53 protein-coding genes, 1 other RNA gene and 1 pseudogene (2 of these 55 running past the window's edge) are annotated in these 55,796 nt (G+C 65.4%); 28 read left to right on the top strand and 27 right to left on the bottom strand.

The window, feature by feature from the left end; translation table 11 throughout:
* On the top strand, positions 1-1,626 hold part of the coding region annotated (locus tag AB3X98_RS12030; protein ID WP_368610250.1) for a YadA family autotransporter adhesin (this coding region is incomplete at its 5' end). 472 nt of the annotated region lie to the left of the window's left edge; 1,626 of 2,098 annotated nt are visible.
* Positions 1,627-1,721: 95 nt separating this feature from the next.
* On the opposite strand, the gene AB3X98_RS12025 is transcribed toward AB3X98_RS12030, so the two are convergent.
* A complete protein-coding gene (locus AB3X98_RS12025) occupies positions 1,722-2,579 on the bottom strand; it encodes a MurR/RpiR family transcriptional regulator (protein WP_368605678.1) in 858 nt (285 codons plus the stop codon).
* A gap of 290 nt (positions 2,580-2,869) precedes the next feature.
* On the opposite strand from AB3X98_RS12025, the gene edd reads away from it, so the two are divergent.
* The 4 genes from edd (at position 2,870) to AB3X98_RS12005 (ending at position 7,663) form a co-directional block, all read left to right on the top strand.
* Positions 2,870-4,783 carry a phosphogluconate dehydratase gene (gene edd, locus AB3X98_RS12020; protein WP_342947641.1) on the top strand — a complete coding sequence of 638 codons (1,914 nt, stop codon included), beginning with the start codon at positions 2,870-2,872 and terminating at the stop codon, positions 4,781-4,783.
* A gap of 2 nt (positions 4,784-4,785) precedes the next feature.
* A complete protein-coding gene (eda, locus tag AB3X98_RS12015) occupies positions 4,786-5,427 on the top strand; it encodes a bifunctional 4-hydroxy-2-oxoglutarate aldolase/2-dehydro-3-deoxy-phosphogluconate aldolase (protein WP_069268430.1) in 642 nt (213 codons plus the stop codon).
* 296 nt (positions 5,428-5,723) lie between these two features.
* Complete coding sequence (locus tag AB3X98_RS12010) at positions 5,724-7,085, top strand: GntP family permease (protein ID WP_069268431.1); 1,362 nt, start codon at positions 5,724-5,726, stop codon at positions 7,083-7,085.
* A 68-nt stretch (positions 7,086-7,153) separates the two neighbouring features.
* Positions 7,154-7,663 (top strand): gluconokinase, encoded by a 510-nt coding sequence (locus tag AB3X98_RS12005; RefSeq protein ID WP_069268432.1) that lies wholly within the window; start codon positions 7,154-7,156, stop codon positions 7,661-7,663.
* Positions 7,664-7,759: 96 nt separating this feature from the next.
* On the opposite strand, the gene purB is transcribed toward AB3X98_RS12005, so the two are convergent.
* On the bottom strand, positions 7,760-9,148 hold the full coding sequence (gene purB, locus AB3X98_RS12000; protein ID WP_342947643.1) for an adenylosuccinate lyase: 1,389 nt from the start codon (positions 9,146-9,148) through the stop codon (positions 7,760-7,762).
* A 254-nt stretch (positions 9,149-9,402) separates the two neighbouring features.
* Here purB and AB3X98_RS11995 point away from each other — a divergent pair, with 254 nt between their 5' ends.
* The 7 genes from AB3X98_RS11995 to AB3X98_RS11965 all read left to right on the top strand — a co-directional run bounded on the left by AB3X98_RS11995 (position 9,403) and on the right by AB3X98_RS11965 (position 17,116).
* Positions 9,403-11,205, top strand: coding sequence for a tetratricopeptide repeat protein (locus AB3X98_RS11995; protein WP_368605677.1), 1,803 nt, complete (start codon positions 9,403-9,405; stop codon positions 11,203-11,205).
* A gap of 99 nt (positions 11,206-11,304) precedes the next feature.
* On the top strand, positions 11,305-12,261 hold the full coding sequence (locus AB3X98_RS11990; protein WP_069268435.1) for a LysR family transcriptional regulator: 957 nt from the start codon (positions 11,305-11,307) through the stop codon (positions 12,259-12,261).
* A gap of 199 nt (positions 12,262-12,460) precedes the next feature.
* Positions 12,461-13,747, top strand: coding sequence for a Glu/Leu/Phe/Val dehydrogenase (locus AB3X98_RS11985; RefSeq protein WP_324140937.1), 1,287 nt, complete (start codon positions 12,461-12,463; stop codon positions 13,745-13,747).
* A 246-nt stretch (positions 13,748-13,993) separates the two neighbouring features.
* A complete protein-coding gene (locus AB3X98_RS11980) occupies positions 13,994-14,887 on the top strand; it encodes a glutamate/aspartate ABC transporter substrate-binding protein (RefSeq protein ID WP_069268436.1) in 894 nt (297 codons plus the stop codon).
* Positions 14,888-14,976: 89 nt separating this feature from the next.
* Positions 14,977-15,717, top strand: coding sequence for an amino acid ABC transporter permease (locus AB3X98_RS11975; protein ID WP_069268437.1), 741 nt, complete (start codon positions 14,977-14,979; stop codon positions 15,715-15,717).
* Entirely contained in the window at positions 15,717-16,394 is a 678-nt protein-coding gene (gene gltK, locus AB3X98_RS11970) for a glutamate/aspartate ABC transporter permease GltK (RefSeq protein WP_069268438.1), read from the top strand. The genes AB3X98_RS11975 and gltK overlap by 1 nt, the downstream gene beginning before the upstream one ends.
* Positions 16,391-17,116 (top strand): amino acid ABC transporter ATP-binding protein, encoded by a 726-nt coding sequence (locus tag AB3X98_RS11965; RefSeq protein ID WP_028209421.1) that lies wholly within the window; start codon positions 16,391-16,393, stop codon positions 17,114-17,116. The genes gltK and AB3X98_RS11965 overlap by 4 nt, the downstream gene beginning before the upstream one ends.
* Before the next feature lie 70 nt (positions 17,117-17,186).
* Here AB3X98_RS11965 and AB3X98_RS11960 read toward each other — a convergent pair whose 3' ends face one another.
* Together AB3X98_RS11960 and AB3X98_RS11955 are read right to left on the bottom strand one after the other, a co-directional pair.
* Positions 17,187-18,095, bottom strand: coding sequence for a class II glutamine amidotransferase (locus AB3X98_RS11960; protein ID WP_069268439.1), 909 nt, complete (start codon positions 18,093-18,095; stop codon positions 17,187-17,189).
* Positions 18,096-18,172: 77 nt separating this feature from the next.
* On the bottom strand, positions 18,173-18,400 hold the full coding sequence (locus AB3X98_RS11955; protein WP_342947646.1) for a hypothetical protein: 228 nt from the start codon (positions 18,398-18,400) through the stop codon (positions 18,173-18,175).
* Positions 18,401-18,460: 60 nt separating this feature from the next.
* On the opposite strand from AB3X98_RS11955, the gene pyrC reads away from it, so the two are divergent.
* The 3 genes from pyrC to rnpB all read left to right on the top strand — a co-directional run bounded on the left by pyrC (position 18,461) and on the right by rnpB (position 20,944).
* Entirely contained in the window at positions 18,461-19,516 is a 1,056-nt protein-coding gene (gene pyrC / locus AB3X98_RS11950; RefSeq protein ID WP_368605675.1) for a dihydroorotase, read from the top strand.
* A gap of 71 nt (positions 19,517-19,587) precedes the next feature.
* The gene (locus AB3X98_RS11945) at positions 19,588-20,463 is read left to right on the top strand and encodes a DUF3025 domain-containing protein (protein ID WP_368605701.1); all 876 of its coding nucleotides are present in this window, start codon (positions 19,588-19,590) and stop codon (positions 20,461-20,463) included.
* A 70-nt stretch (positions 20,464-20,533) separates the two neighbouring features.
* An RNA gene (gene rnpB, locus AB3X98_RS11940) (RNase P RNA component class A) lies at positions 20,534-20,944 on the top strand.
* Between the two features lie 69 nt (positions 20,945-21,013).
* Here rnpB and AB3X98_RS11935 read toward each other — a convergent pair.
* The gene (locus tag AB3X98_RS11935; RefSeq protein ID WP_027795839.1) at positions 21,014-21,436 is read right to left on the bottom strand and encodes an OsmC family protein; all 423 of its coding nucleotides are present in this window, start codon (positions 21,434-21,436) and stop codon (positions 21,014-21,016) included.
* A 635-nt stretch (positions 21,437-22,071) separates the two neighbouring features.
* Here AB3X98_RS11935 and rplM point away from each other — a divergent pair.
* The 3 genes from rplM (at position 22,072) to erpA (ending at position 23,504) form a co-directional block, all read left to right on the top strand.
* Positions 22,072-22,500: a 50S ribosomal protein L13 gene (rplM, locus tag AB3X98_RS11930; RefSeq protein WP_027795838.1), complete on the top strand. Its 429-nt coding sequence runs from the start codon at positions 22,072-22,074 to the stop codon at positions 22,498-22,500.
* A gap of 11 nt (positions 22,501-22,511) precedes the next feature.
* The gene (gene rpsI, locus AB3X98_RS11925) at positions 22,512-22,904 is read left to right on the top strand and encodes a 30S ribosomal protein S9 (RefSeq protein WP_028209425.1); all 393 of its coding nucleotides are present in this window, start codon (positions 22,512-22,514) and stop codon (positions 22,902-22,904) included.
* A gap of 234 nt (positions 22,905-23,138) precedes the next feature.
* A complete protein-coding gene (erpA, locus tag AB3X98_RS11920; RefSeq protein WP_042262553.1) occupies positions 23,139-23,504 on the top strand; it encodes an iron-sulfur cluster insertion protein ErpA in 366 nt (121 codons plus the stop codon).
* A 59-nt stretch (positions 23,505-23,563) separates the two neighbouring features.
* Here erpA and AB3X98_RS11915 read toward each other — a convergent pair whose 3' ends face one another.
* Positions 23,564-24,718 carry an anhydro-N-acetylmuramic acid kinase gene (locus AB3X98_RS11915; RefSeq protein ID WP_368605674.1) on the bottom strand — a complete coding sequence of 385 codons (1,155 nt, stop codon included), beginning with the start codon at positions 24,716-24,718 and terminating at the stop codon, positions 23,564-23,566.
* A 240-nt stretch (positions 24,719-24,958) separates the two neighbouring features.
* On the opposite strand from AB3X98_RS11915, the gene tyrS reads away from it, so the two are divergent.
* From tyrS to AB3X98_RS11895, 4 genes are all read left to right on the top strand, one after another.
* The gene (gene tyrS, locus AB3X98_RS11910; RefSeq protein ID WP_342947650.1) at positions 24,959-26,224 is read left to right on the top strand and encodes a tyrosine--tRNA ligase; all 1,266 of its coding nucleotides are present in this window, start codon (positions 24,959-24,961) and stop codon (positions 26,222-26,224) included.
* Positions 26,221-26,691: a D-aminoacyl-tRNA deacylase gene (gene dtd, locus AB3X98_RS11905; protein WP_342947651.1), complete on the top strand. Its 471-nt coding sequence runs from the start codon at positions 26,221-26,223 to the stop codon at positions 26,689-26,691. The genes tyrS and dtd overlap by 4 nt, the downstream gene beginning before the upstream one ends.
* Before the next feature lie 17 nt (positions 26,692-26,708).
* Positions 26,709-27,392 carry a histidine phosphatase family protein gene (locus tag AB3X98_RS11900; protein WP_368605673.1) on the top strand — a complete coding sequence of 228 codons (684 nt, stop codon included), beginning with the start codon at positions 26,709-26,711 and terminating at the stop codon, positions 27,390-27,392.
* A 307-nt stretch (positions 27,393-27,699) separates the two neighbouring features.
* Positions 27,700-28,851: a branched-chain amino acid ABC transporter substrate-binding protein gene (locus AB3X98_RS11895; RefSeq protein ID WP_368605672.1), complete on the top strand. Its 1,152-nt coding sequence runs from the start codon at positions 27,700-27,702 to the stop codon at positions 28,849-28,851.
* Between the two features lie 86 nt (positions 28,852-28,937).
* Here the strand turns inward: AB3X98_RS11895 and AB3X98_RS11890 are convergent, their stop codons facing one another.
* The 9 genes from AB3X98_RS11890 to AB3X98_RS11850 form a co-directional block, all read right to left on the bottom strand.
* Positions 28,938-29,882, bottom strand: coding sequence for an oxygenase MpaB family protein (locus AB3X98_RS11890; protein WP_368605671.1), 945 nt, complete (start codon positions 29,880-29,882; stop codon positions 28,938-28,940).
* Between the two features lie 37 nt (positions 29,883-29,919).
* On the bottom strand, positions 29,920-30,996 hold the full coding sequence (gene ruvB, locus AB3X98_RS11885; protein WP_069268446.1) for a Holliday junction branch migration DNA helicase RuvB: 1,077 nt from the start codon (positions 30,994-30,996) through the stop codon (positions 29,920-29,922).
* Between the two features lie 99 nt (positions 30,997-31,095).
* On the bottom strand, positions 31,096-31,677 hold the full coding sequence (gene ruvA, locus AB3X98_RS11880) for a Holliday junction branch migration protein RuvA (RefSeq protein ID WP_342952371.1): 582 nt from the start codon (positions 31,675-31,677) through the stop codon (positions 31,096-31,098).
* A 107-nt stretch (positions 31,678-31,784) separates the two neighbouring features.
* Positions 31,785-32,327: a crossover junction endodeoxyribonuclease RuvC gene (gene ruvC, locus AB3X98_RS11875; protein WP_028201962.1), complete on the bottom strand. Its 543-nt coding sequence runs from the start codon at positions 32,325-32,327 to the stop codon at positions 31,785-31,787.
* Positions 32,328-32,516: 189 nt separating this feature from the next.
* Positions 32,517-34,082 (bottom strand): bifunctional phosphoribosylaminoimidazolecarboxamide formyltransferase/IMP cyclohydrolase, encoded by a 1,566-nt coding sequence (purH, locus tag AB3X98_RS11870; RefSeq protein ID WP_368605670.1) that lies wholly within the window; start codon positions 34,080-34,082, stop codon positions 32,517-32,519.
* A 70-nt stretch (positions 34,083-34,152) separates the two neighbouring features.
* Positions 34,153-34,386, bottom strand: coding sequence for a Fis family transcriptional regulator (locus AB3X98_RS11865; protein WP_028216158.1), 234 nt, complete (start codon positions 34,384-34,386; stop codon positions 34,153-34,155).
* A complete protein-coding gene (gene dusB, locus AB3X98_RS11860; protein ID WP_342947656.1) occupies positions 34,383-35,450 on the bottom strand; it encodes a tRNA dihydrouridine synthase DusB in 1,068 nt (355 codons plus the stop codon). Before dusB ends, AB3X98_RS11865 begins: the two co-directional genes overlap by 4 nt.
* 192 nt (positions 35,451-35,642) lie before the next feature.
* Positions 35,643-36,932: a UbiH/UbiF/VisC/COQ6 family ubiquinone biosynthesis hydroxylase gene (locus AB3X98_RS11855; RefSeq protein ID WP_069268449.1), complete on the bottom strand. Its 1,290-nt coding sequence runs from the start codon at positions 36,930-36,932 to the stop codon at positions 35,643-35,645.
* 51 nt (positions 36,933-36,983) lie between these two features.
* A complete protein-coding gene (locus tag AB3X98_RS11850) occupies positions 36,984-38,381 on the bottom strand; it encodes an aminopeptidase P N-terminal domain-containing protein (protein ID WP_368605700.1) in 1,398 nt (465 codons plus the stop codon).
* Between the two features lie 271 nt (positions 38,382-38,652).
* Here AB3X98_RS11850 and AB3X98_RS11845 point away from each other — a divergent pair, with 271 nt between their 5' ends.
* Entirely contained in the window at positions 38,653-39,264 is a 612-nt protein-coding gene (locus tag AB3X98_RS11845; protein WP_069268450.1) for a glutathione S-transferase C-terminal domain-containing protein, read from the top strand.
* Between the two features lie 95 nt (positions 39,265-39,359).
* Here the strand turns inward: AB3X98_RS11845 and AB3X98_RS11840 are convergent, their stop codons facing one another.
* The 3 genes from AB3X98_RS11840 to AB3X98_RS11830 all read right to left on the bottom strand — a co-directional run bounded on the left by AB3X98_RS11840 (position 39,360) and on the right by AB3X98_RS11830 (position 42,917).
* Complete coding sequence (locus tag AB3X98_RS11840) at positions 39,360-40,967, bottom strand: FMN-binding glutamate synthase family protein (RefSeq protein WP_069268451.1); 1,608 nt, start codon at positions 40,965-40,967, stop codon at positions 39,360-39,362.
* Positions 40,968-41,213: 246 nt separating this feature from the next.
* Positions 41,214-42,410: a tRNA 2-thiouridine(34) synthase MnmA gene (gene mnmA / locus AB3X98_RS11835; protein ID WP_368605669.1), complete on the bottom strand. Its 1,197-nt coding sequence runs from the start codon at positions 42,408-42,410 to the stop codon at positions 41,214-41,216.
* 12 nt (positions 42,411-42,422) lie between these two features.
* A complete protein-coding gene (locus AB3X98_RS11830; RefSeq protein WP_368605668.1) occupies positions 42,423-42,917 on the bottom strand; it encodes an NUDIX hydrolase in 495 nt (164 codons plus the stop codon).
* Between the two features lie 294 nt (positions 42,918-43,211).
* Here AB3X98_RS11830 and AB3X98_RS11825 point away from each other — a divergent pair, with 294 nt between their 5' ends.
* The 3 genes from AB3X98_RS11825 to AB3X98_RS11815 are packed head-to-tail and all read left to right on the top strand — an operon-like array spanning position 43,212 to position 46,179.
* Positions 43,212-44,363 (top strand): Re/Si-specific NAD(P)(+) transhydrogenase subunit alpha, encoded by a 1,152-nt coding sequence (locus AB3X98_RS11825; RefSeq protein WP_368605667.1) that lies wholly within the window; start codon positions 43,212-43,214, stop codon positions 44,361-44,363.
* A 17-nt stretch (positions 44,364-44,380) separates the two neighbouring features.
* A complete protein-coding gene (locus AB3X98_RS11820) occupies positions 44,381-44,710 on the top strand; it encodes an NAD(P) transhydrogenase subunit alpha (protein WP_028201972.1) in 330 nt (109 codons plus the stop codon).
* Positions 44,711-44,724: 14 nt separating this feature from the next.
* Entirely contained in the window at positions 44,725-46,179 is a 1,455-nt protein-coding gene (locus AB3X98_RS11815) for an NAD(P)(+) transhydrogenase (Re/Si-specific) subunit beta (protein WP_368605699.1), read from the top strand.
* 75 nt (positions 46,180-46,254) lie between these two features.
* On the opposite strand, the pseudogene AB3X98_RS11810 reads toward AB3X98_RS11815, so the two are convergent.
* From AB3X98_RS11810 to AB3X98_RS11780, 7 genes and pseudogenes are all read right to left on the bottom strand, one after another.
* Positions 46,255-46,947: pseudogene (locus AB3X98_RS11810) on the bottom strand (helix-turn-helix transcriptional regulator); the annotation flags it as partial.
* A gap of 77 nt (positions 46,948-47,024) precedes the next feature.
* Positions 47,025-47,414 (bottom strand): VOC family protein, encoded by a 390-nt coding sequence (locus AB3X98_RS11805; RefSeq protein WP_028201975.1) that lies wholly within the window; start codon positions 47,412-47,414, stop codon positions 47,025-47,027.
* Between the two features lie 189 nt (positions 47,415-47,603).
* Positions 47,604-48,908 (bottom strand): class I SAM-dependent RNA methyltransferase, encoded by a 1,305-nt coding sequence (locus AB3X98_RS11800; protein ID WP_368605666.1) that lies wholly within the window; start codon positions 48,906-48,908, stop codon positions 47,604-47,606.
* A gap of 236 nt (positions 48,909-49,144) precedes the next feature.
* Positions 49,145-49,852 (bottom strand): membrane integrity-associated transporter subunit PqiC, encoded by a 708-nt coding sequence (locus AB3X98_RS11795; protein WP_069268457.1) that lies wholly within the window; start codon positions 49,850-49,852, stop codon positions 49,145-49,147.
* A complete protein-coding gene (locus tag AB3X98_RS11790; protein ID WP_368605665.1) occupies positions 49,849-51,462 on the bottom strand; it encodes an intermembrane transport protein PqiB in 1,614 nt (537 codons plus the stop codon). The genes AB3X98_RS11795 and AB3X98_RS11790 overlap by 4 nt, the downstream gene beginning before the upstream one ends.
* Entirely contained in the window at positions 51,455-52,117 is a 663-nt protein-coding gene (locus AB3X98_RS11785; protein ID WP_069268459.1) for a paraquat-inducible protein A, read from the bottom strand. Before AB3X98_RS11785 ends, AB3X98_RS11790 begins: the two co-directional genes overlap by 8 nt.
* The gene (locus AB3X98_RS11780) at positions 52,114-52,923 is read right to left on the bottom strand and encodes a paraquat-inducible protein A (RefSeq protein WP_368605664.1); all 810 of its coding nucleotides are present in this window, start codon (positions 52,921-52,923) and stop codon (positions 52,114-52,116) included. The genes AB3X98_RS11785 and AB3X98_RS11780 overlap by 4 nt, the downstream gene beginning before the upstream one ends.
* 358 nt (positions 52,924-53,281) lie before the next feature.
* Between AB3X98_RS11780 and AB3X98_RS11775 the strand changes: the two genes are divergently transcribed.
* Entirely contained in the window at positions 53,282-53,881 is a 600-nt protein-coding gene (locus AB3X98_RS11775) for a YceI family protein (RefSeq protein ID WP_342947666.1), read from the top strand.
* Between the two features lie 42 nt (positions 53,882-53,923).
* Positions 53,924-54,493 carry a YceI family protein gene (locus AB3X98_RS11770; RefSeq protein WP_342947975.1) on the top strand — a complete coding sequence of 190 codons (570 nt, stop codon included), beginning with the start codon at positions 53,924-53,926 and terminating at the stop codon, positions 54,491-54,493.
* Positions 54,494-54,591: 98 nt separating this feature from the next.
* On the opposite strand, the gene secF is transcribed toward AB3X98_RS11770, so the two are convergent.
* A complete protein-coding gene (gene secF, locus AB3X98_RS11765) occupies positions 54,592-55,542 on the bottom strand; it encodes a protein translocase subunit SecF (RefSeq protein ID WP_069268461.1) in 951 nt (316 codons plus the stop codon).
* Positions 55,543-55,557: 15 nt separating this feature from the next.
* A protein-coding gene (gene secD, locus AB3X98_RS11760; RefSeq protein ID WP_069268462.1) for a protein translocase subunit SecD crosses the window boundary here: on the bottom strand, positions 55,558-55,796 show its 3' portion. It continues 1,825 nt past the right edge of the window; only the last 239 of its 2,064 coding nucleotides appear in the window; its start codon lies off the right edge, out of view; its stop codon occupies positions 55,558-55,560.

Below are 55,796 nucleotides of genomic sequence, written 5' to 3'. Positions count from 1 at the left end.
CAAGGCGACGTCACGAACATCAATGGCCAGCTGGCCGATGCAGTGATGTACGACACGTCGAAGCACAGCGCGGTCACGCTGGGCGGCACGGATGCGACCACGCCGGTGGCGCTGCACAACGTGGCAGCGGGTCAAGTCTCGGCGACGAGCTTCGACGCGGTGAACGGTGCGCAGCTATACGAGACGGTGACGTACGACACGTCGACGCACGACTCGGTGACGCTGGGCGGCGCGGTCCATGCTCCCGTCGTGCTGACGAACGTGGCGAATGCTGCGCTGAACGCCACGAGCCTCGAGGCGGTGAACGGCTCGCAGCTCTACGCACTGGGCGCGAAGACCGATGCGGCGGGCAACATCACCAACGCGTTCGTCGCGTATGACGACACGTCGCTAAATACGGTCACGTTCGGCGGCTCGGGTCATGCGCCGGTCGTTTTGCACAACGTGGCGAACGGCGTGGATGCGAACGATGCGGTGAACGTTGCCCAGCTCGAAGCGATGGGAGCGAAGATCGATCCGTCGGGCAACATCTCGAACGCGTTTGTCGCCTACGACGACACATCGCTGAACTCGGTTACGCTTGGCGGGTCGCTGGATCACAAGCCGGTTGCGCTGCACAACGTAGCGAACGGTGTCGTTGCGGCAAGCAGTACGGACGCCGTGAACGGCGGCCAGCTCTACGGTGTTGCATCGAGCACGGCCAGCGCGCTGGGCGGTGGTTCGACGGTCAACCCCGATGGCTCGATCTCGGCACCGACGTACGTCGTGGGGGGCAACACTTACAACGACGTGGGTGGCGCGATCTCCAACATCGATGGCCGCGTAACGAACATCGAGCAGACGGTGACCAACATCTCTGGCCAGGTGGCGAACGCGGTCCAGTACGACTCGTCGGCACACGACAAGGTCACGCTGGGCGGCACGGATTCGACGACGCCGGTCAAGCTGACCAACCTGCAGGACGCTGAACTCTCGGCGTCGAGCACGGACGCCGTCACGGGCTCGCAGTTGTACGCCACGAACGTCGTGGTCTCGAACCTGAATCAGCAGATTCAGAACATCAGCGTCAACGGTACTGAGTATCTGTCGACCAATACGACGAGCGGCGCGGCTTCGGCCACGGGCGCCAGCTCGATCGCGGCAGGCGGCGGTGCGATTGCCTCGGGTCCGAACGCGACGGCGATTGGCGACTCGGCGAAGGCCACGGGCAACAACTCGGTAGCGCTCGGTGCAAATTCGATCGCGGACGAGGACAACACCGTGTCCGTGGGCTCCCAAGGCAACGAGCGTCGGATCGCCCATGTCGCGAATGGCGTCAACGCTACCGATGCGGTGAACATGGGGCAGCTGCAGAGCGGCTTGAATGGGCTCCAGAGCAACGTCAACTCGGTGGCGCGCAACGCCTACGGCGGTATCGCGGCGGCAACCGCGCTGACAATGATCCCGGAAGTCGATCAGGGCAAGACCGTCGCGGTCGGTATCGGCACAGCCAACTTCCAGGGCTATCAAGCAGTGGCGCTCGGCGCATCGGCGCGCATCACACAGAACCTCAAGGTGAAAGTGGGCGGCGGTTATGCATCGGCAGGCGGTGCCACGGTCGGCGGCGGTATGTCGTACCAGTGGTAAGCGTCTGAGGCTCAATCGGTTGCGGTCTGGGCCGAAATGCAGAGCGGACTCCCTCGGGAGTCCGCTTGTTTTGTTGGGCACCTTCTGGTCCGCCGTTAGCCAATCGGGTCCAGCCTTCTTCGCGCGATGATTTCCTTCGCATCTGCGAGTTTCTCAGCCAGCTCCGGACCGCGCTGCAGCGCCACCCCCACCGCGAGTATGTCGCCGATCGCGAGATGCGACGTCCGCGACGTCATCGGCGAGAAGACGTCGGTGTCTTCGTCGACGTTCGCGTGCAGGCCGACGCTCGCCAGACGCGCGAGCGGCGACGTGCCGTGAGTGATCGCAATCACCTTGGCGCCGCGATCGAGCGCCGTGCGCGCGGCATCCACGATGTCGCGCGTGCGCCCCGTGTTCGAGATCGCCACCACGACATCGCCGGGGCCGAGCAGCGCCGCCGACATCAGAAACGTTTGTGGGTCCGAATACGCGACGCTAGGCATGCCGAGGCGAAAGAACTTGTGCTGCATGTCCTGTGCAGCGATGCCCGAGCCACCCGCACCATAGAACTCGATACGCGCCGCGTGCGCGAGCAGGCCAATCGCCGCGGCGAGCGAGTCCGTCGAGAGATTGTTGCGCACCTGCAGAAGCGCGCCAATGGTGCGGTCGAGCACCTTGGCCGCGACGCCCGGTACCGGCTCGTCCGGGCTCACATCGCGGTAGACGGCCGGATGTTCAGAGGGCAGATCCGCGGCAACGGCCTGCGCGAGGCGAATCTTGAACTCCCGGAATCCGGAAAATCCCAACGCATGGCAAAACCGCGCGATGGTCGGCTGGCTCACGCCTGCGCGCTCGGCAACCTCGGTCATCGACAGATCGAGCACCTCGCGAGGCGCCTGAATCACGTAATCGGCGAGCTTGCGCTCCGAAGGGCGCAACTGCTCGCGCATGGCTTTCATCTGGGACAGCAGCATCAGGAAACTCGCACTATGCTGAAAGATCCGTGGACTATAACGGATCGGACGGTATGTACAAAAACTACAGGAACGACGTTTGCTCCTTTTCAGTTCCTGCGCGCATCAACGTGCAAGGCCTGTAAATAATGAGGCTAGGCGGTCGTTTACCGTCGCGCTCCCAGGGTCTTACCGGGATTGTCGTCGTGTAGTTTTTCTACTAAGATCGCGCCATCGCTGTCTGGTGCGCCCAAGGGCGCACCAGATCTGGCCCCGAGCGTCCCCGCCGTGACAAGAAGGAAGGAGATTCGATGGTTTCCCTGCATTCTCAATTGATGAAGGTCACGCAGCGCGTGATCGAGCGCAGCAAGCCCACGCGCGAGGCCTATCTGGCGCGCATCGCGGCGGCTCAGGACCGGTTCCCGGCGCGCGGCGCGCTCTCATGCGCGAATCTTGCCCACGGTTTCGCCGGCCTCGAGGGGCGCGACAAGATCTCGATCAAGTCGATTCGCGAGCCCAATATCGGCATCGTCTCGGCATACAACGAGATGCTCTCGGCTCACGCGCCTTACAAGGATTTCCCCGACATCATCAAGAAGGCGGCCCGCGAAGGCGGCGGCGTCGCGCAGTTCGCGGGCGGCGTGCCGGCGATGTGCGATGGCGTCACGCAAGGCAACGCCGGCATGGAGCTGTCGCTCTTTTCCCGTGAAGTGATCGCGATGAGCACGGCCGTCGCGCTCACGCACAACATGTTCGATGCGGCGCTGTGCCTCGGCGTGTGCGACAAGATCGTCCCGGGCCTCCTGATCGGCGCGCTGCAATTCGGCCACCTGCCGACCATTTTCGTGCCCGCCGGCCCGATGACGAGCGGCATCACGAACGACGACAAGGCCAAGGTGCGCCAGCAGTTCGCCACGGGCCAGTGCGACCGCGCGGCGCTGCTCGAATCGGAGGCCGCCGCGTATCACGGCCACGGCACCTGCACGTTCTACGGCACGGCCAACAGCAACCAGATGCTCATGGAGATCATGGGCCTGCATCTGCCGGGTTCGGCCTTCATCCATCCGCATACGCCGTTGCGCGACGAACTCACCGCTGCGGCGGCGCGCCGCGTGCTCGAGCTCACCGTCGAGCGCGGCCACTACACGCCGATCGGCCACGTGGTCGACGAGAAGGCCGTGATCAACGGTATCGTCGCGCTGATGGCGACGGGCGGCTCGACCAACCACACGCTGCACCTCGTGGCGATGGCACGGGCGGCGGGCATCATCATCGACTGGAACGACTTCGACGTGCTGTCGGACGCCGTGCCGCTGCTCGCGCGCGTCTATCCGAACGGCAAGGCCGACGTGAATCATTTCCATGCGGCGGGCGGCATCGCCTTCCTCGTGCGCGAACTGCTCGACGGCGGGTTGCTGCACGAAGACGTGAATACCGTCGCGGGTCGTGGGCTGCGTCACTACACCGAGGAGCCGAAGCTCATCGACGGCAAGCTCACCTGGGTGCCGGCGGTCGAGAAGAGCGCCGACGAGAGCGTGCTGCGTCCGCTGCCGACGCCGTTCCAGCCGGACGGCGGGCTGCGCCTGATGCAGGGGCGTCTGGGCCGCGGCGTCATCAAGGTTTCCGCGGTCGCGCCGGAGCGCCGCAAGGTGCGTGCGCCCGCCATCGTGTTCGATTCGCAGGAAGCCGTGCAGGAAGCGTTCGACCGCGGTGAACTCGAGCGCGATTTCGTGGCCGTCGTGCGCTTCCAGGGCGCGCGCGCGAATGGCATGCCGGAGCTGCACCGCCTCACGCCGTTGCTCGGCGTGCTGCAGGACAAGGGCTTTCACGTGGCGCTCGTGACTGACGGACGCATGTCGGGCGCGTCGGGCAAGGTGCCCGCAGTCATCCACGTTTCGCCGGAAACGCTGCTGCACGGCCCGATCGGCAAGGTGCGCGACGGCGATACGATCGTGATCGACGCGGTGGAAGGCGTGCTCGACATCGAAGTCGATGCTGCCGAGTGGGACGCCCGTCCGGTCGCGCAGCCCGCGCATCAGGAACTCAATGAAGTGGGCTTTGGCCGCGAGCTGTTCGGCGTGTTCCGCGCCACCGCCGCGCCGGCGGAGCTGGGCGCCACGGTGTTCGGTCCGCTCGTGGGCGAGCAGGCCGCGCCCGCACCGGCTGTTGCAACTGCGCATGCGCCGGCCCACGCCGCGAACTCAATTCATCATCAAGGAGCCTGAACATGGCAAATCGCACAGTCGCCGACATCGTTCGCCTCGGTCCCGTCATCCCGGTGCTCGCGTTCGATACGCCGGAGCAGGGCGAGCACGTTTCCCGCGCGCTCCATGCGGGCGGCGTGAAGGTGCTCGAAATCACGCTGCGCACGAAGGCCGGCCTCGAAGCGATCGAGCGCGCCGCGAAGATCGCGCCGGACATCGTCGTGGGCGTGGGTACGATCACGAAGCCTGAGCACTGCGCGCTCGCGAAGCAGGCCGGCGCACAGTTCGGCGTTTCGCCGGGCCTCACGCGCGAGATCCATCAGGCTTCGCTCGACGCGGGCCTGCCGCTGCTGCCGGGCGTGATGACGCCGACCGACATCATCGTCGCGATGGAACTGGGCTACGAGATCGTCAAGTTCTTCCCGGCGGTTCCGGCCGGTGGCCTGAACATGCTGCAGGCCTTCCACGGCCCGTTCCCGACGCTGAAGTTCTGCCCGACGGGCGGTATCAGCGCCGAATCCGCGCCGACCTTCCTCGCGTTGCCCAACGTGGTCTGCGTGGGCGGTTCGTGGCTCACGCCGAAGGCAGCCATCGCCGCGCAGAACTGGGACGAAGTCACGCGCCTTGCGCACGCCGCGAGCGAGCTGTCGCGCCCGGTGCGCTAAAAGAACGCGTCTCATTGATGCGCTGACGCGCGCCGCATGCTGCGGCGCAACGAAGACCGGAATGCCGCGCCCCTTCGGTACGAGGGGCGTGCAACGAGCCGCGCGAACGGCGCCTTTCAGGCGCGCGCTTTGCGCGGCTCGCGTGTCTTTCAAGCACGCTGCACCAAAAGTCGTTATAAGCTCTACAATCCCCGGCCCGGCGACGGCCGGTTTTTGTCCCGCGCGCGCCGCTGCTGCGCTGATCCGTCGCCGCACAGGGCAAAAGGACTTCGAACAACTACCTGGAGAGGAGCCTCATGGGAGTGGCCCACGGCAGCATGCTGCTGATTTACGCGCTCGTCGCGATCGCCGCGCTGATCCTGCTGATCACGCGCTTCAAGGTTTATCCGTTTCTCGTCCTGATCATCGTTTCGCTGCTGCTCGGCCTCGCCGTCGGCATGCCGATGGATCAGATCGTCAAGTCGTTCGAAACCGGCAACGGCAACACGCTCGGCCACATCGCCATCGTGGTGGGCCTTGGCACGATGCTCGGCAAGATGATGGCGGAGTCGGGCGGCGCCGAGCGCGTTGCCACGACGCTCATTCGCTGGTTCGGCGAGAAGAACATTCACTGGGCCATGATGGTCGTTGCGATCATCGTCGGCCTGCCGGTGTTCTTCGAAGTCGGCTTCGTGCTGCTCATTCCGATTGCGTTCAACGTCGCCAAGCGCACGGGCAAGTCGCTGCTGCTGATCGGCCTGCCGATGGTGGCGGGCCTTTCGGTCGTGCACGGGCTGATTCCGCCGCACCCGGCCGCACTTCTCGCCGTGCAGGCGTATCACGCCGACATCGGCAAGACCATCGCTTACGGCCTGATGGTGGGCGTGCCCACGGCGATCATCGCCGGGCCGCTTTTCGCGCTCTTCATTCACCGCTACATCAAGCTGCCCGAGAGCAATCCGCTTTCCGAGCAGTTCGTGAGCAAGGCCGACCCCAAGCCCGATAGCGAACTGCCGGGCTTCGGCGTCACGCTCTTCACGATCCTGCTGCCCGTGATCCTCATGCTGATCGGCAGCTGGGCCGATCTCGTGTTCGAGCCGAAAACGTTGCCCAACAACTTGTTGCACTTTATCGGCACCTCGGACGTCGCGCTGCTGATCGCCGTGCTGGTAAGCTTCTGGACCTTCGGCGCGCAACGCGGCTTCACGCGCGAGCAGATCCAGAAGTTCTGCGGCGACTGTCTCGCGCCGATCGCGGGCATCACGCTGATCGTGGGCGCGGGCGGCGGCTTTGGCCGCGTGCTGATGGACAGCGGCGTGTCGAAGCAGATCGTCGAGCTGGCGCAGAACGAACATCTGTCGCCGCTGCTGCTCGGCTGGCTCGTCGCCGCGCTGATCCGTCTCGCCACGGGCTCGGCCACGGTCGCCATGACCACGGCCTGCGGCATCGTCGCGCCGATCGCGTCGGCCAGCGCCATGACCGTGAAGCCGGAGCTGCTCGTGCTCGCCACGGGCTCGGGCTCGCTGATCTTCTCGCACGTCAACGACGGCGGATTCTGGCTGATCAAGGAGTATTTCGGCATGAGCGTCGTGCAGACGTTCAAGACATGGTCACTACTGGAGACCATTATTTCGCTGCTGGGCCTCGGGCTTACCTTCGCCCTCGCAGCGGTGGTGTAACGCGCAACTATGTTGCATGGGACCGGAGTCAGCGCTAAAGCGCTCACTCCGTTCGACAGGAGCAGTAAATGATTTTGATAGCGATGGGCGTGTCGGGCGCAGGCAAGACACGCATCGGCGAATTGCTCGCCGAGCGCCTCAAGTGCACCTTCACCGACGGCGACGCCTTCCACAGCGAAGCCAACAAGAAGAAGATGCACGACGGCATTCCCCTCACCGACGACGACCGCTGGCCGTGGCTGCGTACGATTCGTGCGGCGATCGAGGAGAAGCAGCGCGCCCACGAAACGGCCGTGTTCACCTGCTCGTCGCTCAAGCGCTCGTATCGCGACGTCTTGCGCGGCAACGACCATGACGTGTGCTTCGTCTACCTGAAGGGCTCGTTCGAAGTGCTGCACGAGCGCCTCGCTTCGCGTACCGGACACTTCTTCGACCCGTCGCTGCTGCAAAGCCAGCTCGACACGCTCGAAGAGCCGGGCGCGGACGAGGCGATCGAGGTCAGCATCGAGCTCACGCCCGAGCAGATCGTCGACGAGGTGATGAAGCAGATGCAAACGCGCGGCAATCAGGCATCCTGATCTCGCGGCTGTGCACGATCATGCGATCGTGCGGCGGTAAACGAAAAAGCGCTCGATTCGATCGAGCGCTTTTTTTATGGCCTTGCGATGTCGCGATTACGAAATGCGCTTCGCCAGTTCCGCCGCCTTGCCGACGTACGACGCAGGCGTCATCTCCAGCAGACGCTTCTTCGCGTCCTCAGGAATCGCCAGACCGTTCACGAACGTCTGCAGCGCTTCGCGCGTAATGCCCTTGCCGCGCGTGAGTTCCTTCAACTGCTCGTACGGGTTCTCGATGCCGTAGCGGCGCATGACCGTCTGCACCGGCTCGGCCAGCACTTCCCACGTGGCGTCGAGGTCGTCGTTCAGGCGCTGCGGGTTCACTTCGAGCTTGTCCAGACCGCGGATCAGCGCGTCGTACGCGAGCAGCGAATAGCCGAATGCGACGCCGATGTTGCGCAGCACCGTCGAGTCGGTGAGGTCGCGCTGCCAGCGGGAGACGGGCAGCTTGTCGGCGAGGTGGCGCAGCGTGGCGTTCGCGAGGCCGAGGTTGCCTTCCGAGTTTTCGAAGTCGATCGGGTTGACCTTGTGCGGCATGGTCGACGAGCCGATTTCGCCGGCCTTCGTCTTCTGCTTGAAGTAGCCGAGCGAGATATAGCCCCAGACGTCGCGGTCGAGGTCGAGCAGGATCGTGTTCGCGCGCGCGACGGCGTCGAACAGTTCCGCCATGTAGTCGTGCGGCTCGATCTGGATCGTGTACGGGTTGAACGTGAGCTTCAGGCGCTGCTCGACGACTTCCTTCGAGAAGGCTTCCCAGTCGAATTCCGGATACGCCGAGAGATGCGCGTTGAAGTTGCCGACCGCGCCATTCATCTTGCCGAGCAGTTCGACCTTCTCGATGCGCTGGATCGCACGCGCGAGACGCGCCGCGACGTTGGCGATTTCCTTGCCGAGCGTCGTGGGACTGGCCGGCTGGCCGTGCGTGCGCGAGAGCATCGGCTGCTCGGCGTGCGTGTGCGCGAGCGCGACGAGACGCTGATGCACCGAGCGCAGCGCCGGCAGGATCACGTGCTCGCGTGCGCCCGCGAGCATCAGGCCGTGCGACGTGTTGTTGATGTCTTCCGAGGTGCAGGCGAAGTGGATGAACTCGCTTGCGCGCTCCAGTTCCGGCTGACCCTTCACCGACTCCTTGAGCCAGTACTCAACGGCCTTCACGTCGTGGTTCGTCACGCGCTCGATGTCCTTGATGCGCGCGGCGTCGTGCGCCGTGAAGTTTTCGGCGAGCTTGAGCAGGAATTGCTCCGAGGCTGCCGAAAAGCGCGGCACTTCTGCGAAACCGGCTTGCGAGAGCGCGATCAGCCAGTGGATTTCCACGGTCACGCGGTTGCGCATGAACGCGGCTTCCGAGAGCCAGTCGCGCAGCGCTTCGGTTTTCGAGGCGTAGCGGCCGTCGAGCGGGGAGAGCGCGTTGAGCGCGAAGAGGGTATCGGGACGAGTGTCGGACATGATGGGGACGTAACGTGGCGCGTTACGCTCAGTTGGCAGTCGGTTGCAGTCGGATTCGAGACCGCGGGAACCCGAGATTTTATCACCTTGCCGACAGTGGCCGAGGCCGACGCTGTCAGCAACGGCAAAGCGCCGGCCTGGGACGCACCCCGAGGCGTTCAGTCGTATCGGCGTGTTAACGAGATGGCACGTTTTGAGACGGATATAGAGTGCGCTCACGTCAAAAGTTTGCGCTTAATCAAATACCTGCCGCCATGACTCCCGATGCTCACATTCTCGCTACCGGCGAGGCCGCTGACCTGGTCGAAGCCGGCCTGGCTTGCCACCGCGCGGGCCGGATCGACGACGCCCACGCTTACTATCAGTCCGCGCTCGCTGCGCACCCCGAAGATCCCGGCGCACTGCACTATCTGGGCGTGATCGCGCTCGGCCGCGGCCAACTGCGGGAAGCCGCCGCGCTGATGGATCGCGCGCTCGCGCAGAAGCCTGACAGCGCCGAATATCTGGCCAACCGTGGCGTGGTCGCGCACCGCCTTGGCGACCATGCAGGCGCCGCCGTCTTGCAGCGCAAGGCGCTGGCGCTCGCCCCCGGTTTCGCGAACGCGCACAACAATCTCGGCAATGCGCTGATGGAACTCGGCGATCTCGCGGGCGCGGCGCAGCATTATCGGCATGCGCGTTCGCTGGAGCCGCAATCCGCCCACTTCGCGTTCAATCTCGGGCGCGCGCTGGAGGCCACCGGCGAAAACGACGCCGCACTCGCGCAGTTGCGCACCGCCGCCGCGCTCGATCCCCGCGATCCGAAGACGTTAATCCACATGGGCCGGCTGCTACGCTCAATGGAGAAGCACGCTGACGCGGCCGCCTGCTTCGAGGTCGTGATCGCGCGCGAGCCCGACAACGCGCTCGCGCTCTTCGAACTCGGCTATGCCTACGACGCGATGCACCGCTACGAAGCGGCAATTCCGCTTTACCGGCGTGCCGCGGAACTCAAGCCCGATGGGGCGGGCATCATCAACAATCTGGCCTTCGCGCTGACCGCGCTGGCGCGCTACGACGAAGCGGAGATCGGCTATCGCCGCGCACTGGCGCTGAACCCCGACTTGCCGGAATCGCGCTTTCAACTCGGCATGCTGATGCTGCGGCGCGAAGACTACGCCGGCGGCTGGCCGCTCTTCGAGAACCGCAAGCTCACCTCGACCGCGAGAGCCAACTACCGCAAGCTGCCGTGCCCGGAATGGCAGGGCGAGCCGCTGCGAGGCAAGCGTTTCCTGATCTGCCGCGAGCAGGGCATGGGCGATCAGATCCAGTTCCTGCGCTATGCGAGCCTGCTGGCGCAGATGGGCGCGCGGGTTCACGCGTGGGTCGCGCCGGAACTGGCATCGCTCGCGGCGACGGTGCCCGGCGTCGCACGCGTGCTCGACGCCGCGCCGAGCGACGGCGCCATCGCCTCGCAATACGACTACTGGTGCGACGTAATGAGCCTGCCGCTGAGGTTTCCCGGCCGGCCGATCTACGCCGACACGCCATACATGCGCGCCGATCCTGTGCGGGCCGCCGCCTGGCGCGCCCGCGTGAACGCACTGGCCGGCGCCGCGCAGCGCCGTATCGGGCTCGTCTGGGCGGGCAACCCGCGCCATCATTTCGACGCTTTCCGTTCCGTGCCGCTCAAGTCGCTTCTGCCACTGGCCGCGCTCACCGGCAACGCCTGGTTCGCGCTCCAGAAAGGCCCTGCGGCCGCGCAACTGGAGGCGATCGCGGGTCGCTGGCCGATGGATGCGCCAGGCGACGATCTGCACGACTTCGCGGCCACGGCGGCGCTCATCGAGACGCTCGATCTCGTCGTCACGGTAGATACGTCGGTCGCGCACCTCGCCGGCGCGCTCGGCAAGCCCGTTTGGGTGCTGCTCGCCGCGCAGCCCGACTGGCGCTGGGGCAAGGATCGCGCCGATTCGGTCTGGTATCCGTCGGCGCGCGTGTTTCGCCAGTCCACGCTCGGCGACTGGCGCGGCGTGGTCGCCGAACTGGAAGCCGCGCTTTCCGGGGCTTCCCGCTAAGGCGCCCGGCCGGCGCGCCGCGCGAAATTCGCCTGTGGGCGCCCAGGCGTGCGCTCGCGGGCCTAGAATGCGGACTTCTCATCCGCTCGCTGGCCCCGCATGGAACTCAAATGGCTCGAAGACTTCGTTTCGCTCGCGGAGACGCATAGTTTCAGTCGCTCGGCCGAACTGCGCCACGTGACGCAGCCGGCTTTCTCGCGCCGCATCCAGGCGCTCGAAGCATGGCTTGGCACCGAGCTGATCGATCGTTCGGTTTATCCAACGCGCCTCACGGCTGCGGGCCAGGTCTTCTACGAGCAGGCGCTCGCGATGCTTTCGCAGTTTCACGAGGCGCGCACCCTGTTGCGCGGCCACACGGCCACGCCCGCGGCGACGATCGAGTTTGCGGTACCGCACACGCTTTCGCTCACGTACTTTCCGCGCTGGCTGCAGCGCATCGAGGCGAAGCTCGGCCGCATCCACACGCGCCTGCGCGCGCTGAACGTGCACGACGCCGTGCTGTCACTCGTGGAAGGCGGCTGCGACCTCGTGATGGGCTATCACCACCCGAGCCACCCCGTCACGCTCGACCCCGCGCGCTACGACACGCTGACGCTCGGCATCGAGTCGATCAGCCCGTACTCGGCGCCGCAGCGCGCGGGGCGTGCGCGTTACACGCTGCCCGGCACGCCCGATGCGCCCGCACCGTATCTCTCCTATACGCCGAACGCGTATCTCGGCCGCATGACCGAGGTGATCGTTGCCAACGCACCGGCGCGGCTCTATCTGGACCGCGTGTACGAAACGGACATGGCGGAAGGCCTCAAGGCGATGACGCTGGCGGGTCACGGCATCGCCTTCTTGCCGCACAGCGCGGTGGAAGACGCCGTGGCCCAGGGCGAACTGATCCGCCTCGACCGCGGCACGCGCGGCGTGCCGGAGGGCCAGTTCACGCTCGACATGGAGATCCGGCTCTATCGCGACAAGCTCGCGACGCAGGGCGACGATGCGCGCCAAGCGCTCGTGCGCGAACTGTGGGAGGCGGTCAGCGAGGAACTTGCGCAGGGCAGGCGCTGACGAAGCGCAAGCTGCACACACAACAGCCACGCAAACAGTCAGGCTATTTCAGTCTGTAAGGCCGCAACACTAGCCGCGCGACACGTTTTTTCGACTTCGGGGACGTTATGCGCGAAAAGCATAACGGGATGATCAAACGGCATTGGATTTCACGTGGGCGTTTTCTGACAATGGCACCACTTGTTCGATCGGAGCGTTCATGTCATCCCAACTGCAGTCGGTTCCTTCCTATCTCCACGCCGACGATCTCGGCCCCTGGGGCAACTATCTTCGTCAGGTCGACCGCGTGGCGCCGTATCTCGGCTCGCTCTCGCGCTGGCTCGAAACGCTCAAGCGTCCGAAGCGTATCCTGATCGTCGACTGCCCCATCGAACTCGATAACGGCACCGTTGCGCACTTCGAAGGCTATCGTGTCCAGCACAACGTTTCGCGTGGTCCCGGCAAGGGCGGCGTGCGTTATCACCAGGACGTTACGCTCTCCGAAGTAATGGCGCTGTCCGCGTGGATGTCGGTGAAGAACGCTGCAGTGAACGTGCCGTACGGCGGCGCGAAGGGCGGTATCCGCGTCGATCCGCGCACGCTGTCGCGTGGCGAGCTCGAGCGCGTGACGCGTCGCTACACCAGCGAAATCGGCATCATCATCGGACCGAACACCGACATTCCTGCGCCGGACGTCAACACGAACGAGCAGATCATGGCGTGGATGATGGACACCTACTCGATGAACCAGGGCCAGACGGCCACGGGCGTCGTGACGGGCAAGCCCATCTCGCTCGGCGGCTCGCTCGGCCGTCGCGAAGCCACGGGCCGCGGCGTGTTCGTGGTCGGCTGCGAGGCTGCGCGCCGCACGGGTCTTTCGATCGACGGCGCACGCATTGCCGTGCAGGGCTTCGGCAACGTGGGCGGCATTGCCGCGCGCCTGTTCCAGGAAGCCGGCTCGAAGATCGTCGCAGTGCAGGACCATACCGGCTCGCTCTACAACTCGAGCGGCATGAGCGCGGAAGCGCTGCTCGAGCACGTTGCCAAGACGGGCGGCGTGGCAGGCTTCTCAGGCGCTGAAGTCATGGCGAACGACGAATTCTGGACCGTCGAAACCGACATCCTCATTCCGGCCGCGCTGGAAAACCAGATCACAGAGAAGAACGCGGGCAAGATCCGCACGAAGATCATCGTGGAAGGTGCGAACGGCCCGACCACGACGGCAGCCGACGACATCCTGCACGACAAGGGCGTGCTCGTGATCCCCGACGTGGTGGCGAACGCAGGCGGCGTGACCGTTTCGTACTTCGAGTGGGTGCAGGACTTCTCGAGCTTCTTCTGGACCGAGCACGAAATTAACGAACGTCTCGAACGCGTGATGCGCGAAGCCTTCACGGCCGTGTGGCAAGTGTCGAGCGAGCAGAAGGTCTCGATGCGTACCGCGGCGTTCATCGTGGCATGTAAGCGCATCCTGATGGCGCGCGAAATGCGCGGTTTGTATCCCTGATCGCACCCGGTCGGCAGGCGTCGCGACGCTGCACGCGGCGCCAGGCAAGGCGCGCAGCGAAGTGACGAATCCGTGACTGCACCGTGACAGGTTTTTGCGCTGCACATCAAGGCGCATAGAAGGCGGACGTCCTCCACAAGGGGGCGTCCGCTTTCGCACATTCAGGCGTTGCGCCAGGGTCACTCTTGATTCTTTCAAAAAAATTACTTTGATAAACTGGCGGCGGTTCTTGTACCGGAGAAAACAATGCAAATGAAAAAGACCGCCGCACTGCTCGCACTCCTTGGTTGCGTCGCCACCAGCGCTTTCGCGCAGGACGCGGGCACGCTCAAGAAGATCAAGGACACGGGCGTCATCTCGCTGGGGCACCGCGAGTCGTCCATTCCTTTTTCGTACTACGACGACAAGCAGAATGTGATCGGCTACTCGCAAGACTACGCGATGAAGATCGTCGAGGCCGTCAAGCAGAAGCTGAACATGCCTAACCTGAAGGTCAAGATGGTGCCCATCACGTCGCAGAACCGTATTCCGCTCGTGCAGAACGGCACGGTGGACATCGAATGCGGCTCGACCACGAACAATGCCGAACGTCAGCAGCAGGCCGCGTTCTCGAACACGATCTTCGTGATCGGCACGCGCCTCATGACGAAGAAGGATTCGGGCGTCAAGGACTTCGCCGACCTCAAGGGCAAGACCGTCGTGACGACGGCGGGCACGACGTCCGAGCGCCTGCTGCGCAAGATGAACCAGGACAAGAGCATGGGCATGAACATCATCAGCGCGAAGGACCACGGCGAGTCGTTCATGACGCTCTCCACGGGCCGCGCAGTGGCGTTCATGATGGACGACGCGCTGCTCGCGGGCGAGCGCGCCAAGTCGAACAATCCGGGCGACTTCGTGATCGTCGGCCAGCCGCAGTCGCGTGAAGCGTACGGCTGCATGATGCGCAAGAACGACCCCGAGTTCAAGAAGGTCGCCGACGACGCCATCGCCAAGGTCCAGACCTCGGGCGAAGGCGAAACGATCTACAAGAAGTGGTTCGAGTCGCCGATCCCGCCGAAGGGTCTCAACCTGAACTTCCCGATGAGCGAGGACATGAAAGCGCTGTTCAAGAACCCGAACGACAAGGCGATCGATTAACACGGCCCCGGCCGTTCGACCCGCATTTAGCGTTTAGCACGGAACGGAAGAAGCGCCGCTTCTTCCGTTCTTTTTCTTGGAGTCTCTTGATGTCCTATCACTGGAACTGGGGCATTCTGCTCAGCCCGGTCTCGACGGGCGAACCCACCACGTACCTCGGCTGGATCCTCTCCGGCCTCTGGGTGACGGTCTCGGTGTCGCTGTGCGCGTGGGTGATCGCGCTCATCGTCGGGTCGTTCTTCGGCGTGCTGCGCACGGTGCCGAACAGGTTTCTCGCGGGCGTCGGCACAGTTTATGTGGCGATCTTCCGCAATATTCCGCTTATCGCGCAGTTCTTCATCTGGTACTTCGTGCTGCCGGAAATCGTGCCGCAATCGATAGGCAATGCGTTCAAGCAATCGCCGCCGGGCGTGCAGTTCTTCTCGGCGTCGGTCGTGTGTCTCGGCCTCTTTACCGCGGCGCGTGTATGCGAACAGGTGCGCTCGGGCATCAACGCGCTGCCGCGCGGCCAGCGCGCAGCCGGCCTCGCCATGGGCTTCACGCAGTGGCAGACGTACCGCTATGTGCTGCTGCCGGTGGCGTACCGCATCATCGTGCCGCCGCTCACCTCGGAGTTCCTCAACATCTTCAAGAACTCGGCGGTCGCCTCGACGATCGGCCTGCTCGATTTATCGGCCCAGGCGCGTCAGCTCGTCGACTACACGGCGCAGACCTATGAGTCGTTCATCGCCGTCACGCTCGCTTATGTGCTCATCAACCTCGTCGTCATGACGCTCATGCGCTGGGTCGAGGCGAAGTCGCGTCTGCCCGGCTACATCGGAGGCAAGTGATGCATCATTTCGACTGGAGCGGCATTCCGGGCGCGCTGCCCACGCTGTGGACGGGCGCGATCATCACGTTCAAGATCACGCTGTGCGCGATCGTGGTCGGCATTCTCTGGGGCACGCTGCTCGCGCTCATGCGGCTTTCCAGCGTGAAGCCGCTCGAATGGTTCGCCAAGGGCTACGTCACGGTCTTCCGCTCGATCCCGCTCGTGATGGTCCTGCTGTGGTTCTTCCTGATCGTGCCGCAGGTGCTGCAAAACGTGCTGGGCCTGTCGCCCGACATCGACATTCGCCTCGCGTCCGCGATGATCGCGTTCTCGCTGTTCGAGGCCGCGTATTATTCGGAGATCATTCGTGCGGGCATTCAGGCGGTGCCGCGCGGGCAGGTGAACGCTGCATTCGCGCTCGGCATGCGCTACGGCCGGGCCATGCAATACGTAGTGCTGCCGCAGGCGTTCCGCGCGATGGTGCCGCTGTTGCTTACGCAGGCCATCGTGCTGTTTCAGGACACCTCGCTCGTGTACGTGATCAGCCTCGCCGACTTCTTCCGCACATCCACCAATATCGGCGACCGTGACGGGACGATGGTCGAGATGGTACTGTTCGCGGGCGCGTGTTATTTCGTGATTTGCGTGATCGCGTCGAGCCTCGTGAAAGGTCTTCAGAAAAAGGTCGCAAGATGATTTCAATTAAGAACGTTTCGAAGTGGTACGGCCAGTTCCAGGTGCTGACCGACTGCACGACGGAAGTGAAGAAGGGCGAGGTGGTGGTGGTGTGCGGGCCCTCGGGCTCGGGCAAGTCCACGCTCATCAAGACCGTCAACGGGCTCGAACCGTTCCAGCAGGGCGAGATTCTCGTGAACGGCGAGTCGGTGGGCGACAAGCGCACCAACCTCTCGAAGCTGCGCTCGAAGGTGGGCATGGTGTTTCAGCACTTCGAGCTGTTCCCGCATCTGTCGATTACCGAGAATCTCACGCTCGCGCAGATCAAGGTGCTCGGCCGCGGCAAGGACGAGGCCACGCAAAAGGGCCTGAAACTGCTCGACCGCGTGGGCCTGCGTGCCCATGCCGACAAGTTCCCGGGTCAGCTCTCGGGCGGCCAGCAGCAGCGCGTGGCGATTGCACGCGCGCTGTCGATGGACCCCATCGCCATGCTGTTCGACGAGCCAACTTCGGCGCTCGACCCCGAGATGATCAACGAGGTGCTCGACGTGATGGTGGAGCTGGCCCAGGAAGGCATGACCATGATGTGCGTGACGCACGAAATGGGCTTTGCGAAGAAGGTCGCGCACCGCGTGATCTTCATGGACAAGGGCGCCATCGTCGAGGACGACCAGAAGGAAGCCTTCTTTGCGAGCCCGAAATCGGATCGTGCGAAGGACTTTCTGGCGAAGATCCTGCACTGAGGCTTCGTACGCTTCGAAAAAAAGCCGCGCTCGAATGATGCGCGGCTTTTTGTTTTGGGCGTGGCCCGGCTTACTCGCCCCAGGTCTGCAGTGCGTCCACCGCTTCCGGGTCGATCTCGCGCGGCTGCCCGGCGCACGGTGCGCTGGCCGACGCGTCGAGCGACGGGTTGGCGAGCTTGTCGAGGACCTTTTGCGGCACCGGCACGCTAGTCCTGGCGATCACGTCGCCGTGCTGGAACATCAGCAGGTCGCCGGGAGCGAAGCGCGTCCAGACCTCGTTGTCGGTGAGCGGCGCGGTGGCGATCACGGCCACGCGGTCCTCGGGCGTCGTGTACTTGGCGAAGTCGATGGAGACATCGGCATCGACGAGATGGGCCGTCGAAAACGGCCAGCGTCGCACGAGATAGTAGAGATGCGTCGAGCAATGCGCGAACAGCGCCTGGCCGTTCGACATCAGGAAGTTGAAGACGCCGAACTGCGTGACCTCGCGCGTGAGCGACTCCAGCGCGGCGAACAGCTCGGCGAGCGGCGGCTGCGCACCGGGGAACGCCTTGCGCAAGCCTTGTAGCAGCAGGCAGAACGCGCGCTCGCTATCGGTCGTGCCAACCGGCTGGTAGACGCCCGACATCACCGGATTGAAGTCCTGAAGGTCGCCGTTGTGCGCGAAGATCCAGTGCCGGCCCCACAGCTCGCGCTGGAACGGATGACTGTTTTCGAGCGCGCAGTTGCCCTGCGTGGCCTTGCGGATGTGGGCGATGGTGTTGCGCGACTTGATGGGATAGTGCTTGACCATCTCGGCGATCGGCGAACGTGCCGAGGCCTCGTTGTCGATGAAGAGGCGGCAGGCCTTGTCCTCGAAGAACGCGATACCCCAGCCGTCGGCGTGGTGATCGGTGGCGCCGCCGCGCGCCGCGAATCCTGTGAAGGAGAACGTGACGTCCGTCGGCGCGGCGCAATTCATTCCGAGAAGTTGGCACATGGTGCTGATGGTGCGTAATGCGACTGGGACGGCTGAGGCGGCGGCTGCAGTGGTAGGCGGGACCCGCCGTCGACCCGTTACAATGATGATTTTCCAAGCATATCACCGGCCTGCGGGTCGCCAATACGAAATTTGTCGGATGCATTGCAGGCCTGCATAGAAGGGCGCGTGCCGGGGGCGATGCAGCGCGGATTGTCGTGTGTACGCGACGGTGCGGGCAATGCAGAGGTTGGATCGGCATCGATCGTCGCCGCGTTTTTCCCCGTGATATGCCCGGAATTTCCGGCAGCCTGAGCGTGTTTCAAGCGAACTTGCCGCCGTTCATTCATACCGCTGTTGGTTCACTACCGCGCCTGACTCTTGCCATGAACGTCTCTTCCCCCTCGACTCTCACGCTCGCCCGCCCCGACGACTGGCACCTGCACGTGCGCGACGGCGCGATGCTCGCGGCCGTGCTGCCGCATACGGCGCGCCAGTTCGGCCGCGCGATCATCATGCCGAACCTCAAGCCGCCGGTCACGACGACCGAGCAGGCCGCCGCCTACCGCGAGCGCATTCTCGCGGCGCTGCCGGCGGGCTCGACGTTCGAGCCGCTGATGACGCTCTATCTCACCGACAACACGCCGCCCGAGGAAATCCGCCGCGCGAAGGCGAGCGGCTTCGTGCACGGCGTGAAGCTGTACCCGGCGGGCGCGACGACGAATTCGGACGCCGGCGTGACCGACATCCGCAAGTGTGCGAAGACGCTCGAAGTCATGCAGGAAGTGGGCATGCCGCTGCTCGTGCACGGTGAAGTGACGAGCGCCGACATCGACCTGTTCGACCGCGAGAAGGTCTTCATCGACCGCGTGATGATTCCGACGCGCCGCGATTTTCCGGGTCTCAAGGTGGTGTTCGAGCACATCACGACGAAGGACGCCGTCGACTACATCCGCGCCGATCATGCCGCGCCCGGTCTACTCGGCGCGACGATCACCGCGCATCATCTGCTCTACAACCGCAACGCGATCTTCCAGGGCGGCATTCGTCCGCATTACTATTGCCTGCCCGTGCTCAAGCGCGAGACGCATCGCGTGGCGCTCGTGGACGCGGCGACCTCGGGCGATCATCGCTTCTTCCTCGGCACCGACAGCGCACCGCACCCGAAGGGCCTGAAAGAGCACGCGTGCGGCTGCGCGGGCTGCTACACGGCGCTGCACGCGCTCGAGTTGTACGCCGAAGCGTTTGACAATGCGGGCGCGCTCGACAAGCTCGAGGGCTTCGCGAGCTTTTACGGCGCGGACTTCTACGGCCTGCCGCGCGCGACCGAAACCGTCGCGCTGCGTCGTGAAAGCTGGACGCTGCCCGCCGAAGTCGAGGCAGGCGGTACGCCCGTCGTGCCGCTGCGAGGTGGCGAGACGATCGGCTGGAAACTCGCTTGAACGAGACAGGGCACGGTGTGGCTGCGGGCGCAACGGTCGACCCGACCGAGGCAGTCGATGCGCCCGCACCGATGCCCGCACACGCACCGCGCCGGACCATGCCGCTGGGCAGTTTCACCGACATCGACTGGGCCCGCCCGTGGTTCGCGCAACACGAAGCGCGCGGCAGGCGCTGGCAGCAGGCCGCGCTGGTGGGATACGCGGCGTATCTGGCCGAACTGAACGCCGATGCGCTGGCTGCCGCCCAAAGCACGGGCCGCGGCCAGCCGCTGCGCTTCATCGCCCAGGACGACCTGCCCGAGGGCTCTGCCTACGAGGCGCATATCGCGGCGACAGGCTGCGTGCCGACGCGTCACAACCTCCACGACTTCTTCAACGCGCTCGCCTGGTTCGCGTTCCCGCGCATCAAGGCGACGCTGAACGCGCGTCAGGCCGCGGCGATCGACGTGCTGGGCGTGGGCCCCACGCGCGGCGGCGTGCGCGACGCGCTCACGCTGTTCGACGAGAACGCGGTGCTCTTTGCCTCATCGGATGCGCCGCTGGTCGCGGCGTTGCGCGGCTTCGACTGGCGCACGCTGTTCGTGGCGCAGCGCGCTGGCTGGGAAGCGGTTTTCGGGGAGACGATCGGCGCGGCGCGCTGCGAAGTCCGCGTATTCGGCCATGCGCTGCTCGAAAAGATGATCTCGCCTTATGCGGCGTGCACGGCGCACGCCTGGGTGGTCGAGGTGCCGCGAGCGTATTTCACGTGGCCGCGCGCGCAACGCGACGCGTATCTGGACGAGACAGTGAGCGTCTCGCTCGCCGCCGATGCCACGCATGAAGCGCTCAATGGGCGCAGCTTTGCGCCGCTGCCGGTGCTCGGCATTCCGGGCTGGTGGGCGCAAAACGAGCACCCGTCGTTCTACGACGACACCACAGTCTTTCGCGCCGGCCGCCGGACTCGCTAAATGCCAGGCAGGCGGCAAGCGATCCGGCCCCCGGCGCGGCGCGCCAGCCCGTGCTAATATCGCGCCTCGCAAAGCAGGCCAGGCAGTCGCGGCTCCGAGGTTTCGGCCAAAGAGGCGAGGAAAGTCCGGACTCCACAGGGCAGGGTGATGGCTAACGGCCATCCGTGGCGACACGCGGAACAGGGCAACAGAGAACAGACCGCCGATGGCCCGATTTCGGTCGGGATCAGGTAAGGGTGAAACGGTGCGGTAAGAGCGCACCGCGTCTGCGGTGACGTAGACGGCACGGTAACCTCCACCCGGAGCAATTCCAAGTAGGCAGGCGCGCATCTTCGGGATGCAGGATGGGGCCCCCATTCCGTCTGCGGGTAGGAAGCTTGAGCGCGTCAGCAATGGCGCGCCTAGAGGAATGGCTGCCACGCGCGGCGCGTCTTCGGACGCGGCGCGTGCACAGAATCCGGCTTATCGGCCTGCTTTGCAGCCTCATTCATGCAAAAAGCCGGCGCGTTTCTTCGCAGAAACGCGCCGGCTTTTTCTTTTGCCGCAGGCCTTAGGCCGCGACGATCTCGAACGTATGCGTGATCTCGGCGGTCTTGCCGATCATGATCGACGCCGAGCAGTACTTGTCGTGCGAGAGGTTGATCGCGCGCTCCACGGTGGCCGGGTTCAGGTTCTTGCCGGTCACGGTGAAGTGGAAGTGGATCTTCGTGAAGACCTTGGGGTCTTCGCTCGCGCGCTCGGCCTTGAGCGTCACGCTGCAGCCGCTCACTTCCTGGCGGCTCTTCTTGAGGATCAGCACTACGTCGTAGGCCGTGCAACCGCCCGTGCCGAGCAGCACCATTTCCATCGGCCGCGGCGCGAGGTTGTGGCCGCCGCCTTCCGGTGCGCCGTCCATGTTGACGAGATGGCCGCTGCCCGTTTCGGCTGCGAACGCCATGCCGTCCTGACCCATCCAGCTAACTTTGCATTCCATATGCGTATGCCCCTGCGCGGTTTCTTGATTCAGACGGCATTGTAGCCCGCCCCTTACTGGTATGTCCGGGGGGCACGGCGGCGCGCGCCTTATGCCACCTGCTTGAATGTTGCGTCGCGACATCCTATCGACAAGGCGGATTTCCCTGACGCAATTAGGGGTTTCGCTCTAGCTGTCCTGGATGCTTTTCGCGGGCAGGATTTTCAACCCACTGATTTTTAAGAAATTCTCTTCCGGTACGTCGTTTCGATTGGATTTCACATTGTGGTGTTAGATTTCGCAATGCAAATGTCCTTGCGCCGCACAAGGCCCATCCGTATAATTCATCTCATTGGTTGTCGTGCTTCACGACACCTCAGCATGTCTCCTCCACCCTCCTCAAAAGAGTGGATTAAGCCCGAACAAACGCGTTCGGGCTTTTTTTCGTCTGCCGCCCTCGGCTTGTCCCGTCAGTAACGCGCCGCAAGCAATTTTTTGACTCGCAACTGAATTTCCCTTTATAATCGTAGGTTCTCCGCATCCATGTCCGCGCGGAGACGGGGAAACTCGAACCAGGGAGAGCCTGCGCCGACGTCAACGAGCGTCACCATATAAGCAGGACCAAAACAGGGCACAGCATTTTTTTTGGATCGATCATGAAGACTTTTTCCGCCAAGGCACATGAAGTGCAGCGCGAATGGTACGTGATTGACGCGACGGATAAGGTTCTCGGCCGTGTCGCCAGCGAAGTGGCACGCCGTCTTCGCGGCAAGCACAAGCCTGAGTTCACCCCGCACGTCGACACTGGTGATTTCATCATCATCATCAACGCCGGCAAGCTGAAGGTCACGGGCAACAAGACCACCGACAAGAAGTACTACCGTCACTCGGGTTACCCGGGCGGTATCTACGAAACGACGTTCGGCAAGATGCAGGAACGCTTCCCGGGCCGCGCGCTCGAGAAGGCCGTCAAGGGCATGCTGCCGAAGGGCCCGCTCGGCTACGCGATGATCAAGAAGCTGAAGGTCTACGCTGACGCAACGCACCCGCATTCGGCGCAACAGCCGAAGGCGCTCGAGATCTAAGGGGAGCCCACATGATCGGTAACTGGAATTACGGTACGGGCCGCCGCAAGAGCGCCGTCGCTCGTGTCTTCATCAAGTCGGGCAAGGGCGAAATCGTCGTCAACGGCAAGCCCATCGCTGACTACTTCTCGCGCGAAACGTCGCTGATGATCGTGCGTCAACCGCTGGAACTCACGAACCACGGCACGACGTTCGACATCAAGGTGAACGTGACGGGCGGCGGCGAAACCGGCCAGGCCGGCGCAGTTCGCCACGGCATCACGCGCGCGCTGATGGACTACGACGCAACGCTCAAGCCGGCACTGTCGCAAGCTGGCTTCGTGACCCGTGACGCACGTGAAGTGGAACGTAAGAAGGTCGGTTTCCACAAGGCACGTCGCCGCAAGCAGTTCTCGAAGCGTTAATTTCGTATTGGCGCTTTGCGCCTGCGCCCCTCGCGGGGTGCAGCGCAGCTGCAAAAGCCGTCCGCGCTTCGTGCGCCGGGCGGCTTTTTCGTTTGTTTTTCGTTTTCGTCGGCGCGCCGAACGTGTGGCGCGCAAGCTGCGACAAGCTGGAGAAACCCCTTGATTTCGTGGGCTTAAGCACGATATCGGGAAGAGCCCTACAATAGCGGCTAGAAGCTTTTTTGGAGAGTTCGAATGAGCGCTGTCACCGAAACTACCGCGACCGAAATGCCCGGTCCCTTCGTTTTCACCGAAGCAGCGGCTGACAAGGTCAAGCAACTGATCGACGAGGAAGGCAACCCGGAGCTGAAGCTGCGCGTATTCGTGCAGGGCGGCGGCTGTTCGGGCTTCCAGTACGGATTCACGTTTGACGAAACGGTCAACGAAGACGACACCGTAATGAACCGCAACGGCGTCCAGCTTCTGATCGACTCGATGAGCTATCAGTACCTCGTCGGCGCCGAGATCGACTACAAGGACGATCTGAACGGCGCGCAGTTCGTCATCAAGAACCCGAACGCGACCACCACGTGCGGTTGCGGCTCGTCGTTCTCGGTCTGATCGATTTGCTGTAATAAGAAACGGGGCTTCGGCCCCGTTTCTTATTGGTGCGCGCCTGCTTAGCGCGGATAAATCGCACCCAGCACGCGCTCGCCGGCAGCCCCGGTTACGGCCGCGAGATTGCCAGGTTCGCGTGCCACGCAGCGCATGGCGAGCCACGCGAAGGCGAGCGGCTCCACCTGATGCGGCGGGACGCCGAGCGCTTCGGTGGTCGTGACCGGTACGCCCGCCACACCGCCCGTTTCAAGCGCCTTTTGCAGCGCGGCCATCAATGCGGCATTGCGCGCGCCGCCGCCGCAGACATACACGGCACGGCAATCGCTTGCGTGACGCTCGATCTCGCGTGCCACGCTCACGGCGGTCAGGGCGACTAGCGTGGCCTGCACGTCGGCGGGTGTGAGCGATTCGAAGCCCTTGAGCTTGTCGTCGAGCCACTGGGCGTTGAAAAGATCGCGACCGGTGCTCTTGGGCGGCTGCTGTTCGAAGAACGGTTCGTCCAGCAGGGCATTCAGAAGCGGCTGATGCAGATTGCCGCTCGCGGCGAACTTGCCGTTCTCGTCGTAGGGCTTGCCAAGGTGCCGTTCGGCCCACAGGTCGAGCAGAGCGTTGGCCGGGCCGCAGTCGAAGCCACGCACGGCGCCCGTCGACGAGAGCACCGTGATGTTGCTGATGCCGCCGAGGTTGCAGACCACGCGCGTTTCTTCCTGCGAACCGAACAGCGTCGCGTGGAACGCGGGCACGAGCGGTGCACCCTGGCCGCCCGAGGCGACGTCGCGGCTGCGGAAGTCGGCGATCACGTCGATATGCGTGAGTTCCGCAAGCAGCGCCGGGTTCTGGATCTGCACGGTGTAGCCTTTCTCCGGCCGATGCCGCACGGTCTGGCCGTGCGCGCCGATCGCGCGCACCTCGGCGGGAGGCACGGTGCTTCCGCGCAGCAACTCGTGGCAGCACACCGCATAGCGGGCAGCCAGCGCGTTGCCGGCGAGCGCTTCGCGTTCGATCTCGTTCTCGCCGGGCTGCTGCAACGAAAAGAGTGCGTCGCGCAGCCCCTGTGCGAAGCCGACGAACGCCTCGGCCAGTACCACTGGCCGCTGGCCCGCCTCGAAGCGCACGGCAATGCCGTCCACGCCATCCATGCTCGTGCCCGACATCAGGCCGAAATACACGCCGTCGGCGGCGTGTGCGCTCTCGTTTCGTGCGTCGCGTGGCGCCACGTTGTGCTCCTTTATCAATGCAATTCAGTGCCCTGCGAGGCAATTATCGGCGTAATGCCTCTCGAGCGTAAGCCGAACGGCTGACTACGCACCGGCGCGGGCGAGTCTGGCACCCAATTCCCCGGTCCGAGGGCGGTGCAGCCTGGCTTCGCGCGCACAAACCGCAAACCTCGGCCCGGCGAGTCGAATCACGTAAAATTGCGGCCTAGACCCAGACTTAACGACAGAACCGATCGAAGCATGAGCAACGAGTCCACCTCCAGCAACGGCGCCAGCACCGGCGCAAAAGACGCCTTTCCGGTCACCGACGAAGTCCGTCACGCGCTCGCCGTCACGAAGCGCGGCGTGGACGAACTGCTGATCGAAGAAGAATTCGAGCAGAAGCTCGCCCGCAGCGCGGCCACCGGCAAGCCGCTGCGCATCAAGCTCGGCCTCGACCCGACCGCGCCCGACATCCACATCGGCCATACGGTCGTGCTCAACAAGATGCGCCAGCTGCAGGATCTCGGCCACAACGTGATCTTCCTGATCGGCGACTTCACTTCGCTCATCGGCGACCCGTCGGGCCGCAACGCCACGCGCCCGCCGCTCACACGCGAGCAGATCGAATCGAACGCGAAAACGTATTTCGAGCAGGCCGCGCTCGTGCTCGACCGCGAAAAGACCGAAATTCGCTACAACAGCGAATGGTCGATGCCGCTCGGCGCCGACGGCATGATCAAGCTGGCATCGCGCTACACGGTGGCGCGTATTCTCGAGCGCGAGGACTTCACCAGGCGCTTCCAGAGCGGCGTGCCCATTTCGATCCACGAATTCCTGTATCCGCTCATGCAGGGCTACGACTCGGTCGCGCTCAATGCGGACCTCGAGCTCGGCGGCACGGACCAGAAGTTCAACCTGCTCGTTGGCCGCGAACTGCAGAAGCAGTACGGCCAGGAGCAGCAGTGCATTCTCACGATGCCGCTGCTCGAAGGCCTCGACGGCGTCGAGAAGATGTCGAAGTCGAAGAACAACTACATTGGCATCAGCGAGAAGCCCAACGACATGTTCGGCAAGCTCATGAGCATTTCCGACGTGCTGATGTGGCGTTACTTCACGCTGCTCTCGTTCCGTCCGATGGACGAAATCGAAGGGTTCAAGCGCGAAATCGAAGCGGGCCGCAACCCGCGCGACTTCAAGGTGCTGCTCGCGCAGGAAATCGTCGCGCGCTTTCACTCGCAGGCCGACGCCGAGCGCGCGCTCGAAGACTTCAACCATCGCGCCAAGGGCGGCGTGCCGGACGACATTCCGTCGATCACGCTCGCGGGCGCGCCCCTCGCCATCGGCCAGTTGCTCAAGCAGGCGGGGCTCGTGCCGTCCACGAGCGAAGCGCTGCGCAACATCGAGCAGGGTGGCGTGAAGATCGACGGCGCCACCGTCTCCGACAAGGGCCTCAAGGTCGAAGCGGGCGAGTTCGTCGTGCAGGTGGGCAAGCGCCGCTTTGCGCGCGTGACGCTCACGGCATGATTGCGCTGATCCAGCGCGTGCGCCGCGCCGAAGTGCGCGTGGCGGACGGCGGCAGCGAGCGCGTGACCGGCGCGATCGGCCAGGGGCTGCTCGCGCTGGTTTGCGCGGAGCGCGGCGACACCGAGGCGAACGCCGACAAGCTGCTCGCGAAGCTGCTCGGCTACCGCGTGTTCAGCGACGCGGCGGGCAAGATGAACCTGAGCGTGCAGAATATCGACGGCAACGGCACCGCAGGCGGCCTGCTGCTCGTCTCGCAGTTCACGCTGGCGGCAGACACGAACAGCGGTCTGCGCCCGAGCTTCACGCCGGCCGCCCCGCCCGATGAGGGGCGGCGTCTGTTCGATTATTTCGTCGCCGCCGCGCGCGAGAAGCATACGAGCGTCGAGACGGGCGAGTTCGGCGCCGACATGCAGGTGTCGCTCGTCAACGACGGCCCCGTCACGTTCTGGCTGCAAGTGCGCAACTGAACCATGCGCTTTTGACTATGAACACGGAAATCCTCTTTATCCGCCACGGCGAAACGGACTGGAACCGCATCAAGCGCATCCAGGGCCATATTGACATTCCGCTCGCGGAAAGCGGCCTCACGCAGGCGCAACAACTCGGCGCCCGTCTCGCGAACGAAGTGCAATCGGGTGCTCGGCTCGACGCAATCTGGTCGAGCGATTTGTTGCGCGCGCAACAGACGGCGCAGCCCATTGCCGAAGCCCTGGGTCTGCCGATTCAACTCACCGAAGGGCTGCGCGAGCGCAACTATGGCGCGTTTCAGGGCCACGACAGCGACGAAATCGCCGAGCGCTTTCCGGACGAGTACGCGCACTGGCAAACGCGTGACCCAGGCTTTGCGCCGCCGGAAGGCGAGTCGCAGCGCGAGTTCTACCACCGTGTGCTGCACGCGCTCGAGCCGATCCTGGCCAGGCACCCGGGCGGCCGTATTGCGTGTGTCGCGCACGGCGGCGTGCTCGACTGCGTGTACCGCTTCGCGAACGGCCTCGCACTCGACGCGCCGCGCGCGTGGCCGCTCCTCAACACGAGCGTGAACGTCGTCGATTTCGAACGCGGCGAGTACGTGACGCAGGCGCGCGTCGTCGCATGGGGCGACGTGGTGCATCTGGGCGGCGTCAGCGCTGACGACGGCTTCAAACGCACGCCCGAGGCGGGGCGCTAACGTGCTTTTTTGGCAGCGCGGGGCCTGGCCGCGCTGTCCTGTTCTTCCTGTCTTCCCCTCCCAGCGTCGCTCCTGTGCCTCGCCAACGCCACGGCCCGATCGATTTCCTTTCCGCTTGCTTGCGGCTTCTTTCCAAAGCCCAACCACAAAGTTAAGCGTCCTGCTAACATTTGCCCTACCTTTGGGCGCGCTGGCCACCGGGCTCCAGGCCCGGCCCTGCGTTGAAGAGGGACGCGCGCGCATGACAAGCGTGAGGCCGCGTGCCGAAGGTACGGGTATTCCAAGAAAACACGCAGGAGAAAGTTCAATGACGTTCAAGCTTCACAAGCTGCTGCCGGTGAGCGCAGCGGTCATGGCGCTCGCAGCGCTGTCGGCCAGCAACACGGCGTCGGCCGACCAGGTCGTCAAGATCGGCCACGTCGGTCCGCTCACGGGCGGTTCGGCCCACCTCGGCAAGGACAACGAGAACGGCGCGCGCCTCGCCATCGAGGAAATCAATGCCAAGGGCCTGACGATCGACGGCCAGAAGATCACGCTCGCGCTCGACGCCCAGGACGACGCCGCCGACCCGCGCCAGGCCACCCAGGTCGCGCAGAAGCTGGTAGACGACAAGGTCGTGGCGGTGATCGGCCATTTGAACTCGGGCGCATCGATCCCGGCATCGAAGATCTACAGCGACGCCGGGATCGTGCAGATCTCGCCGTCGTCGACCAATCCTTCGTACACGCAGCAGGGCTTCAAGACCACGTACCGCGTGGTCGCGACCGATGCCCAGCAAGGACCTGCGCTCGCCGATTACGCGGCGAAGAGCCTGAACGTGAAGACCGTGGCTGTGGTCGACGACTCGACCGCCTATGGCCAGGGCCTCGCGAACGAGTTCGAGAAGACGGCGAAGTCGCTCGGCATGAAGGTGCTCTCGCACGACGCGACCAACGACAAGGCCGTCGATTTCCGCGCGATCCTCACGAAGATCAAGGGCGAGAACCCCGACGCCATCATGTACGGCGGCATGGACGCCACGGGCGGCCCGTTCGCAAAGCAGGCCCGCCAGCTCGGTCTGCGCGCGAAAGTGCTGTCGGGCGACGGCGTGTGCACGGAAAGCCTCGCGGACCTCGCGGGCGCGGCGACGGACAATATCGTCTGCTCGCAGGCCGGCATGGCGGTCGAGCGTATGAACGGCGGCGCGGCGTTCGCGGCGAAGTACCAAAAGCGCTTCGGTCACCCGATCGAATTCGATGCGCCGTTCACGTATGACGCGGTGTACATCGTCGTCGACGCGATGAAGCGCGCGAACGCCATCGACCACGCGAAGATCCTCGCGCAGATCCCGGGCACCGACTACAAGGGTGTGATTGGCGAGACGTCCTTCGATTCGAAGGGCGACCTCAAGCACGGCGTGATCTCGCTCTACAACTACAAGGGCGGCAAGAAAACGCTGCTCGACGTGGTGAAGATGTAAGCACGCGATCGCGCGCAGCCGCTTCGGCGCGCCGCACGTGAAACGGCCAACCTGCGCAGGGTTGGCCGTTTTTTATTCCGTAGCGCTTATTTCGCGGCTTGCGCCGCGGCCCGCCGCCGCGCGCGTTTCGAGACGCCGTTGACGAGTGCCCAGCGCAAGACCGGCGCGACGGCGAGCATGCCGGGCTGCACCATGGCGCGGCGCGCGAAGGCGAACGAGTCGAAGCCGAGCATCTGCTGCGCAAAGGGCGGCAACAGGTCGATGCCTGCGTTCCTGATCAGCGCGCTAGCGGGGCGCATCCCCGGGCGCGGCGCGGGCGCTTGCATGAGCACGCGCACCACTTCGACCGTGCGGTCGCTCGCGACGAGTTCGGGCTGCATCGATTGCAGATACGCAGCGATTTCGGCGCGCGAGCGCGGCACCTTCGCAGCGCCGAGCAGTTCGGCAATGCGCGCGACTTCGGCGTAGTACTGATCCTGCATCTCACCGGGCAGCGCGGGATTCACGAAGCGCAAATACGCGCCGATAAAACTCGAAACTTCGGCCACGTGCACCCAGGTCAGCAGCGCAGGATCGCTCGCGCGATAGGGACGGCCATCGGGTGCGGTGCCCGTCACGGCGAGGTGGATCCGTTTGACGCGTTCGATCAGCGCCAGCGCGTCGGCGCGGCTGCCGTAAGTCGTGCCGGCGATGAAGGTCGCGGTGCGCCGCAGCCGCCCGAGGATGTCGATGCGAAAGGTCGAATGGTCCCACACACCGGCGAGCGCGAGCGGATGCAGCGCCTGCAGCAGCAGCGCGCTGACGCCGCCCGCCATCATCGCGGCGAAATCGGCATGGACTTTCCAGCAAACGGCGTCGGGGCCGAAGAGGCCCGGGTCGCCGGGCGGATTCGAGTAATCGAGTTTCGGGCCGCTGCCCGTGGTGAGATGCGTGATGTTTTCGGCGAGCGTCATGCGCACGCGGCGCACGAGCTGACCGGCAAGGCCCGTCGGTTCAGGCGCGTTGGGAGGGAGGCCGGCGTGATCGGACATCGTGCTCTCGCTCGCGCTGCGTTGGGGCTTGCGCGCCCTACGACGCGTCCGGTTCCCAGTCGCCGCCCGCCGACGCGTCGTCCGGCACCGTGAGGCCGAAGTGGCGGTAGCTCAGTTGCGTGGCTACGCGCCCGCGCGGCGTGCGCTGCAGATAGCCTTGCTGGATCAGATACGGTTCGAGCACGTCCTCGATCGTGTCGCGTTCCTCGCCGATGGCGGCGGCAAGGTTGTCCACGCCTACCGGACCGCCGTCGAACTTGTGCAGGATGGCTTCGAGCAGCTTGCGGTCCATCAGGTCGAAGCCCACGGGATCGACGTCGAGCATGCGCAGCGCAGCGTCGGCGACCTTCGCGGTGATCGCGCCGTCGGCCTTCACCTCCGCGTAGTCGCGCACGCGGCGCAGCAGGCGGTTGGCGATACGCGGCGTGCCGCGCGAGCGGCGTGCGATTTCGAGCGCGCCGTCCGGGTGGATCTGCGCGCCGAGCAGCGAAGCCGAGCGCTGCACGATGCGCGAAAGCTCGCTGGCGTTGTAGAACTCGAGGCGCGAGACGATGCCGAAGCGGTCGCGCAGCGGGTTCGTGAGCATCCCCGCGCGCGTGGTCGCGCCCACCAGCGTGAACGGCTGGAGGTCGAGCTTCACGCTGCGCGCGGCCGGTCCTTCGCCGATCATGATGTCGATCTGGTAGTCCTCGAGCGCCGGATACAGGATTTCCTCGACGACCGGCGAGAGCCGGTGAATTTCGTCGATGAAGAGCACGTCGTTGGCTTCGAGGTTGGTGAGCAGCGCCGCGAGATCGCCCGCGCGCTCCAGCACGGGGCCCGACGTCTGCCGCAGATTGACCCCCATTTCGCGCGCGATGATGTGCGCGAGCGTGGTCTTGCCGAGGCCCGGCGGGCCGAACAACAGCACGTGGTCGAGCGGTTCGGACCGGCGCTTCGCAGCCTCGATGAAGATCTCCAGCTGGCCGCGCACCTTTTCCTGGCCGACATATTCGTCGAGCTGGCGCGGGCGCAACGCGCGTTCGAACGCTTCCTCGTGAGTCGAGGCGGGCGTGGCGGCGATCACGCGGTCGGCGCCGGCGTGGTTGGCGGCGAGTTTGTCGGTTTCGATCATGCAGCGATTGTACCGCGCAGACTCTGCGGCGGCGGGGCCGCCCCGGGCATCACGATGGCACCGCAACTAACAGCCAGCCTCGAGCGTGCGCGAGGGCGATCAGGCCTTGGAGAGCGCCTTGAGCGCGAGCTTGATGCCTTCCGAAACGCCGGTGCCGGCGGGCACGTTCTTGATCGCGGCGAGCCCTTCCTTCTCCGAATAGCCGAGCGCGAGCAGCGCGTTGAGGATGTCGTTCGCGTGGTCGGAAGGCGAAGCGGCGGCGGCCATTGCGCCGAGGTCCGCGCCGAGCTTGCCCTTGAGTTCGAGCAGCAGGCGCTCGGCCGTTTTCTTGCCGATGCCGGGCACGCGCGTGAGACGCGCCGCGTCCTGCTGCGTGACCGCCTGCGCGAGGTCATTCACGCTCATGCCGGAAAGCACGGCGAGCGCCATGCGTGCACCGATGCCGCTGATCTTGAGCAGCTCGCGAAACGTCGAGCGCTCCTCCTGCGAGCCGAAGCCGAAGAGCAGATGCGCGTCTTCGCGCACGATCATCTGCGTGAGCAACACGATTTTCTCGCCGGTGCCGGGCAGGTTGTAGAACGTGCTCATCGGCACGTCGACTTCGTAGCCGACGCCGTTGCAGTCGATGAGCAGGTGCGGCGGGTTCTTTTCCAGCAATACGCCGGCAATGCGACCGATCATGGCGGGTTCTGTGATGAGGGAAAGCTCAAGAGTGTAGCGGAGGGCAGGGCAGTCCGGAGCGCGCGGCCCGAACGTTCGCCGCCCGGCCAGGCGCATCGGCCACGTATTCAGCCGATCAACCGTCCGCGGCGTACCCGCATGCCCTTTTTCGCGAGCGCAGGCGCGAGCCCGCCGAGCGTGGCGAGGGCGTCGCCGCCGTGCGCGTGGCAGATCGCCATGCCGAGCGCGTCGGCGGCGTCGGTGCCGGGCGTGCCGGTGAGGGCGAGCAGGCGCACGACCATCTGCTGCATCTGTTCCTTGGTCGCGCGTCCGTAGCCCACCACGGCCTGCTTGAGCTGCAGCGCGGTGTACTCGGCCACCGGTACGCCGCCCGACACCAGCCCGCAGATGGCCGCGCCGCGCGCTTGCCCAAGCAGCAGGGTCGACTGCGGATTGACGTTGACGAAGACCTTTTCGATTGCGGCCTGGTCGGGCGCGTGCTGGCGGATCAGCGTGGAAACGCCCTCGAAGATGGTGCCGAGGCGCGTGGGCAGATCTGCATCGGCGGTGCGGATGACGCCGCTTGCGACGTACGTGAGCTGATGGCCGTGACGTTCGATCACGCCGAAGCCGGTGACGCGCAAGCCGGGGTCGATGCCGAGAATTCTCATGAAATGCGGGGAAGACGGATGTGCCTGCGATGGTACAACGAACGGCACAGATGCCGCGAGCCTTGAAGGCGCGGGCGAACGAGGCGCGCCGCGCAAAGAAAAAGCCCGCGAGACGCAAGTCCGGCGGGCTTTGCACAAGCGACGCGTCACGTGCAGGTGACGCGCCGCACGCAACCAGTGCGGCGAAGATCAGTGACGGAAGTGGCGGATGCCCGTCATCACCATCGCGATGTTGTGCTCGTCGGCGGCGGCGATCACTTCGTCGTCGCGCATGGAACCGCCCGGCTGGATCACGCAGGTCGCGCCCGCGTTCACCACCACGTCGAGGCCGTCGCGGAACGGGAAGAACGCGTCCGAGGCGACTGCCGTGCCCGCGAGCTTGAGGCCCGCGTTTTCGGCCTTGATGCTGGCGATGCGCGCCGAGTCCACGCGGCTCATCTGGCCCGCGCCGACGCCCATCGTCATGCCGTTCGCGCAGAACACGATGGCGTTCGACTTCACGAACTTCGCGACGCGCCATGCGAACAGCAGGTCGTCCATTTCCTTCGGCGTCGGGTGGCGCTTCGTCACCACGCGCAGTTCGTGCGGCTGCACGTTCTTCGCGTCGAGCGATTGCACGAGCAGGCCGCCGCCCACGCGCTTCAGATCGAATGCGTTATGGCCGTCGCCCAACGCGATCTCGAGCAGACGCACGTTCTGCTTCGCGGCGAACACGGCCTTCGCGGCTTCCGAGAACGACGGCGCGATCAGCACTTCGACGAACTGCTTGGCGACAGCCTGCGCCGCAGCTTCGTCCACTTCGCGGTTGAACGCGATGATGCCGCCGAACGCCGAGGTCGGGTCGGTCTGGAACGCCTTCGAGTAGGCTTCGAGCGCGTTCGCGCCGATCGCCACGCCGCACGGATTCGCGTGCTTGATGATCACGCACGCCGGGGCATCGAACGTCTTCACGCATTCCCATGCCGCGTCCGAGTCGGCGATGTTGTTGTACGACAGTTCCTTGCCCTGCAGTTGCGTGTAGTTCGCGAGCGCGCCGGCGGGCGTCGTGAGGTCGCGGTAGAACGCGGCGCTCTGGTGCGGGTTTTCGCCGTAGCGCAGGTCCTGGACCTTATCGAACGCGAGGTTCAGCACGGCCGGGTAGGTGTTGCGCGACTTGTGCTCGAGCGCTTCGGTGAGGCTCGTGAGGTAATTCGTGATCGCGCCGTCGTATTGCGCCGTGTGCGAGAACACCTTGGTCGCGAGGCGGAAGTTCGTGGCATAGCTCACGCTGTTGCCGTTCGCGCGCATTTCTTCCAGCACTCTCGCGTAGTCGGCCGGGTCGACCACCACGGTCACGTCGCGATGGTTCTTCGCCGCCGAGCGCAGCATGGTCGGGCCGCCGATATCGATGTTCTCGATTGCGTCTTCGAGCGAGCACTCTTCCTTCGAGATCGTCTGGACGAACGGGTAGAGGTTCACGACGAGCAGGTCGATCGTCGGGATGTCGTGCTTTTCGAGCGCGGCCATGTGCTCGGGCAGGTCGCGGCGCGCGAGGATGCCGCCGTGCACCTTCGGGTGCAGCGTTTTCACGCGCCCATCGAGCATTTCCGGGAAGCCGGTGTAGTCGGCCACTTCGGTGACGGAAAGGCCCGCGTCCGCGAGCAGTTTCGCGGTGCCGCCGGTCGAGAGGATCTTGACGCCGAGGTCCGACAGCGACTTCGCGAAGTCGACGATGCCGGCCTTATCGGAAACGGAGATGAGCGCTTGCCTGATCATGATGGGTAACGAGGTAGATTGCCGAGAGATCGAGGGGGCTGCGCCGAAGGTCCAGAAAAACGCAGCGGCGTTACAGCAGGCCGTGCTGCTGGAGCTTCTTGCGCAGCGTGTTGCGGTTGATGCCGAGATACTCGGCGGCGAGCGACTGATTGCCGCCTGCCTGCTCGAGCACCACCTCGAGCATCGGTTTTTCGACGCACGCCATCACCATTTCGTAGACGTCGTGCGGATTGCTGCCGTCGAGGTCCTGGAAGTAGATGCCAAGGCTCTCGCGGACGGATTGTTCGATGTTGTGCTTGCTCATGCTGCCAGTCGATCGGTTGATTCGTCGCTGCCGTCGCTGTCGTTGTTCTCGTCGTCGACGTAGACGAGGCGCTCGGAGCGCGCCTTCTGTTCGTCGAAGAACTGATTGACGGCGACGAGCTGCTCGCGCGTGGTGTCCAGCGTATTCATGCGGTGCCGGAACGTATTGGCGCCGCAAAGGCCGCGAGTGTACCAGCCGATATGCTTGCGCGCAGTACGCACGCCCGTAAATTCACCGTAAAAAGCGTAGTGGTCCTCCAGATGCTCGTTCATGATCGACTGGATTTCGTCTACGCGCGGGGCCGGCAGCTGCTCGCCCGTCGCCAGGAAATGCTCGATTTCGCGGAACAGCCACGGGCGCCCCTGCGCCGCGCGGCCGATCATGATGGCGTCGGCGCCCGTGAGTGCGAGGACCTCGCGCGCCTTTTGCGGCGACGTAATGTCGCCGTTCGCGACCACCGGAATGCGCGCGGCGGCCTTCACCGCGGCAATCGTTTCGTACTCCGCTTCACCGTGATAGAGATCGGCGCGCGTGCGGCCATGCACGGTGAGCATGGCAATGCCGCTTTCTTCGGCAATGCGCGCGATGGTAAGTGCGTTGCGGTTGTCGCGGTCCCAACCCGTGCGGATCTTGAGCGTGACGGGCACGGCGTCGGGACCCACGCCCACGGCGTCGACCACGGCCTTGACGATGCGCGCGACGAGCGGCTCGTTCTGCAAGAGCGCCGAGCCGGCCGCGACGTTGCAGACCTTCTTGGCCGGGCAGCCCATGTTGATGTCGATGATCTGCGCGCCGTTCGCGACGTTGTAGCGCGCGGCTTCGGCCATCATTTCCGGATCGGCCCCGGCGATCTGCACCGAAATGGGTTCCACTTCGCCCGCGTGATTGGCGCGGCGCATGGTCTTTTCGCTCTTCCAGAGCTGCGCGTTGGACGCGACCATTTCGGAGACCGCATAGCCCGCGCCGAGGCGCTTGCACAGCTGGCGGAACGGCCTGTCCGTGACACCCGCCATGGGGGCGACGAACAGGTTGTTACGCAAGGTGTGACGGCCGATAGTGAACATGACGCGCGGGCGAGGCCGGTACCGCGACCCGGATGGCAATCCGGCCGGCGCGGCGATCGGCGTGAACTTGAAAAAGGGGAAACGCATATTTTAGCGTAAGCGGGATGCGAGGTCGCGCTGCGCGGACCCTGGTCTTGTCCCGGAGCGGAGTTGCCGCGCTCAAAGAAAAAGCGATGCGACCCTTAGTTCGCCTCAACGCCGCTGCCCGAACATCATCTGCCGCGCGAGCGCCGTCTTCACGGGCGGCGCGAATTCGAGCGCCGTGAGCGCGAGCCCGCGCAGCGTGGCGAGCGGGCCGAAATCGACGGTGAACAAGCGGGCGAGCGTATCCGTCGCGCCGATCGTCATGCGGCGGTCGAACGCGCGACGGCCGGCGAACTCGGCGAGTGCGCGCGGCGTGGCACCGTGCTGCGCGAGCGAATCGGCGAGCGCGTGGGCGTCGCGCAGACCGAGATTGAGACCCTGGCCCGCCACGGGATGCAGTGTTTGGGCCGCATTGCCGACCGCCGCGATGCGGCCGTGGCCGCAAACGAGGGCGTCGAGCGCGTTCAGGCCGAGCGCAAAGGCCGCGCGGCCGTGAACATGCGTGAAGCGGCCCATGCGCGCCCCGAACGCCACGCCGAGTTCGGCGAGGAAATCGGCGTCCGAAAGCTGCGCGCGGCGCTCGGCCTGCGCCGGGGAGCAGCACCACACCAGCGCGTAATCCGCGCCGCGCACGCCGCCCATCGGCAGGAGCGCGATCGGGCCTTCGCTCGTGAAGCGCTCCCACGCGACGTGCGGTTGCGGGGCAGCTAGCGTCACCACGCCGACCAGCGCCGTTTGCCCGTAGTCGCGCGTCCGTTTGGTTTCGGCGGCCGGCAGTGCGGCCTTGGCATCGGCTTCGTCGGCCTCTTCTGCATCGTCTTGCGCGTCGCGTGGCGGCGGCGTGCGATACAGGCCGCCCTCGGCGTTCACGAGGATGCGCGTGCGCAGATGGCGCTCGACGCCCGCGCTCACGACCGGCAGCGTCACGCCGTCGTTCTCCACGACGGGATCGTGCGCCTGAGTGTGATGCAGCCAGTGCACCCGCGTGCCGCGCACGGCCTGCGCAAGCGCCTGAACGATCGCGCCGTAGCGCGCTACGTAGCCGAGCGCGGGCAAGTCGTAATCGTGGCGGTCGATCAGCGTGCGCCCGAAATGGCCGCGCTGCGAAACATGGATGCGCTCGATGGGCGTCGCGTCGTGCGGCCACGCGAGCGCTTCGAGCAGCGTGCGGCTGCCCTGCGAAACGGCGATGGCGCGCGGATCGCCGGCGCTGTCCTCGGGTTCGCGCGCGTCGATCAGCGCAATCGAGAGCCCTTGCGTGGCGCTGCGCCGCGCGAGCCAACCTGCGAGCGCGAGACCTACCGGCCCCGCGCCGACGATCGTCACATCGTGGTCGAATTGAGCGGGCGCGTTCGCGCCGGTGGGAGTGTCGTTCGCGCTGCCGGAAACTGCGTTCATGTCGTTTGCTTCGCTTCGTGTGGAATCTTCGCGTCTGCGTTTCCGTCTGCGTCAGGCGCCGCGTTGCGCGCCCTGCATGAGCGCTTCGATTTCATCGGCGGCAACGGGCACGCCGCGCGTGATCAGCTCGCAGCCCGTTTCGGTGACGATGGCGTCGTCCTCGATGCGGATGCCGATGTCCCAGTAGCGCTCGGGCACGTCCTCGGCCGCGCGGATGTAGAGACCCGGCTCGATCGTGAGCGTCATGCCGGCGCGCAGCGTGCGCCACGGCGGCGGGGCGTCGGGCTTTTCGGTGCTTGCCGCAACGCCGCGTTCCCTGTAATCGCCCGCGTCGTGCACATCCATGCCGAGCCAGTGCCCGGTGCGATGCATATAGAAGCGCGCGTAGGCGCGCTCGGTAATCACGTCGTCGACGCTCGCAAAGCGCTGCCGGTCGATGATGCCGGTATCGAGCAGCCCCTGCGCGAGTACGCGCACCGCGGCGTCATGCGGCGCCTCGAAATTCACGCCGGCGCGCGTGGCGTCGATCGCGGCCTGCTGCGCGGCGAGGACGATGTCGTACAGCTCGCGTTGCGCGCTCGTGAAGCGGCCGCTCGCGGGGAAGGTGCGGGTGATGTCCGAGGCATAGCCGTTCAACTCGCACGCGGCGTCCATCAGCACGAGGTCGCCTTCGCGCGCCACCGCGTTGCCCGCTGGGTAGTGCAGCACGCACGCGTTCGCGCCTGCCGCGACGATCGAGCCGTAGGCGGGCGCCTGCGCGCCGTGCTTGCGGAACGTGTAGAGCAACTCCGCCTCGATCTCGTACTCGCGCATGCCGGGCCGGCATGTCTGCATCGCGCGAACGTGCGCGAGCGCCGAAATTTTTGCGGCGCGGCGCATCGTGTCGAGTTCGTGCGCATCCTTGATCACGCGCATGTCGTCGAGCAGCGGCAGCAGGTCGTACGCGGCGGCCGGCGCCGTGACGCCGCTGCGCCCCTGCGCGCGCACCGCGTCGATCCAGCGCTTCACCTGCGCGTCGAAGCGATCGGAGGCCGCGAGCGCGTAGTGCAGCGCCGGACGGTTGGCGATGAACTGCGGGATACGCGCATCGAGTTCGTCGGCAGGAAACGCGGCGTCGAAGCCAAACGCTTCGCGCGCGGCGTCCGGACCGAAGCGAAAGCCTTCCCACGTTTCGCGCTCAACGTTCTTCGCGCGGCAGAACAGAATGGCGGCGGGCTGGTTCTCGCCCGCGTTCGCGTCGAGCACGAGCAGCGCCTCGGGCTCGGTGAAGCCGGTGAGGTAGTAGAAGTAGCTGTCGTGCCGATACGGATAGTCCGCGTCGCGATTGCGCAGCGCTTCGGGCGCGGTCGGCACGAGCGCGACACCGCCGCCCTGCGCACGCAGCGCTGCAAGCACACGTTCGCGGCGCGCGCGATAGAGCGCCGCGCCGCCGTCGGGGCCGCGCTGCATGTCGGCTGCGTCGGCCACGCTGGCCGCAGGTTGGGCTTCGCTCGAGGCGGCCGGGGCGCTTTGCTTGAGGGTCGAGTCCATCGTGAGATTGTAGCGCTGGCTACAAAGGCGCGCGCTGGCTCGCGGTGACCCCACCCGCGCGCCGCTATGGCCGGGTGTTGTCTCTTGCTGACATCATTTGTAGGAAAAATCCTGCACTGCAACAGACGGCGCGTCAGCAAATTACGAATCCAACGTATACTTCGGCCGGATTCCAGAAAAGGCAGGTGGTATGAAACTTATCGGTTCGCTCGGCAGCCCGTATGTCCGCAAGGCGCGGATCACGCTCGCCGAAAAGAAAATCGACTACAAGCTGGTGCTCGAAAACGTGTGGGGCGAGGAAACGGCGATTCACGATTTCAACCCGCTCGGCAAGGTTCCGTGTCTCGTGATGGATGACGGCGAGGCCGTGTTCGACTCGCGCGTGATCTGCGAGTACGTCGACATGCTCTCGCCCGTGGCCAAGCTCATTCCGCCCGCAGGACGTGAGCGCATTGAAGTGCGTTGCTGGGAGGCGCTCGCCGATGGCATGCTCGACGCCACCGTGCTGATCCGCCTCGAAGGCACGCAACGCACGCCGGAACAGCGCAACGAGGCGTGGGTGAAGCGCCAGGAGCGCAAGATCCACGAGAGCCTCGCCGCGATGGCCAAGGGGCTCGACGGCAACCCTTGGTGCGCGGGCAACCGCTACACGATCGCGGATATTGCCGTGGGCTGCGCACTCGGCTATCTCGACTTCCGCATGCCGGAGCTGAACTGGCGCGAGGCGCATCCGAATCTCGCGCGCCACTTCGAGAAGCTTTCGCAGCGTCAATCGTTCGTCGACACGGTGCCGCAAGGCTGACGTCCAGTCCATCTGCAACTGACGTGACTTAAACAAAACGCCCGACGGCATGGTGTGCCGTCGGGCGTTTTCGTTCAAGCCGCGGATCGCCTTCCTCAGACGATCTTTTCCTCGGCCGGCGCGAACGAATCGCTGCGTGCAACCGGCCACCACTTCTCGTACAGCTGATAGCGATAGCGGCCTTCGAGCAGATCGCCGGGCTTCAGGTACTTGAGCAGTTCCGACATCAGCTTCACTTCATACGACGACACGCGCCGCACGATGTGATGCGCGCGCAGATCCGATGGGCTCGCGAGACCCGCGGCCTGAATCAGCTCCTGCAGCGCGTGCAGCGTGTTGTGGTGGAAGTTGAAGACGCGCTCGCCCTTGTCCGGCACGTTCAGCGCGCGCTGGCGCACGGGGTCTTGCGTGGCGACGCCGGTGGGGCAGCGGTCCGAGTGGCACTTCTGCGCCTGGATGCAGCCCACGGCGAACATGAAGCCGCGCGCCGAGTTCACCCAGTCCGCGCCGATTGCGAGCGTGCGCGCGATATCGAACGCCGTGATGATCTTGCCGCTCGCACCGATCCTGATCTTGTCGCGCAGGCCGATGCCCACGAGCGTGTTGTGCACGAGAAGCAGCCCTTCCTGCAGGGGCGTGCCGATGTGATCGGTGAACTCGAGCGGCGCTGCGCCCGTGCCGCCTTCCGCGCCGTCCACGACAATGAAGTCGGGCAGGATGCCGGTTTCCAGCATCGCCTTGGCGATGCCGAAAAACTCCCACGGATGGCCGATGCACAGCTTGAAGCCCGTGGGTTTGCCGCCCGAGAGCTTGCGCAGGCGCTCGATGAATTCGAGCAGGCCGCGCGGCGTGGAGAACTCCGAATGGCGCGCCGGCGAGACGCAATCCTTGCCGATGGGAATGCCGCGGGTTTCGGCGATCTCGGGCGTGACCTTGGCCGCGAGCAGCATGCCGCCGTGGCCAGGCTTCGCGCCTTGCGAGAGCTTCACCTCGATCATCTTCACCTGCGGCTCGTTCGCGAGGCGCTGGAATTTTTCGGCGCTGAAGGTGCCGTCGTCGTTGCGGCAGCCGAAGTAGCCCGAGGCGATCTCCCAGATGATGTCGCCGCCATTTTCGCGGTGATATTTCGACATCGAGCCTTCGCCGGTGTCGTGCGCGAAGCCGCCTTTCTTCGCGCCCATATTGAGCGCGCGGATGGCATTCGCGGACAGCGCGCCGAAGCTCATCGCCGAGATGTTGAAGATCGACATCGAATACGGTTGCGCGCGGTTGGCGCCCACGAGCACGCGGAAGTCGCTGCCCGCGAGCTTCGTCGGCGCGAGCGAATGGCTGATCCACTCGTGGCCCACGGCCTTCACGTCGAGTTCGGTGCCGTACGGGCGGCTGTCCACAGCGTTCTTCGCGCGTTGGTAGACGAGGCTGCGCTGGGCGAGCGAGAACGGCTTTTCGTCGGTGTCGTCCTCGACGAAGTACTGGCGGATCTCGGGCCGCACGAACTCGAACAGGAAGCGCAGATGACCCCAGATCGGGTAGTTGCGCAGGATCGCGTGGCGCTCCTGGAACATGTCGTAGAGGCCGAGCGCGACGAGCAGCGCGGGCACGATCATGCAGTACCACGACAGGCGATGGAGCGCGGCAGCGGCGGCACAGGCCGCGAGCAGCAGCACCGCGCCCCACATGGCGAGATAACGTCGGGAAAACATTGGGGGGAACTCCTCGAACTTGATGTAATGCGCGCGCCTGCTCTCCTCTTGTGAAGGGGCGGCGCGCGTGAGCCGCGCGATTGCTGGGCGCGGCTTGCGGGAATGATGCCGCAAGTTCGTGAAACTGGCAGGCAAGCGGGCAGTGTCGTTCGAGCGGCCTGTGGGAGGCGTCGAAAGTCGGATAAAAAACGCGGCGCCCAGGGCGCCGCGCGGTGTTTTCTTACGTTTTGCCTGACGCAGCTTGCGTCACGCGGCCGTCGCCGCAGCAGGCTTCTTGCGCGGGACGCGCTTCCTTTTCTTCGGCGCTTCGGGCGGCAGCACGGCGGGCACGTGCGGCGCGAGTGTCGTTACCGCCTCGATGATGCCGCCGCCCAGGCAAACGTCGCCGTCGTAGAGCACCGCCGACTGGCCGGGCGTCACGGCCCATTGCGCGTCGGGAAAACGCAGCGTGAACTGGCCCGCGCCGAATTCGTCTGCGGTATGGAACGAGCAGGGCGCATCGGCCTGGCGATAGCGCGTTTTCGCGCCGCATGCATGGTCCTGCGCCGGCGGCTCGCCCGCCACCCAGCTCACGTTGCCTGCGCGCAGCTCGTGCGCGAGCAGCCACGGATGATCGTGGCCCTGCACGACGTAGAGCGTGTTCGAGGCCATGTCCTTGCCCGCCACGAACCACGGATCGCCGCTGCCGTCCTTGCTGCCGCCAAGGCCAATGCCCTTGCGTTGCCCGAACGTGTAGAACGCGAGGCCGATATGCTCGCCGACCACCTTGCCGTCGGGCGTCATCATCGGGCCGGGTTGGGTCGGCAGATAGCGGTTGAGGAAGTCGCGGAACGGCCGCTCGCCGATGAAGCAGATTCCTGTGGAATCCTTCTTTTTCGCGTTCGGCAGGCCGATCTTTTCGGCGATCTCGCGCACCTTCGTTTTGGGGATCTCGCCGAGCGGGAACATCGTCTTCGAAAGCTGCGCCTGGTTCAGGCGATGCAGGAAGTACGACTGATCTTTCGTGTGGTCGAGCGCCTTCAGCAGTTCGAAGCTTCCGTTGCCCTCGTTCTGGCGCACGCGGGCGTAGTGGCCCGTGGCGATCGTTTCCGCGCCGAGCGACATGGCGTGGTCGAGAAAGGCCTTGAACTTGATCTCGGCGTTGCACAGCACGTCCGGGTTCGGCGTGCGCCCCGCGGAATACTCGCGCAGGAACTCCGCGAACACGCGGTCCTTGTATTCGGCGGCGAAGTTCACGGCCTCGACGTCGATGCCGATCAGGTCCGCGACCGACACCACGTCGATCCAGTCCTGACGCGTCGAGCAGTACTCGCCGTCGTCGTCGTCTTCCCAGTTCTTCATGAAGAGACCGACGACGTCGAATCCCTGCTCCTTGAGCAGCCATGCGGTAACCGACGAATCGACGCCGCCCGACATGCCTACTACGACCTTACGTTTGCTCATTTCGTTGCTGCCTTAGTTCATCCTGGGTGCTGCCTTCGGTGCCGTCGCGTGCGTCTGGATGAAATCCAGCGGCACGCGCTTGCCGGCGAGGTAATCGTCGACACAGCGCATCACGAGCGGCGTGCGATGGCGCTCGCTTGCCGCGCGCATCTCGTCAACGCTCATCCACACCGTGCAGACGATATCCGGGTCGAGCGCGCGGTCTTCCGCCTCGGCTGCGACTCTGCCGCAGTACGTGAAGCGCACGTACGTCGCGCCGCTCTCGCCGGGCTTGCCGAAGTGCGTCATATACACGCCGACCAGCGCTTCGGGCGTGAACGCATGTGCGGTTTCCTCGAGCGTTTCGCGCACTACGGCCTCGTGCAGCGTTTCGCCGGCTTCCAGATGGCCGGCGGGCTGGTTCAGACGCAGTCCAGATGGCGTGTGCTCTTCGACGAGTAGAAAGCGCCCGTCGCGCTCGACGATCGCGGCCACGGTGACGTGGGGTGCCCAGGTTTCCTCATTCATGGGCCGGTATTTTACCGGGACGGCGCGAACGCTGCCCGGGGCCGGATCTGGCCCCAGAGGGCACTTGCCCGGCTCGGCTGGCACTGCCGACCGTCCGGTCGGACGACACGGCGTGTTGTGTGCATCGCACAAAAACGGGCAATTCCTGCTACAAAGGCGTCGCTGCTTTCGGTTAAAGTGGTGCCGTCGTTTGCCGTTGCAATGGATGCCGGCGCTTGAACGCCGTTTGTCGGCCTCCCTTCGCTCGATTCGAGCCAGAACAGCTAGAACAAGAAGGTCGAGGAGGAAACAACGATGCATATCGGAGTGCCCGCAGAGACGCGGGCGAACGAAACCCGCGTGGCCGCGACGCCGGAGACAGTCAAGAAATACGTCGCCCAGGGCCATACGGTCACGATCCAGGCCGGCGCCGGCACTGGCGCGAGCTATCCCGACGAGGCCTACACGGCCGTGGGCGCGCAGGTCGCCGATGCGGCAACGGCCTTTGGCGCGGATCTCGTGCTCAAGGTCCAGTCGCCCACCGTCAGCGAATTGCCGTTCATGAAGCGCGGCGCGGTGCTGGTCGGCATGCTCGATCCCTTTAATGCGGAAAACGCCGCGAAACTCGCCGAGGCTGGCGTGACGGCCTTCGCGCTCGAAGCCGCGCCGCGTACCACGCGCGCGCAGAGCCTCGACGTGCTGTCGTCGCAGGCCAACATCGCCGGGTACAAGGCGGTGCTCGTGGCCTCGAACCTCTATCCGCGCTTCATGCCGATGCTCATGACCGCCGCCGGCACCGTGAAAGCCGCGCGGGTGCTGATTCTCGGCGCGGGCGTGGCGGGCCTGCAGGCCATCGCCACGGCGCGGCGCCTGGGCGCGGTGATCGAGGCCTCGGACGTGCGCCCGGCCGTGAAGGAGCAGATCGAGTCGCTCGGCGGCAAATTCCTCGACGTGCCCTACGAAACCGATGAGGAGCGCGAAGCGGCCGTCGGCGTGGGCGGCTATGCCCGGCCCATGCCGCCGTCGTGGCTCTCGCGCCAGTCGGCGCTGGTGCACGAGCGCGCGAAGCAGGCGGACATCATTATCTCGACCGCGCTGATTCCGGGCCGCGACGCGCCGACGCTGCTGCCTTCGGAAACCGTGCAGGCGATGAAGCCGGGGTCGGTGGTGATCGACCTCGCGGCAGGACGCGGTCCCGTTGCGGACGAGGCAAGCGGCCGACGCGGCGGCAACTGCCCGCTCACGGAGGCCGACAAGGTGGTGACGCACCACGGCGTGCAGATCTGCGGCTACACGAACCTCGCCTCGATGGTCGCCGCCGACGCCTCCGCGCTCTACGCGCGCAACCTGCTCGACTTCCTGAAGCTCATCGTCACGAAGGAAGCCACGCTCAACATCGATCTCGCGGACGACATCGTCGCGGCCACGCTGCTGGCCCGCGACGGCCAGGTCACGCGCAAGGCATGACGAGGAGGAGAACAAGAATGGAAGTCATCAACCATACCGTCATCAACCTGATCATCTTCGTGCTGGCCGTGTACGTGGGCTATCACGTGGTCTGGAACGTCACGCCCGCGCTGCATACGCCGCTCATGGCCGTGACCAACGCGATTTCCGCAATCGTGATCGTCGGCGCGATGCTCGCCACGGGCCTGACCGTCGGCGGACCGGGCAAGTTCTTCGGCACCTTCGCCGTGCTGCTCGCGGCCGTGAACGTGTTCGGCGGGTTCCTCGTCACACGGCGAATGCTGGAGATGTTCCGCAAGAAGGAGCCGAAAAAGCTCTCCGCCCCTGGCAGCAAGGAGGGCGCATGATGGGGCTGAACTTCGTGAGTATGAACGTCGTTACGCTGCTTTATCTGGTGGCGTCGGTCTGCTTCATCCAGGCGCTCAAGGGGCTGTCGAATCCGAAGAGCGCGCGCGCCGGCAACGTGTTCGGCATGGTCGGTATGGCCATCGCCATTCTCACGACCCTTGCGCTGATCGTGAAGGAGTCCGCACAGTTCGGCTCGAACCTCGGCCTGGGGCTTGCGCTGTTGTTCGCGGCGCTCGTGGTGGGCGGCGGCCTCGGAGCGTACGTCGCCGCGCGCGTCGAGATGACGAAGATGCCCGAACTCGTCGCGGCCATGCACTCGCTGATCGGTCTGGCGGCGGTGTGCATCGCGTATGCGGTGGTCTCCGAACCGGCCGCGTTCGGACTGGTTGCAGAAGACGCGCCGTATCCGGGCTTCCTGCCGTACGGCAACCGTATCGAACTCTTTATCGGTACGTTCGTCGGTGCGATCACCTTCTCGGGTTCCGTGATCGCCTTCGGCAAGCTCTCCGGGAAGTACAAGTTCCGCCTGTTCCAGGGCGCGCCAGTGGTCTATCCGGGCCAGCATCTGATCAACCTGATGCTCGCGCTCGGCATGATCGGCTTCGGCGTCCTGTTCTTCCTCACGCAGTCGTGGCTGCCGTTCATCATCATGACGCTGATCGCGTTCGCGCTGGGCGTGCTCATCATCATCCCGATCGGCGGCGCTGACATGCCCGTGGTCGTGTCGATGCTGAACTCGTACTCGGGCTGGGCGGCGGCGGGCATCGGCTTCTCGCTGAACAACGCCATGCTGATCATCGCGGGGTCGCTCGTGGGTTCTTCCGGCGCGATCCTCTCGTACATCATGTGCCACGCGATGAACCGCTCGTTCTTCAACGTGCTGCTGGGCGGCTTCGGCGGCGAGGCGGGTGCGGCGGCGGCAGGCGGCGCGCAGGAGCAGCGTCCGGTGAAGTCGGGTTCGGCTGACGACGCCGCGTTCATGCTCGGCAACGCCGAGAGCGTGGTGATCGTCCCCGGTTATGGCCTTGCGGTGGCACGCGCGCAGCATGCGCTGAAAGAACTCACGGACAAACTCGTGGAGAAGGGCGTGGACGTGCGTTACGCGATTCACCCGGTGGCGGGCCGCATGCCGGGCCACATGAACGTGCTGCTCGCGGAAGCCGAGGTGCCGTACGACATGGTGTTCGAAATGGAGGACATCAACAACGAGTTCGGCCAGACCGACGTGGTGCTGGTGCTCGGCGCGAACGACGTGGTGAACCCGGCGGCGAAGAACGATCCGAAGTCGCCGATCGCGGGCATGCCGATCATCGAGGCGTACAAGGCGCGCACGATCATCGTGAACAAGCGCTCGATGGCGGCCGGCTACGCGGGCCTCGACAACGAACTCTTCTACATGGATAAAACCATGATGGTGTTCGGCGACGCGAAGAAGGTGATCGAGGAGATGGTGAAGGCGGTGGAGTAAGCGCGGCTCGCATCAGACCCACGCGAAAGGCGCGCAGCGATGTGCGCCTTTTTCATTTGCGGCTGTGCTGAGCGCTCAGAGCGAAGGCGCATTCACGCGGCGCAGATAGTCGGCGAGGCGCCGCCCGCTCACATCGGGAAACTGCTCGAGCACTTCCACGTTCTCCATGCGCGCGATGTTGAAATTGCGGAAGTCCTCGCGCATTTCGCACCAGGCGCCCACGGTCCATTGCGCGCCCCAGTACACGAGCCCGAGCGGCCAGATGCGCCGCTGCGTATGCGCGCCGATGCGGTCGCAGTACGCGAAGCGCACGACGAGCCGCGTGTCGACGGCGCGATGCAGCGCGTCGAGCTTGTCCGAAAACGCGTGATCCATGTGATACGCGGGCGCGAACACGGCAAGCCGTTCCAGCACGGCGCGCTTTTCCGCGGGCATCGCGGCGGCGATCTTCGCCAGCGCGCCGCGTGCGCCGCTCGCGAGCGCCGCGCCGCCCCACGATTCGGCCATGCGCGCGCCCACCGCGAGCGCGGTGAGTTCGTCGGCGGTGAAGGTGAGCGGCGGCAGACTCGCGGTGCGCGCGAGCCGGTAGCCAATGCCCGCCTCGCCCTCGATCGGCACGCCCGAGAGCTGCAGGTCGCGCACGTCGCGATAAACCGTGCGCGGCGAAACTTCGAGCCATTCTGCGAGCTGCTGCGCCGTGGTGAGACGCCGGCCGCGCAGCAGTTCGGCGATGCGAAAAAGGCGGTCGGCACGGCGGGTCATGGCAGGGCAGTCGCGAAGGCGGGCGCGGTGACGGGGATAAGCACAGATGATAGCGCCGGGCGCGCGTGGCGCCCGGCCGCGGCTTAGCCGAGCTTCGGCGCGTGCAGACCGACGCGGTTGCCTTCGGTATCGATGAAGAAGCCGATATAGCCGTAATTGTTCGGCAACTCCACCGCTGGCCCTTGCTGCTTGCCGCCGGCTTTTTGCACACGGTCGAGCACGGCGGTGACCGATGGCTGCGCGTTCAGATACACGAGCACGCCCTTCGGGTCGGGCTTGGCGTCATGCGGATTGAACACGATGCAGCCGCCGGTTTCCGTATCGGTGTGAGCGAACAGCGCCATCGGCACGCCGCCGACCACCTCGCGCTGCAGCGCGGTGTCGAAGGCGGTTTCGTAAAAACGGGCGGCACGCTCCAGGTCGTGCGCGGGAATTTCGAACCACGAGATCACACGGGACAGATCGGTAGACACGGTGCAGCTCCTCGAAGACAACGGCGGACGTTGAATGGCGGCAGCCGGGCGGCGGCAGCCTCGCCGGATGGCGTAGAAGCAGTGTGCCAGGGGGCTGCTGACAGCGTGTTGTCAGTAGGTTTGACGCGCCGTGACGGGCGAGTCGAGGCGGCGGGTGGGAAGGCCACCCGCCGTGCGCGTTTGCCAATGTCAGCTGGCGTCGTCGCTGCTGGCGGCGGGGTTCGCTGGACGCTGGCGCACGCTGCCCGCGATCAGGTCGAAGCGGAACAGGCGGCATTCGAGCGCGCCGTTGTAGAGCGGCGTCTTGGCAGCTTCGCGCAGGCGCAGCTGGCCTGGCAGCTTGCGGTCCGACGTGAGAACGAACGCGCGCCAGCCCGTGAAGCGCTGCTTGAGCGCGTCGCCGAGCGCCTGGAAGAACTCGGCGTCGGGCGCCTCGTCCTTGGCGCGGCGAAAGCCTTCGTCGTCGTCGCCGCGCAGCTCGCGCGCCGTCGGGCGCGCCTCGCCGCGCGCGTTGCGCCCGCGCACCTCGATACGCTCGCCGTACGGCGGATTCGCCACGAGAATGCCGGGCGCAGCCGAGGGAGGCGTCATGTTGCGCGCGTCGAGCTGCTTGAGCGTCACGCTGCCAAAGCCCGCGCGCTTGAAGTTCGCACGCGCCTTTTCCAGCATGACATCGGAGATGTCGCTGCCGTAGATCAGCAGATCGCTGGTCTTGCTCTGCGCGAGATTGCGCGCCGTGTTCGCCTCGCTCCTGAGGTGCCGCCAGGCGGCCATGTCGGCCTGCTTGAGCGACTCGAAGCCGAAGCGGCGATCGAGTCCCGGCGCGATGTCGAGCGCGACTTGCGCGGCTTCCGCGAGGAAGGTGCCGCTGCCGCACATCGGGTCATAGAGCGGCGTGCCGGGCGTCCAGCCCGTGAGGCGCAGGATGCCCGCGGCGAGGTTCTCGCGGAGCGGGGCGGCGCCCTTGTCCAGACGCCAGCCGCGCTTGAAGAGCGGCTCGCCCGAGGTGTCGAGATAGAGCGTGCATTCGTTCGCCGTGAGGAAGGCGAAGACGCGCACATCGGGATAGGCGGTATCGACACTCGGACGCGCACCGGCCTTGTCGCGCATGCGGTCGCAGATCGCGTCCTTCACGCGCAACGTGGCGAATTCGAGGCTGCGCAGCGGCGACTTGATCGCGGTGATGTCGATGCGGATCGTCTCGTTCGCCGAGAACCACTTCTCCCACTGCTGCTCGCGCGCGAGCGCATAGATGTCCTGTTCGCTGCGGTACGGGCGCTGGGCGATCTTCATGAGCACGCGGCTCGCAATGCGCGAATGGAGGTTGGCGGCGATGCCGCCGGCCCAGTTGCCGCGGAAATGCACGCCGCCGGGCACCTCGGCGCCGACCTGAAGTGCGCCGGGCGGCAGGCGCCGTTGCGCGGTTTCGGCCAGTTCGGCGGCGAGCGTGGCTTCGAGGCCGCGCGGGCAGGGGGCAAAGAAATCGAAAGACATGAAGGAGGATGGGACGCTGCGGGGAAGGCGCTATTGTACGCGGGTTGCGGGAGCGGCCAGGCGTGCATGCCGCCAGCGCCGCTGGAGACCGCTCGATAGCCGCACCTGGCCGCCATTTGCCTCGTCGCGGACGCCTCCTCCAAGAGCGTGACGTGCGGACCTTTATCGGCTCTGGATCGCCTTTGGGGCGTGGCGATCAGGTGCGCCGCAGACTCGCCTCAGCAAAAAACGCCGCCTCAGCCGCCGGCGGCCGCCATCTGCGGACACGCGATGCTCGCCGCCGTCTTCGCACGCACACCAGCCTTCGTGCCATTCGAGGCCACACTCACGCGCGGCGCGGCCGCGAGCGCGCGCACGCCGCTCGCGATCGACTGCGAGAGCGCCTCGACCGCCTGCCGGTGGCCGATGACGAGCGCGTCGTAGCCGTCGCCCACCTTCTCGTTGAGCACGCTGCGGCAGGTCAGGACCGTTTGCGTGTCGAGCGCGCGCACGCTCCACACGGCGTCGATGAGCGCGTGCGAGCCCGGCCACGATTCGAAGCGCTGCACGTTCACGCTCACGCGATAGACGGGCACGCCCTCGGGATGCGGCGAGCCGTACACGTCGATGGTGCCGAGCTGCTGCGTGAGGTCGCCCGAGAGCGCCCGGCGGATCTCGTCGCCGGGCATCGAGGACCAGCGCTCCTGCTCGAGTACGCGCACCTGGTTGGCGTCGGTTTGCACGACGAACTGTGCCTTTGCGACCTGCGGCGGCACGTCGACAGGCGCCAGTTCGATCAGCCATTGGGCGTTGCCCGCGCTCGGCGCGGCCGCGGCGGTGCGACCCGTGTCGTCGCTCGGGCTGAGCGTGTAGAACCGGCTGGCGGGCGAACTGCAGCCCGCCAGCGCGGCGGCTATGACCAGCGCGCCGAGCGCGGCAAGGGCGGGGACGCGTCGGAACGTCATGGCTTGTCTCCAGATTTGCCGCGCAGCAGCGATTCGGGATGGCGCTCCAGGTAATCGGAGAGCGCGTTGAGCGATTGCAGCGTACGCGTGAGTTCCTGCATCGCCTGGTGCACGTCGGACTGCAGCGGCGAATCTTGCTGCAGCGTGGACTGCGCAGCGTTGAAGGTCTTCTGCGCCTGGTCGAGCGTGCCTTGCAGCTGCGGCAGGATCTGATCGTTCACCTTGCCGAACAGCTGGTTGGCGTTCTTGAGCGAGTCGTTCAGGTTGTTGCCGATCTTGTCGAACGGAATCTGATCGAGCTTCTTCGCAATGTCCGCGACCTGCAGCTGCAGTTCTTCGAGCGAGTTCGGCACCGTGGGCAGCTCGAGCGGGTCGTGGTTGAAGTCGACCGTCGCGGGGCCCGCCTTCGGGAAGATGTCGAGCGCGATGTAAAGCTGACCCGTGATCAGGTTGCCGGTGCGCAACTGGCCGCGCAGGCCGCGCGCGACGAGCCGCTTGATCAGCTCCTCGCTTTGCGGCGTATGCGGCGCGGGCGCTTCGCCGCGGATGCGGCGCGACAGGCGCAGCGGATAGAGGTCGATCGTCACTGGCATCGTGAAGTTGTGCTGTTTCGGGTCGTATTCGATCCCGATGTCGGTGACCTGGCCGAGCGCGATGCCGCGGAAATCGACCGCCGCACCCACCGAAAGGCCGCGCAACGACTGATTGAAGTACATGACCACGCGTTGCGGCGCACCGTCCGGCTCGCGCATTGCCTCAGCCTCGTCGGAGGCCAGCGCGAAGGTGGCGCTGTCGGGCGCCTGGGGGCCCATGGACTGCCCGGGCGGAGCCTGGAACGCGAGGCCGCCCACCACGATCGTGGCGAGGGATTGCGTGTTGACCTTGATGCCGTTCGAATCGAGCTGCACGTTCACGCCGCTCGCGTGCCACCAGCGCGTGTTGGTGCCCACGTACTGGTCGAAGGGCGCGCTCACGAACACCTGCACCGTCACGCCGGTGCCGTCCTTGTCGAGCGAATAGCCCGTCACCTGGCCGACCTGGATGCGCCGGTAGAAGATCGGCGTGCCGATGTCGAGCGAGCCGAGCGTCGCACTGTGCAGGATATAGCGATGGCCCTTCTCGTCGATGGTCACGGCAGGCGGCGCCTCCAGCCCGACGAAGTCGCTTTGCGACTCCTGCGAGCGGCCCGCGTCCGCGCCGATATACGAGCCCGAGAGCAGCGTGGTGAGGCCCGAGACGCCGCTTGCACCCACGCGGGGGCGCACGACCCAGAAGCGGCTGTCCTTCACGGCGAAGCGTTCGGCGTCCTTGGTGAGTTCGACCGTAACGATCACATGCGAAAGGTTGGGCGAGAGCTTGATGGCGCGCACCGAGCCGATGTCCACGTCCTTGTACTTGACCTTGGTCTTGCCGGGCTCGAGTCCTTCGGCGCTCACGAAGCTGATCGTGATGGTCGGGCCGCGCGTGGCGACCGACTTCACGACGAGCGCCACGCCGATCAGCGCCGCGACGATCGGCACGATCCAGACGAGCGAGGGCAGCCAGCGCCGCGGCTTGACGATCTCCGGCTCCGGCAGATTGGGCGGGGTCGGTCCTTTCGGACTATTCATGGGGTTGATCCTGTGTGTGTTGCGCAGGTTTGTGTTTGTCTTCGTCCACCGGATCCCAGATCAAGCGCGGATCGAACTGCATCGAGGCGATCATCGTCAGGATCACGACCGAGCCGAACGCGATCGCGCCGGGGCCCGCCGTGATGACCGCAAGGGACTGGAAGCGTACCAGCGCCACGGTTAGCGTGACAACGAACACGTCGAGCATCGACCAGCGCCCGATGAATTCGACGAGCCGGTAGAGCTTCGTGCGTTCCACGGGCCGCCAGGTCGAGCCGCGCTGCGAGGTGAACGCGAGCAGCGCGAGCACCGATAGCTTGAGCATCGGCACGAGAATACTGGCGATAAAGACGATCACGGCAAGCGGCCAGTCGCCCGAGGTCCAGAAGTAGACCACGCCGCTCATGATGGTGTCGTCCTCTTCGCCGACGAGCGAGGTCGTATGCATCACGGGCAGCAGGTTCGCGGGGATGTAGAGCAGCGCCGCGGCAATCAGGAGCGCCCACGTACGCATGATGCTGTCCGGGTTGCGCTCGTGCATGGGCGAGCCGCAGCGTGCGCAGCGCACGTGGCCCCGCGCGCGCACATGCGCCTGCACGTGCCCGCAGGCGTGGCAGGAGATGTAGCCGGCGTCGCTGGCGGTCTGGTATTTCATCGGGGCCCCTTGGGCAGCGGGCGGCCGCGCGGCGCTGCCGGGTCTTGCGCGCCTGTACCGGGCTCGCGGATCTCGGGCTCGGAGAGCGGGTGCGCCGGTGACGGCGAGGCGGGCGAATGCGGCGTGTGCGGTCCGCCCGAGCCGGCGTCGCCGGCGAGGCCGCCCGGACCCGCACTGCCCCCGCGGGCCGCGCGGGCGGCGTCGCGCAGGCCGTCGGCAATGTCCCAGAGCGTGCGCGCATCGAATGTGACGACCACGGTGAACATCAGCGTGAGCGCGCCGAAGGCGAAGAGCGCGGTTTCGGGAATCACCCGCGCGAGGCTCACCATTTTCACGATGGTGATGAGCACGCCCAGCATGAAGACCTCGAGCATGCCCCAGGGCCGCACGAACTGGATGCAGCGCAGCACGTAGTCGAAGCCCGGGGGAATGAAGCCGCGCCGCACAGGCAGCAGGACGTAAAGCAGCGCTACCATCTCCGTGAGCGGAAAGAGGATGGTTGCGCAGAACACGATCACCGCGATGATCTCCATGTCCTCGTGCCACAGCACTACGAGGGCGCCGAACAGGCTCGACTCCGTAGTGATGCCGTTCGCATCGAGCTCGATGATCGGGAACGACTGGGCGATGATGAAGGTGACGAGCGCCGCGAGCGTGATGGCGCAGATGCGGTCGAGCTGGGACGCGGCGCTGCTGTAGAGCGTGGCGCCGCAGCGCGAGCAACGCGCTGACTGGCGGCCGAGCAGCCGCGGTTTGCGGTAGAGCGCGTCGCAATCGTGACACGCGATCAGTTTGTCCTGGGCCATGCGGGCAGGTGTTGCAAAACGACGTGAACGAAGGACGCGCTGCGGCGGCACACAGGCCGAAAGGTGCCGACAGCGCTTCGCGCCATGTTACCAAACGCGCCCGGCGGCGTGCCGGAACGAGCCGCGGGCCCCGCACGGGGCGGCTGCCGGAGCTGCGAACGGGCTGCGAACGGGCTGCGAAGTGTGCCACGTTTGTGCCGTGAGCGTGTGCGAGCCCGGCGGGGACCCGGCCCTTATCTCCAGATGTTTGCAGTCACCCAATTTGGACTATCTTTCGGGCATGGAGCATGCATGGCTGCGCAAGGTGGCCGCTGCCCATCCACGAAGTCAATGACTACGCAATCAAAGCGAGACGATCATGGAAGCCTTGTCGAGGTGGATTCGTTCTTACCGGTGGCGCCCAGCGGTCGGGGCCGCGGCAGTGTGGGCCGGCGCGGCTGCGGCGCTGCTCGCGGGCGCAGCCGCGCATGCGCAGCTCGACGCGGCGAAGAGTACGATCGTCGCTGTCTCGCGCCAGATGAACGTGCCGGTCCAGGGCAGCTTCACGAAGTTCGACGCGCAGATCGCCTTCGATCCGGCCAAACCCGCGGGCGGCAGCGCGAAGATCACGGTCGACACGGCGAGCTATGATCTGGGCGACCCGACCTACAACGATTCGGTGCACGGACCCGAATGGTTCGACGCGAAGACGTTCCCGCAGGCAACGTTCGTCTCGACGGCCATCGCGCCGACCGCGACGAACCAGTACAGCGTGAGCGGCAAACTGACGATCAAGGGGCACACGCAGAACGTGGCCGTGCCCGTCGTGCTCACGCAGCAGGGCGGGACGCAGACTTTCGACGGCACGTTGCCGATCCACCGGCTCGCCTTCGACATCGGCACCGGCGAGTGGAAGGACACCTCAATTGTGGCCGACGAAGTGCTCATCAAATTTCACATCGTCGTCGCGCACAAGTAGAGCGACGACCCCGAGGAGGCGCTTTTGAACAAGCTCGTACTGATGGCCGCAGGCTGCGCCGTGTCGCTCGCCGCTCTGATGACGCAAGCCTCGCACGCCGCCGATACTTACCAGCTCGATCCGAATCACACGTTTCCGAGCTTCGAAGCCGACCACTTCGGCGGTCTGTCCACGTGGCGCGGGAAGTTCACGAAGACCACGGGCATGGTCACGCTGGACCGCGCGGCGAAGACGGGCACCGTAGACGTGACGATCGATCCGGCGTCGATCCAGACCGGCAATCCGCAGCTCGACCAGCATCTGGTCGGCGACGACTTTCTCGATGTCGCGAAGTACCCCACGGCCACCTACAAGGGCACGCGCATCGTCTTCAATGGCGATACGCCCAAGGAGGTGATCGGCGACTTCACCCTGCACGGCGTGACGCGGCCGCTCAAGCTCGAGATCGCGTCGTTCAAATGCATGCAGCACCCCGTGCTCAAGCGCGAGGTATGCGGCGTGGAGGCCGAAGCCGCATTCAACCGCGACGACTTCGGCATGGACTCGGGCAAGAAGTACGGCTTCCAGATGAAGACCACGCTGCATATCCAGGCCGAAGGGATCAAGCAGTAGGCAAGCGCGGCGGCGCGGCGAAAGCCGTTGCGTTGCGCAGGCACGAAAAAAAAGCCGGTTCGCAAGAACCGGCTTTTTTTTTTTTGCTGGTGCGCCGCTTACACCTGCGCGCCCGCGTTCGGATCGTTCGGATCGAACTTTTCCTTCTTGTCCTTGATGAGGTCTTCGCGTTTCACGCCGAGCCACATGGCGAGCGCCGCGGCAACGAACACCGACGAGTAGATGCCGAAGAGAATACCCACCGTCAGCGCCAGGGCGAAGTAGTGCAGCGTCGGGCCGCCGAAGAAGAACATCGAGAGCACCATCATCTGCGTACAGCCGTGGGTGATGATGGTTCGCGACATCGTACTGGTGATCGCGTGGTTGATGACTTCGGTCACGCTCATCTTGCGCTCGCGCCGGAAGGTCTCGCGAATCCGGTCGAAGATAACGACCGATTCGTTGACCGAGTAGCCGAGCACGGCGAGCACGGCCGCGAGCACCGAGAGCGAGAACTCCCACTGGAAGAACGCGAAGAAGCCCAAAATGATCACGACGTCGTGCAGGTTCGCGATCACGCCGGCCACGGCGTACTTCCATTCGAAGCGGAACGACAGGTAGATGACGATGCCCGCCACCACGCAGGCGAGCGCGAGCAGGCCGTCGGTGGCGAGTTCCTTGCCGACCTGCGGGCCGACGAACTCCACGCGCTGCAGCTGCACCTGCGGCTCAGCCGCCTTGAGCGTGGACATCACCTGGTCGCTCTGCTGCGCGGAGCTCAGGCCCTGCTTGAGCGGCAGGCGGATCAGCACGTCGCGCGAAGTGCCGAAGTTCTGCACCTGGGCGTCGCCGTAGCCGATCTTCGTGAGCGAGTCGCGCAGCGGCTCGAGCGGCACCGCCTGCGGATACTGCACTTCAATGACCGTGCCGCCCGTGAATTCGATCGACAGGTGCAGGCCACGGTGGAAGAGGAAGAACACCGCCGCGATGAAGGTAAGAAGCGAGATCGCGTTGAAGATCAACGCGTGCTTCATGAACGGGATGTCCTTGCGGATGCGGAAAAATTCCATGTTCGTGACTCCGTATCAGCGGGACGAGCCGGTGTTGTTGCCGGAGCCGCCAGTGCCGCCCTGGGCATCGCGGCGGCGTACGACCGGTTTGGCGCGTGCGGCGCCCTTCGCGCCGGCCTTGGCCGGTTCGCGCCGGGCGGCGCCGGTGGTGGCCGCGACGGCGCGGCCCGTGTCCGTGCCGGCATCGGCGCCGGCGAGCGCGGGCGTGCCTTCATCCGGCTCCGGACGCCACACCTGACCCACCGCGAGCGACT

Source organism: Paraburkholderia sp. BR14312 (assembly GCF_040948675.1).
Classification (GTDB): Bacteria; Pseudomonadota; Gammaproteobacteria; order Burkholderiales; family Burkholderiaceae; genus Paraburkholderia; species Paraburkholderia nodosa_A.
This window is presented reverse-complemented; position numbering and strand designations above follow the sequence as displayed.

Excerpts from the sequence above, each read along its gene's own strand:
- AB3X98_RS12025 (WP_368605678.1), bottom strand. The coding sequence starts at position 2,579 with ATGCTGCTGTCCCAGATGAAAGCCATGCGCGAGCAGTTGCGCCCTTCG.
- edd (WP_342947641.1), top strand. The coding sequence starts at position 2,870 with ATGGTTTCCCTGCATTCTCAATTGATGAAGGTCACGCAGCGCGTGATC.
- eda (WP_069268430.1), top strand. The coding sequence starts at position 4,786 with ATGGCAAATCGCACAGTCGCCGACATCGTTCGCCTCGGTCCCGTCATC.
- AB3X98_RS12010 (WP_069268431.1), top strand. The coding sequence starts at position 5,724 with ATGGGAGTGGCCCACGGCAGCATGCTGCTGATTTACGCGCTCGTCGCG.
- AB3X98_RS12005 (WP_069268432.1), top strand. The coding sequence starts at position 7,154 with ATGATTTTGATAGCGATGGGCGTGTCGGGCGCAGGCAAGACACGCATC.
- purB (WP_342947643.1), bottom strand. The coding sequence starts at position 9,148 with ATGTCCGACACTCGTCCCGATACCCTCTTCGCGCTCAACGCGCTCTCC.
- AB3X98_RS11995 (WP_368605677.1), top strand. The coding sequence starts at position 9,403 with ATGACTCCCGATGCTCACATTCTCGCTACCGGCGAGGCCGCTGACCTG.
- AB3X98_RS11990 (WP_069268435.1), top strand. The coding sequence starts at position 11,305 with ATGGAACTCAAATGGCTCGAAGACTTCGTTTCGCTCGCGGAGACGCAT.
- AB3X98_RS11985 (WP_324140937.1), top strand. The coding sequence starts at position 12,461 with ATGTCATCCCAACTGCAGTCGGTTCCTTCCTATCTCCACGCCGACGAT.
- AB3X98_RS11980 (WP_069268436.1), top strand. The coding sequence starts at position 13,994 with ATGCAAATGAAAAAGACCGCCGCACTGCTCGCACTCCTTGGTTGCGTC.
- AB3X98_RS11975 (WP_069268437.1), top strand. The coding sequence starts at position 14,977 with ATGTCCTATCACTGGAACTGGGGCATTCTGCTCAGCCCGGTCTCGACG.
- gltK (WP_069268438.1), top strand. The coding sequence starts at position 15,717 with ATGCATCATTTCGACTGGAGCGGCATTCCGGGCGCGCTGCCCACGCTG.
- AB3X98_RS11965 (WP_028209421.1), top strand. The coding sequence starts at position 16,391 with ATGATTTCAATTAAGAACGTTTCGAAGTGGTACGGCCAGTTCCAGGTG.
- AB3X98_RS11960 (WP_069268439.1), bottom strand. The coding sequence starts at position 18,095 with ATGTGCCAACTTCTCGGAATGAATTGCGCCGCGCCGACGGACGTCACG.
- pyrC (WP_368605675.1), top strand. The coding sequence starts at position 18,461 with ATGAACGTCTCTTCCCCCTCGACTCTCACGCTCGCCCGCCCCGACGAC.
- AB3X98_RS11945 (WP_368605701.1), top strand. The coding sequence starts at position 19,588 with ATGCCCGCACACGCACCGCGCCGGACCATGCCGCTGGGCAGTTTCACC.
- AB3X98_RS11935 (WP_027795839.1), bottom strand. The coding sequence starts at position 21,436 with ATGGAATGCAAAGTTAGCTGGATGGGTCAGGACGGCATGGCGTTCGCA.
- rplM (WP_027795838.1), top strand. The coding sequence starts at position 22,072 with ATGAAGACTTTTTCCGCCAAGGCACATGAAGTGCAGCGCGAATGGTAC.
- rpsI (WP_028209425.1), top strand. The coding sequence starts at position 22,512 with ATGATCGGTAACTGGAATTACGGTACGGGCCGCCGCAAGAGCGCCGTC.
- erpA (WP_042262553.1), top strand. The coding sequence starts at position 23,139 with ATGAGCGCTGTCACCGAAACTACCGCGACCGAAATGCCCGGTCCCTTC.
- tyrS (WP_342947650.1), top strand. The coding sequence starts at position 24,959 with ATGAGCAACGAGTCCACCTCCAGCAACGGCGCCAGCACCGGCGCAAAA.
- dtd (WP_342947651.1), top strand. The coding sequence starts at position 26,221 with ATGATTGCGCTGATCCAGCGCGTGCGCCGCGCCGAAGTGCGCGTGGCG.
- AB3X98_RS11900 (WP_368605673.1), top strand. The coding sequence starts at position 26,709 with ATGAACACGGAAATCCTCTTTATCCGCCACGGCGAAACGGACTGGAAC.
- AB3X98_RS11895 (WP_368605672.1), top strand. The coding sequence starts at position 27,700 with ATGACGTTCAAGCTTCACAAGCTGCTGCCGGTGAGCGCAGCGGTCATG.
- AB3X98_RS11890 (WP_368605671.1), bottom strand. The coding sequence starts at position 29,882 with ATGTCCGATCACGCCGGCCTCCCTCCCAACGCGCCTGAACCGACGGGC.
- ruvB (WP_069268446.1), bottom strand. The coding sequence starts at position 30,996 with ATGATCGAAACCGACAAACTCGCCGCCAACCACGCCGGCGCCGACCGC.
- ruvA (WP_342952371.1), bottom strand. The coding sequence starts at position 31,677 with ATGATCGGTCGCATTGCCGGCGTATTGCTGGAAAAGAACCCGCCGCAC.
- ruvC (WP_028201962.1), bottom strand. The coding sequence starts at position 32,327 with ATGAGAATTCTCGGCATCGACCCCGGCTTGCGCGTCACCGGCTTCGGC.
- purH (WP_368605670.1), bottom strand. The coding sequence starts at position 34,082 with ATGATCAGGCAAGCGCTCATCTCCGTTTCCGATAAGGCCGGCATCGTC.
- AB3X98_RS11865 (WP_028216158.1), bottom strand. The coding sequence starts at position 34,386 with ATGAGCAAGCACAACATCGAACAATCCGTCCGCGAGAGCCTTGGCATC.
- dusB (WP_342947656.1), bottom strand. The coding sequence starts at position 35,450 with ATGTTCACTATCGGCCGTCACACCTTGCGTAACAACCTGTTCGTCGCC.
- AB3X98_RS11855 (WP_069268449.1), bottom strand. The coding sequence starts at position 36,932 with ATGAACGCAGTTTCCGGCAGCGCGAACGACACTCCCACCGGCGCGAAC.
- AB3X98_RS11850 (WP_368605700.1), bottom strand. The coding sequence starts at position 38,381 with ATGCAGCGCGGCCCCGACGGCGGCGCGGCGCTCTATCGCGCGCGCCGC.
- AB3X98_RS11845 (WP_069268450.1), top strand. The coding sequence starts at position 38,653 with ATGAAACTTATCGGTTCGCTCGGCAGCCCGTATGTCCGCAAGGCGCGG.
- AB3X98_RS11840 (WP_069268451.1), bottom strand. The coding sequence starts at position 40,967 with ATGTTTTCCCGACGTTATCTCGCCATGTGGGGCGCGGTGCTGCTGCTC.
- mnmA (WP_368605669.1), bottom strand. The coding sequence starts at position 42,410 with ATGAGCAAACGTAAGGTCGTAGTAGGCATGTCGGGCGGCGTCGATTCG.
- AB3X98_RS11830 (WP_368605668.1), bottom strand. The coding sequence starts at position 42,917 with ATGAATGAGGAAACCTGGGCACCCCACGTCACCGTGGCCGCGATCGTC.
- AB3X98_RS11825 (WP_368605667.1), top strand. The coding sequence starts at position 43,212 with ATGCATATCGGAGTGCCCGCAGAGACGCGGGCGAACGAAACCCGCGTG.
- AB3X98_RS11820 (WP_028201972.1), top strand. The coding sequence starts at position 44,381 with ATGGAAGTCATCAACCATACCGTCATCAACCTGATCATCTTCGTGCTG.
- AB3X98_RS11800 (WP_368605666.1), bottom strand. The coding sequence starts at position 48,908 with ATGTCTTTCGATTTCTTTGCCCCCTGCCCGCGCGGCCTCGAAGCCACG.
- AB3X98_RS11795 (WP_069268457.1), bottom strand. The coding sequence starts at position 49,852 with ATGACGTTCCGACGCGTCCCCGCCCTTGCCGCGCTCGGCGCGCTGGTC.
- AB3X98_RS11790 (WP_368605665.1), bottom strand. The coding sequence starts at position 51,462 with ATGAATAGTCCGAAAGGACCGACCCCGCCCAATCTGCCGGAGCCGGAG.
- AB3X98_RS11785 (WP_069268459.1), bottom strand. The coding sequence starts at position 52,117 with ATGAAATACCAGACCGCCAGCGACGCCGGCTACATCTCCTGCCACGCC.
- AB3X98_RS11780 (WP_368605664.1), bottom strand. The coding sequence starts at position 52,923 with ATGGCCCAGGACAAACTGATCGCGTGTCACGATTGCGACGCGCTCTAC.
- AB3X98_RS11775 (WP_342947666.1), top strand. The coding sequence starts at position 53,282 with ATGGAAGCCTTGTCGAGGTGGATTCGTTCTTACCGGTGGCGCCCAGCG.
- AB3X98_RS11770 (WP_342947975.1), top strand. The coding sequence starts at position 53,924 with ATGGCCGCAGGCTGCGCCGTGTCGCTCGCCGCTCTGATGACGCAAGCC.
- secF (WP_069268461.1), bottom strand. The coding sequence starts at position 55,542 with ATGGAATTTTTCCGCATCCGCAAGGACATCCCGTTCATGAAGCACGCG.